Below are 54623 nucleotides of genomic sequence, written 5' to 3'. Positions count from 1 at the left end.
GTCGGCACTCCGGCAGAAATTTACGACAAACCAGCAACAGCATTTGTGATGAGTTTTATTGGGCCGGTCAATGTGCTGCCGAATACTGCGGGTTTGTTCGCGAGCAACGGTACAACGGCTAAAAATAATGGAGCTGCTCATTCTGAAGTAGTGTTTTTGCGCCCCCACGACGTGGAAATTAAAACTAAGCCGGAGTCAGGTTTTGCATTAGCAAAAGTCAGCCGCATCATTCATTTAGGGCGAGAAATTCAAACCGAGTTATTGTTAGAATCGGGTCAGACGGTGACTGCTTACGTCAGTCGCGATCGTTTTGACAATCTACAGCTAAAGCGAGAGCAGGAGGTTTACGTCAAGCCCAAACACGCGATGACTTTCCCTGCTTATTCAATTTAAATCAGCATTTAAACGGAGAAAAATTAAACCATGAAAATTGCTAGAGATGTTACGGAAATAATTGGTAGAACTCCTTTGGTTCAACTCAATAAAATTCCTCAATCTGAGGGAGTGGTTGCTACAATTTTAGTGAAATTGGAAGGGATGAATCCGGCGGCTTCGGTGAAAGATCGGATTGCGGCGAGCATGATTCAGGAGGCAGAAGATGCGGGGTTAATTCAACCGGGAAAAACTATTTTAGTTGAACCGACTTCGGGAAATACTGGAATTGCTTTGGCAATGATTGCGGCGGCGAAGGGCTACAGTTTGATTTTAACTATGCCGGATACGATGAGTTTAGAACGCCGATTGATGCTGAAAGCTTACGGTGCTGAGTTGGAGTTGACGCCTGGACATGAAGGGATGTTAAGTGCGATCGCCCGTGCCCAAGAAATTGCCGAAGAAACCCCCGATGCTTTCATGCTGCAACAGTTCGAGAACCCCGCTAATCCCAAAATTCACCGGGAAACCACAGCGGAGGAAATTTGGGCCGATACTGACGGTAAAGTAGATTTTTTAGTGGCTGGAGTTGGCACCGGCGGCACAATTACGGGAATTGCTGAGGCAATTAAACAGCGGAAACCGAGTTTTAGGGCGATCGCAGTTGAACCCGCCAGCAGCCCGGTGCTTTCTGGAGGTAGGTCTGGCGCTCACAAAATTCAAGGGATTGGTGCAGGATTTATCCCGGAAGTGCTGCGAGTGGAGTTAATTGATGAGGTGATTGGAGTTAGCGACGAAGATGCGATCGGCTACAGCCGCCGCCTAGCCAGAGAAGAAGGATTGTTGTCAGGAATTTCTGCCGGTGCAGCATTGTTTGGTGCAATTCAAGTTGGCAAGCGTCCCGAAAATGCTGGGAAATTGATAGTTTTTGTGCAGCCTTCTTTTGGCGAACGCTACCTCAGTACAGTTTTGTTCAAAGACTTGGAATTACCGGCGATCGACCAACTCGAAGCATTAGTTACAAATTATTAATCCGTTGTAGGGGCAGTCCCAATACGGTTCACTTAAGACAGATATCCCTGGCACACCCCGAACCAAGGGGGGGACAAGAAAGCTCTTAAAGTCCCCCTTGCTTTTGGGGGATGCGAGGGGGATATCCGGGGAATAAAAATTGTTAAGTGAACTGTATTGGGATATAATAGCTAAAAACACTATTATTAGAGTTAATTGAACAGCTATGTAAACATCCTTATTTTTTTTATTGCTTGATTTTAGTGAGTCAACTTTACTGCTGGAGTATAAAACCATATTCCACCCCGCTCGCACTTGATTGTCGGACAAATATTGCCTTCACCCATCCTCTATTTGCCGGCCTCCAGCAACTTTTCAAAATCCGCAGCAGGCACAGGAGGACTGAACAAATATCCTTGCATCGCATCACATTCGTAGCGCCAAAGAAAATCTTTTTCTGCTTCAGTTTCAACTCCTTCGGCAATTACCTCAAGACAGAGACTGTGCGCCATTTCAATAATAGCTTTGACAATCGCTGCATTTGTCGAACCGTCGGTAATGTTGCTGATAAAACAGCGATCGATCTTTAAAACATCAAAGGGATATTGCGTCAGATAGCTTAAAGAAGAATAGCCCGTGCCGAAATCGTCAATAGAGATAGAAACTCCCAAATCTTTCAATTGTTGCAAAGTCGCGATCGCACTTTCGGCATCCTCCACCATCAAACTTTCGGTTAGCTCTAATTCCAAACTGCTCGGTGCCAAACCAATATCTGCTAAAATTTCAGCAACTCTGCTGCTGAGTTCCGGTTGGTGAAATTGGCGAGGCGACAGATTCACCGCTACCTGCTGCAAGGAAAAACCCGCATTTTGCCAAACCTGTATTTGTCTGCAAGCTGTCTGCAAAACCCACTCGCCCAATTGTATAATGAAGCCAGTTTCTTCGGCATCTGGAATAAATTCGGCGGGCGAAATCAGCCCTTTTTCTGGATGCAGCCAGCGCACCAAAGCTTCTGCACTCATGATTTTTCCAGTCTGGACATTGACCTGCGGCTGATAGTAAACTTGGAATTCTTCTCGTTCCAGAGCATCGCACAAACTTGTTTTGATCTGATCTAATTTATCGGCGGCTTCTTGCAGCAATTCGTTGCTTTGCGATCGAAAATTATGCTGCTGTTCGACAAAAGCGGCTTGTTTTTTCAAGCGGCTGGATATCGCGCCCACAAGCTCAGCTTTAGTAAAAGGTTTAGTTAGGTAATCATCTGCTCCCAATTCCATGCCTTGCCGCACTTCAGAGCGATCGGCTTTACCGGTCAGAAAAACAAAAGGTACTGTAGCAGTAACAGGATGCGATCGCAAGGCCACCAGCACCCCGTACCCGTCAAGTTCCGGCATCATCACATCGCAAAGAATCACGTCGGGAAGACTTGACACCGCGGCGTTTAAACCCAGCGCCCCATTTTCTGCACCCGTCACGTCGAAACCTTCGGCTTTGAGGAGTTTGAGAATATTCTCCCGAATTACTCGATCGTCTTCAATCACTAGAATCTTTTTCATGTGTCATTCCCTGAAAGCGATATAATTGAACGGCGTTGCTGAGCGCGATCGCCGTGGCTATAACTGAAAATGCACAGCTCGATCGATCGGCACAGCCGAATATTTTCCGACATAAATAGCAGACACCCCTAAAAAACGCTAATTTTTTAAGGACAACTAGATTGATGTTTCTCTGCTTACTTAGCGCCGTCCGTATTATTACGAGGTTAAGTCAGAAATCTCTCAACTAATTCTAGGCGATCGCCAGTTAGCAGCGCCCTGAATAACTGCTAAAATGGTTGTGCCACTAGAGCGATCGGCTGCAAACAATCTCAGCCTATTTATAGCAGTTGCCCAAACAAACGCAACGGCAAGTAACTAGCAAACCCTTGCAGAGTAAGTATTGCCTCATTATTTAGTTTCAAATCTAAAATCTCAAACTTGTACTGAGCAAAGCCTAAGTATCTAAAATCTAAAATCTAAATGACATTACCTAGTGGATTCCCTGAGCCGGCACAGATTGGCGTCATAGAAGTTAAGCAATATCCTCAGTACCGCGCTGTCACCTACACCCACGCAGGCGATTTGCGACAAGCTACAGGAATCGCCTTCAATCCCTTATTTGAACACATCAGCAACAATCAAATTGCGATGACAACGCCAGTAGAAGCGCGCTACACAGAAACTTCCGAGCAAATCGATAAAGTTCCGGTTGCAGAAGTTTCCTTCCTGTATCCCGCACCAAACATCGCCCCCAGCAGCGTTAACTCTGCTGTGGAAGTCACGGATACTTCACCGATGACAGTTGTCAGTATTGGCGCGCGCGGGGCCTACACTTGGGAAAGTTACGAAAATAACCTCCAGAAACTCAAAGATTGGCTTCAAGAACATCCCGAATACGAAATAGTCGGGCCGCCGCGCCGCTTTTTTTACAATTCCCCGATGACGGCTGAAGCCACTAAAATCAGCGAGGTGCAAATTCCGATCAAACGCCGCTGACGTGAACGACTAATTCGCGAATGTGGCCGCGCTGGCGGTGTTCCCAGAGATAAATTCCTTGCCAAGTTCCTAACAATAATCTACCGCGCGCGATCGGGATTTGTTCGGAAGTATGAGTTAGCGCAGTGCGAATGTGCGCCGGCATATCGTCTGGGCCTTCCGCATCGTGAATGTAACTCGCGCCCTCCGGTACAAGTTTAGCCAAAAAGTTAGCCAAATCCTTAAGTACATCCGGGTCAGCATTTTCTTGAATCACCAAGCTAGCAGAAGTATGGCGCAAAAACAAGCTACAAAGTCCTGTTTCAATACCCGAATTCGCCACCGCATCTTCTATCTTAGGAGTGATGTTGCACAGAGACTTCCCTGTAGTTTGAATTCTGAGTATTTGTTGGTGATGAAGCATTCGATTTTAGATTTTAGATTTTAGACAAAATTAGACTTGCATTGCATTCAATCGCTTTCCGCTCAGGAAAATATCTGCGTTAATCTGCGTTAATCTGCGGTGGAATCAATCAAAGATTTATCCATTGGGATTTGAGATCATAAATCAGCATCATCCTAATCCCGATCTTTAAAATAGTCTACAACAGCTTGGGCGATCGCCTCAGTACCATTTTTATCCAACTTATCCGACAAACGCGGCGGATGCAGCGGCTGTCGCAAAAACTCCCAATCCCCCTCAAAAAACTCCGCCGCCGTCACCACTTGATGTTCCGCATAATTTTTCAGCCACTCCAACAACACCTCAGCTTCCGCAAAACCTTCTCTCATAATAGAAACAACAGGTATTTCCAAGCGCAAAGCTTCCGAAAAAGTGCTGTATCCCGGTTTAGAAACCAAGCGCCCGCAGACAGGCATCAGATCCACCGGGCGCGGTAAAATTGGGAAAGATTCTGCAAACTCCTGATTTTTTACTCTAATCAAATTCGGCAAATCGGGAGCTCCCCCATCAAAAGTGATAAATTGCCAATCGCTAAATAACTGTAAATTTTGATAAGGAATTGCTTCTAAACCCAAGCCGCCAAAAGTCAGCAATACAGTTTTTTCCAGCGGTGATTTAATGCCGAATACTTCCCGAATTTCATCGTTACTGTAGCGAGGATTGCCGCCTGTCAAGCCGACATCTTGAATATTCGGGAAAGCTGGCATCGGTTCGTGCAAAGGCAGGCGAAAAAGCCGATCGCACTTTCCGAAACATTCGCCAATCCAATCTGCCATTTCTACAAACTCTCCGCCCCAATCTCGATAGATAAAATCCCAGCCAAAATTGCTCATCATCCAGCAAGGAACCCCAGCAGATGCCGCCATTCGCGCAGCCAAAGGAGGAATATCTGCCAACACCAAACCCACCCGATTTTGCTTGATAAAATTAACTTCGCCCGCAATTATCGAATTTTGGTTGTTCCGAATTTCCCGCAACTTTTCCAGTGTCGCTTCTTTGTCCATATGCAAACTATCAGCTTGCACGACTCCCACATCAAAAGCGCGGGGACGAAGGATAAAGTCGCCAGTAATGTAAGATTCTAGCAGCCAGCGAGGTGCTGTTGTGGTGATAATTAGTAAAATATCTGGATTTAATTCTTGAATTTTTGCAGCTACAGAGGAAGTTCGGACAGCGTGGCCGAATCCGTGATTGGTGATGGCAATATATAATGTTGGTCGAGACATTGTTAATAGGGAATTGGGAATGGGGAATGGGGCATTGGGCATTGGGCATTGGGCATTGGGCATTGGGCATTGGGCGAAGCGAAGCGGAGGGATTGGGCATTGGGCATTCATTGCTGGTTGTTTGTTATCAGTTATTGGTAGACTAATAACTAATAACTAATAACTAATAACTAATGACTAATGACTAATAACTCGATCGATAATTTCGGCTGCTATGTCTTGTAAGGATACCACTCGATCGGCAAAACCAGAATTAACCACACTTCCCGGCATCCCCCAGACAACGCTGCTAGCCTCATCTTGAACAATAATCTTACCCCCAGCCTCCCGAATATTTTGACAACCGTGCAGCCCGTCTGCCGCATTCCAGTCAACACCACACCCAAAACCCCAGCACCATAAATCTTAGCAGTCGATCGAAACAACACATCAACCCCCTGGCGACAAGAGTTTTCCCGCGCCTCTTGATGCGTGCAAATTCGCACTTCAAAACCCTGTTTTTCCAGTACCATAGGGTAATCTCCCGGCGCAATCCCAACCACTCCCGCTTCCAGAATACCTCCCGTCACAGCTTCCTCCACTCTAATCTTGCACTTTTCGGTCAGGCGATCGGTCAAACGCTTCGTAAAAACTGGCGGCATATGCTGCACAATTACGATTGGTAAAGAGAAATTAGCCAGCAAATCCTGCAAAATACAGCGTATTCCAGGTTTATGAGGTACAGTAGCAGCACTTTTTCAAAAAGTTTTTGAAGTGTTTTATATTGACAAAATCAATGGAACCTGCGCCAGCCATGCCAATCAAAAAAAAATGATTTGAACCCATACAAATCAGAGTGATCGAGTACACAATTGAAAACTTAAACGACCAAATAGCAGAAATTAGATATCGTTTGATTACAAGTTTATTGGATAGTGAACAATTGCCAGCCAACTTACTAGCTGCCGAATATCATCAACGGTAAGTAAACCGTATTGGGCTATAAACTAGAAATACAAAAGATTTCAAACTTAAGTTTACACCAATGGACACTGCCGTTTCCCTAAGCTGTTGAGCATTTAAATTGCATATTCGGGACGGGCAAGATGCCCATCCCACAAGCATTTTATTGATTTTTGACACACAATTTAAATGTAGAACAGCTTACGAAGCTCGCGTTTATCAACCTAATTTGACATCAATTAGAAACATACCGACTTTGCACGTAGTGTCTCAACACGGGATTCAAACTAAACAAAGTTATCTTTTCCTCTTCCACTGCATCCAATAAAAACCGACTTCTGAGCGATCGCACTGCATTGACTAACTCAGCCGGCGACAACGCTATTTTATTGAAAAAATACGACACAGCAACGGGTTCAGCTAGATTAGCAAAGTGAGTCACCACAGCCAACTCCGGCTGAGTCAAGCGCTGAAATTGTTGAGATAACTGAGATTGCAGCCCTTCATCTAAAATCGGCATCTCGCACTGCAAAAACTCAGAAACTCTCCCCCCAAACAATTCTTGAATCAGCGTTGCAGTCAACTCCAACCACAGGGGATTTCCTTGATAAATATCAATCAATGTTTCCCATGTTTCCCGATCGGATAACTTTTGTGAGTTCAAAATTTCTTTAGCTGCTATTCCTAAACTTCCCAATTCAAAGGAGCGAACGGGATGATATTCTTTTTCTAATCGGACAATTTCTCTAGGTTTTTCGGAACTATTTAACATCAAACAACTCTGATGACAAACTTCGGCAATTAGTTTAAATAATAACTGATAATCTTCACAGTCAGATTTGTATTCTCCTGGGGGTTGTCCGCTGCAAAAAAGCATTTGCACGTCATCGAGGACTATCAGACACCTATAGTTGCGTAGGTGGTTGAGGAGTTGGGAAATTTTGGTGTCTGTGTTTTGGGGAGTTTCTGTTGGTTGGGGAAAGATTTGCAGCAGGTTGGTGAGGGTTGCGTCTAGGGTTGGGGAAAAGCGGAGGCTGCGATAGATGATGTAATCGAAGCCGGTTTTGATTTGGTTGATGAGGCCGAGGGAGAGGGTTGTTTTGCCGATTCCGCTGATTCCGAGGAGTGCGATGAGGCGTGTGCGTTGCTGTGTTATCCAGTTTTCGAGGGTGGAAAGTTGATGGGTGCGATCGAAAAAGGTGAAGATTTCGGGTGCGTCACCTAAGTCGATGTGGGGTTGAGTTGGGGTTTGTTGGGGGTTTTGGGGAGGTGTGGGACTTCTCGCTTTTTCTTGACAAATATTGACGTTATTAATCGCTACATAATCTCTACCTACTCTACCGATAGCTGATGAAAAGTTATCAAATTTCGCTTTTTCTAAAATCGATCGAAAATTTCTTTTAGTAATCTCTTTTCCGAATCCCTCTGAAAGTATTTGCCATAATTCCGAACCGATATCCCTAGTATGACCTTCACTGGAATGAGTCGCGTCAGCAATTTGTGGGTATGTTCGACCTTGGAATGTCCCTTCGAGGATAGCCTTTTGCAGATAGTCTATATGTTCTCCCGTCTTGGCGAAGATTAGTTCGTCTGCGAGTTTCAAGACTTCGGCGATGTCCATAGGTCAGTCGTGTGCTGGGATTTGTCATATTATATCCGACATTTCCGACATTTCCGACATTTCCGACATAATTCCGACATAATTCCGACATAATTCCGACATTTGCGATCGGGTTGTCGGGGAAAGTCCCGACATTTCTGACTGATCGGGCTTATATTTAGTCATACAATATACTTTAATGACTGTAGTTACTCTACAGGAAAACAATTCTTAACTTTATTATTAAATTCAATAAGTATCATGACTGACGAAATCGGCAGAAATTTTGTTCAAGCTATTGAAAGAATGCTGGCTAATAATACAAAAAAACGGCTGGTATTCTTTGTAGTAGGTCGCACAGGATGGGGGAAATCTAGCACTGTCAACTCATTGGTAGGTAAAGAAGTATCTAAAGTTAATGATTATGAGTCAGAAACAGCAGATGTTGTTGGATTTAATTTTGAAATAAATGAAATTAAAGCTACTGTTTTTGACACTCCTGGTCTATGTGATGGAAGTGGAAACGAGCAAGCTTATATAAACCTCATCCGTTCTAAAGTTCCATATCCTGACTCTATGTTATATGTTAGCAGGCTTGATGAAACGAGACCGGAAAACGATAGGCGATCGATTAAGATTATTTCAGAGGCTTTGGGACCTATAGTTTGGCAATATGCTGTGATTGTTTTTACTTTTGCCAATAACGTTAAAGCCTCGGAATATCAAACAAAATTGACCAAAAAAACACAAATTATCCGAAAATTAATAGCAGAGGAGATAAATAATGGTAAGATGTCATACCGGATTCCAGTAGTTGCAATAGATAATACAAGTAAAACCACACCTGACGGGAAGCAATGGCTGGGAAATCTTTTTACAGCCATCGTAGATCGAGTATCTAGAGAAGCTACTATTGCGCTCCTAGGTATGTTAACTAAAAGTATAAAAAATCGAGCTATTCTTAATAAAAAACAAAAAGCAATTATTAGGAGAAAATTTGTAGATGCAGTTCTTCAGTCAGGAGGATCGGCTATGGGAATTGGAGTTGCTGTAGCCGGCTTTCTAAATGTTCCATTAACCATAGGTTTTTCTGCCGGTGGAATAGCAGGAATTCTCATCGCAATGTGGTTGTCTAAGTATGATGATGAGTAAATAAATCGCCCTTATATCCCAAAGTGCGATCGCCCTTATCTTTCCAAAGTGCGCCCTTTTCTTCCCAAAGCGCGATCGCCCTTTTCTACTCCAACAATCATCCCTCAACTTCTCAAATTCTCCAACACTAACACTTGTAACCCCGGCAAAAATGGCAATCGCGCGTCATTTGTCAAGAAAAACGAAGCACCCTCATGGATCGCTGTAGCCATTTGAATAGCGTCTGGCGATCGCAAATTGTAAGTAGCTCGAAGTTGTGCCGCTATTTCAGCAATATCTGGAGTCACTTCAACAACAGTCAAACTTTCTTGATTAAGCAGGACTTCACGATATTCTTGAGCCAGGATTGTGTTTCTCTGTCGCAGCGGATAGACTAGAACTTCTACGAGTGTTACTGTTGATGTCACTATTCTAAACTCACCGCGATCGAAGGCTCTAAAGAAAAACCTCATCATTTCCAAATAGGTAGGATTTTGCTCAATGAAGTAAATCAGCGGCGCAGTATCCAATCCAACAACTTGTCCTTGTAGCTGAGCTATCCATTCCATGAATCTCGTTCCTGATTCACATATTCTTGAGCATCAATCCCATTCCAAATTTCCTTACCCAAACCTTCCAATTCTAAAATACTGCGCTTGGGTGATAGAATCATTCGTTGACGAATATGTGCAAACAATTCAGAGATGAGTCGCAGTTGCTCATCTGGTGCAAGTTTTAGAACCTGAGTCAGTACCGTGCTGTAAGTAGACATAGACTCTGCATTAAGATTTTTTGGCTGATTGTTATTATAGCAATTTAGGAGCTAGGGAAGCGCGATCGCCCGTTTCTTCCCAAAGTACGCCCTTTTCTTCCCAAAGTGCGATCGGCCCAAACCGCTCGCTCTATTTTGATTAGATAGAAAATCGCCCTCAAGACTTACTTGATATGCTACCATCCTTAATAAAGGTCGTTTAGCCCGCTATAAAATACCGCTATGAGTACCCTCACCCTCAACCTCAACCCTATCGTTAAGCTGACAGACGAACAGTTTTTTCAACTTTGTCAGGAAAATGAGAATATTAGACTGGAACGAACAGCGAAAGGAGAATTAATTATCATGTCACCAGCAGGAGGAGAGACTAGCAACAGCAATGCAGGATTAACTGCACAGGTTTGGATTTGGAACGAGCAAAATAAACTGGGTAAAGTGTTTGATTCATCGGGTGGTTTTAAACTTCCTAATGGTGCAAATAGAGCGCCTGACGCTGCATGGGTAACATTAGAACGCTGGAATGCTCTGACTTCCGAACAAAAAAAGAAATTTCCCCCCATTTGTCCTGATTTTGTAGTCGAGTTAATGTCTCCGAGCGATAGCTTGAAAGAAACTCAGGATAAGATGAAAGAGTACCGAGACAATGGTGCGCGTTTGGGTTGGTTAATTAACCGCAAGTCTCGACAAGTTGAAATTTATCGTCAGGGCGCAGAAGTTGAAGTGCTGTCGTCGCCTGCTACTTTATCAGGTGAAGATGTTCTTCCCGGATTTGTGCTGAGTCTTGAGTCGATTTGGTAAAGTGCGAGATCCCTGATCTTCCCAAAGTGCCCCCTAATACACTTCACGACGATGAGCGATAATAGTCACAACCACCCGTTTTTGCTCCTCATCAATGTCATAAACAACCCGATAATCTCCAACGCGATAGCGATAATATCCAGCTAATTCGCCTTTGAGTTGCTTAATATTTGGATGACTGCGAGGGTCAGTTTTCAACATTTCAAAACATCGATCTAGCTTGCGTTGTAAAGAAGCTGATGCTTCTTCAAAAAACTCCTGAGCATCAAAGCTAAGAACCACTGAATAAAAATTCAGATTTTCATCAATATTTTCGTTTGAGTTGCTCAACGGTCGTCACCTTACCTGCTGCTACATCTCTTCTGGCTTTATTAAAAGCTTCCACAAAACCTGGAATTTTCAATAATTCCACCGTAGCTTCATTGCTTTCACGTTCTGCTAAATAAGCTAAAAAATCAGCCACAACGAGCAGCCGTTCAGGAGATAAGCGATCTATCGATTGCTTAAGCTTCTGGCGAAGTTCTTGAGTTTTCATAGTTCATAGCTATTGAAAATTATTAGAGCTACCTGCCTGATTATACCAGATAGTCAGAAATTTCGCTCGTGCGATCGCCCGTTTCTTCCCAAAGTGCGATCGCCCTTAACTTAATCATAAATTTCTCTCCGGTGTCCAATCTGGTGAACACTAATAACCCTTAACTCCTCATTAAAAGTATAAATTACGCGATAATCACCCACTCTTAACTTAAAGAAACCTGCCAGATTAGCGGACAAAGGCATAGGAGTAATTTGTTCAAAATTTTCAGCCAACCAATTGATTTTATTACCTATACGTTCCCGCACCGCCGGAGTCAATCTTTCTTGGTTAACCTGAGCTTCTGCTGTCAAATCAACCGAATAGCTCATTACGATTTCATGCCAAGTTTTTGATAAACTTCCCCAGGTTCGATGCTACTTTCTCCGGCTTGTTTTACCTTGATTGAATCCAACAATTTCAGCTTGACTTCTTCCTTAACTTTTAAACCAGAATCAGGATCGCCAAAATATTCTTCTAAACACTGTTCAACGGTATGCCGAATTAAGTCCCGCAGTTGCTCAACTGTCATGTCTTTGACTTGCATCTTAATCTCCTAGTATCTGGGAGTTTTAATAAATTATACCGGGCTTGAGTGAATCTTGCTCAGGCGATCGCCCTTTTCTTCCCAAAGCGCGATCTGGTTATGCTATATTATAAGTAGATACGTTTTGTATATACACTATGCAGTTTGAATGGGATGAAAATAAAAACGCCCAAAATCTCAAAAAACATGGCATTAGCTTTGAAGAAGCTCAAGAAATCTTTGACGGAATCGTTTTTAATGCCATTGATGAGCGTTTCGACTACGGAGAAATCCGAGAAATCAGTATTGGTGCCATACAAGGTGTCGTTATCGTCACTGTAGCGCATACTGAAAGAAATGGAGTGTATCCGCATCATCTCTGCAAGAAAAGCCACTCATCAAGAAAAAAATACCTACTATGACTATCTCGCCCAAACGACTTGAAGAATTAGAAAATATTCCAGAATCTGCGATCGATACCTCTGATATTCCTGAGTTAGATGCGAGTTTTTGGGAACAAGCTAAACTGGTAAAACCCCTCACAAAACAAGCTATTTCTTTAAGAGTTGATAGCGATGTATTAGATTGGTTTAAAAGTCAAGGAAAAGGTTATCAATCTCTAATGAATGCCGTGCTGCGCTCTTATGTGGAACATCACGTAAAAAGCAGTCAATAAATATGCGATCGCCCTTATCTTCCCAAAGTGCGATCGGCCTTATTTATAGACATCACCACGAGAACCAATCTGAGTCACAACTTAAGTTCTTTTGAAGATATTCCCCGATCGCGCCCCGCGAAATAATCTGCCAATGCTGCTTGACTTTCCGCTATTTCTTGGACTGAAACCACCTCATCATCGCCTTCAACTTCAACCTCCTGATGAATGATCTTTCTCAATTCCTCTAATAATCGGAGTTGGTCAGACAGGGCGAGGCGTTGAACTTGAGTTAGTACCTCATTATAAGTCGGCATAGACTTTTTATTGGTATTTTTTAGCTCTAACTCTAATATATACTGATTTTGGCTGGAAGTGCGATGGTTTTTTCTTCCCAAAGTGCGATCGACCTTAACTGCCTAATTCAGCCTCAAACGGGTTAATCAGCGTCAGTTCAGCAATCCATTGAAAATCCTCTATATTTCGCGTCACTAAAGTCAAACCGTACAGCAAAGCGGTTGCTGCAATAATAGCATCGCCAAGTGTCATCCTCCTCATTTGTCGCAGTGTGACAGCGCGATCGAGTACAGCTTGGGAAATAGGTAAAACCTCAACCACCCCAAAAAATTCCTCAAAGTGTAGGCGAGACTCTTCAGTTAGTCTGTGGTAGCCAAGCACTTCAACATAACTAACTGCGGATACTGTTATTTCGATCTCGCTAATAAACTGCCGAATCTGGGCGTGTTCCGGTTGAGAAGCGTAGATAATAATGTTACTATCAAGTAGCATCATTCATCCCTACCAGGAAGCGGACGATCTTGACGCATCTCTCGCTGCCATGCAACCGGATTTGTGACTTCTTCAAAAGCCTGACTCGCCGCCAGCTTTTCCAAGATTTCAACTATTTTTTGACGGCGACATTCTGCACTTATACTAGATTTTTCCTCTAACAAAGTCACATAAACTTTCAGCGGGCGATCGCTCTGTTGCGGAGCATCGTTCGTCCACTCTAACAGCTTTCCTTTCAGTAGAGCCTCAAATGTGCGTAGCATAATCAATACCAGCTTCTCTCTGACTTTTATATCATAGCTCTCAGACGGAATTTTTCGCAAAACTCAGTCTATCGAGTGCGATCGCACTTCTGTTATCCTGCACGATTTACTAAATGCTGCTTTCCTTACCCCAAAGGCGATCGCAAATTCCACTCGCGGCAGCAATTTTTCAATAATTCGCAAATGTTCCTCAGCATTATTTTGGCGACGAAAACGCGCAACAGTCAAGCATTGCAAGTTCGGTAAAAAGCGGTAAATTACCCACGGGTAAAATTGTTGTTTGTAGTTCTCCCTAAGTTATACTGAGGATTGCAGTCATTTACTGTAGAGCTTGAATAAATGCAGGGCAAATTTTTTCGCAAGCCAGAATCAGACAATAGCGATCGCGTCCCCCCCGGTCAATACCTCGCCAACGGCTTTCCCGTTCTGACTTATGGCGATACACCCTCCGTCAGCATTGAGACTTGGGAATTTAAAGTCTGGGGATTGGCAAAACCAAAAACCTTCACTTGGTCAGACTTCCAGGCCATGCCCCAAACTAACTTTACTGCGGATTTTCACTGCGTCACCCACTGGTCAAAACTCGACGTGCAGTGGACGGGAGTCAAAGTCACGGATTTTATGAACTATGTAGAAGTCGATCCCAAAGCCCTGCACATCGTTGAACACTGCTACGGCGACTACACTACTAATATTGCGATCGCCGACTTCCTCCGATCAGAAAACTTTTTCGCCCACACCGTCTTCGGCGAACCGCTATCCCCCGACCACGGCGGCCCGATGCGACTGGTAGTTCCGCACCTGTACGCCTGGAAAAGCGCCAAATGGATTAACGGCCTGGAGTTTACAGAAACCGAACAACTCGGTTTTTGGGAACGCAACGGCTACCACCGGAGGGGCGAACCTTGGGCTGAGGAACGCTACAGCGGTCTTTTTTGATGCGATAGACGATCGATCGCGATTAGGGCTTGCCAAGAGTTTCTGTAATATGGTGATTTCTGATGACAATCTGCTGTTTGGCAATTTTGAAAGCAGAAAGCCACTATCGATCGCATCTTTGGGATCTGTCACGGCGCGGGTTCTCTGTAGTTCAACCGCAAGACCTAAACCCAAAGATCGCAGTTTGTACGTAATTTAACGGAGCGATCGACTAATTTAACTCCCACAGGCAAGTCCCCAAAAACAAATCTTCCCAGTTTTTGGTTAATAGAAAATTTTTATAACTGTCAGATTTCGCGGAACTGACAGTGTTTATACGTAAGTGTTGGTTGTGAAAAATTTAGACTTGGAATAAAATCAAAAATTAGGATCAACCAGACCCAAATCAGTTGGGCAGGTTCCTGCTCCAATGACCGCAAAATCAAGCTTTATAGCCACAATCTTGATAATTATTTTCTGTTTGTTTTTAGGGAGCAATCGCCCGCTTGCCGATGCGATCGACAGCATTTATAAAGGATTTGTAAAGGCTTAATAAAGAGTCTGTCAAAATCCACATCAAATGAAAAAACACAAATAAAGTATCAGATAATTAAATTATTAAAAGACCTTCGCACAAAAGAAAAAAATTATGAACGCCAAACTCTTATCCGCCCTAACCGCTACCGCAGCCGCCACCGCTTTATTAGGTGTCTCCGCTCCAGCCCAAGCCTTCTCCTTTGGTACCAACGGTATCACCTTCACCCAAAATACAGATGTCAGGTTTAACTTCAAAGAGTCTCACGGTGCCTACACTTCCTCTTTGGGAATTTACAGCGTGAAGGACTCGGCGACATCTCTAGTTAGCACACTGTTTTCGGAAACTAAATCCTCAGACAACCAGTGGGAAAACGAATGGAAAGGATCTCTGGGCAATACAGTCTTGGGCTCAGGCTCGGCAGTCTTCACATTCCTGGCAAATCAAGTTTATACTTTGGGACTCAACAGCGGCGGCAACGGCACTGTCTACTCGACCTCGGCCCTCAACACTGGCTTCGGCGGCAGCCAGCAAGCCGTGTTTGGTGGGGCTTCGTCACTGTGGAGCGCACTAGGCAAAGAAACAACGAACGTCTTCCAAGCGGCCGGAAGTTACACAGACGGAACAGCTTCTCTGTCTAACGAAGGCACGCTAATCTCTTTTGACGATCGCGGTAACCGTAACGACGCAGACTTCCAAGACTTCACCGTGAGCGCAGAAGCAGTTCCCGAACCGATTACAATGACTGGTTTGGCTCTCGGTTTGGGCGGATTGGTTGCAGCACGCCGCCGCCGCGCTAGCAAGACGGCTTCCTAATTTTTTCAATCAGAACGATCGGCTAAATTACGTTTGACAAAAAAGAATAGGATTTGCAGGCGCGCTGATGGGAAATCGGCTCGCCTTTTGCTTGATTTAAGAAGGAAGAAGGAAGAAGGAAGAAGGAAGAGGGAAGAAGGAAGAGGGAAGAAAGAGGATTTTTCGCATCTCCCACTCTCCTCATCTCCCACTCTCCCACTCTCCCACTCTCCCACTCTTTCTATCTCCCACTCTTTCTATCTCCCACTCTTTCTATCTCCCACTCTCCCCATCTCCCCCTCTCGCAGCTTAACTATGCGTCGCTAGCTGAATTAGATGCAGACTTGTTCGATGAGTGGAAGTCGTATAAATTCACCGGTACGGGTTGAGGAATTTTAATCTCCGCCCGATCGCACTCCGCTTGAATCCCCACCGCCGCCCTAGTTTTTGTCCGGCGCACCGGTGCTTCGAGGGGCTGCAATAGCGGATAACTATATCGAAAGAATCCATTATCTACCGTTTATATAATGTCCGATCGATTGACCGATCGCGCGTCAGGTTCGCCCGTCTTGGAGTCCGCTCTCACGCGGAGGACTTGCATGGGGCGCGCGCGATCGGTTTTTGTTAGGATAATCGAGCGGACATGATATTAGTTAATTTCCCGGAAAAGTAAAAAAATGAATTTTGATTTGCAGCAACTGATTAAAACCTTCGGTTATTTGGGAATTTGGGCTATTGTGTTCGCGGAATCGGGATTGCTGTTCGGTTTTTTTCTGCCGGGAGACAGCTTGCTGTTTGCTGCTGGAATTGTAGCATCTGGGCCCAACTCTCTGAATATTGGGACGCTAATTTTTGGGTGTTTTGTCTGCGCGGTGGCTGGCGATAATGTTGGCTATGCAACCGGACACCGTTGGGGCCGTCGCTTATTTAACAAGGAAGATTCGTGGCTGTTTAAAAAAGAATATTTAGAAAAAACCGAAAACTTCTACGAAAAACACGGTCAAAAAGCAGTTGTATTGGCGAGATTTATGCCAATTGTCCGCACTTTTGCGCCGATAGTGGCGGGAGTGGCGGCAATGAAATACAAAACTTTTATCTTTTACAACCTGATCGGCGGCTTTCTGTGGACGGTGGGGCTAACGCTGCTGGGTTATTATCTGGGAAAGATGATTCCTCCCGATCAAGTTGATAAATATTTACTGCCGATTGTTGGCGTAATAATTGTACTTTCTTTTGTGCCTTCGATTATTCATATAATTCAAGAACGCCGCGCCAATAAGTAGAAGGAAGAAGGAAGAAGGAAGAAGGAAGAAGACATACACAGCAAGCTTGATCGCGATCCGTATTTGACGTTTAGTTAGGTGGATTTACTTAATAAAAAAGATTCAGTCCGCCCGAAAGTAAGGTTTGAGACCAAAGTTGAAGATTCCAGATTCATCTGTGGAGTTAATCTCAAATCTAAAATCTCAAATCGACTGACTCTGGCTGTGTGGGTTACTCCCCGGTGCTGATATCGCAAATTGGTCGATCGCACACAATCAAAATTTAAGATTAGCACCGCCTTTTCGCGATCGACTAAAATCGCAGCACTTGCCCGCAGATAGGTAAATCTGCTAAAACTAACAAGGCTTGATAATTTCTGGGAAATAACATACATGGTAGCTACATCCGTCAAGATTAAACACGAAGTAAAAGACTTGTCCCTCGCCCCGTTGGGAAAGCAACGCATCGAGTGGGCCGGCCGCGAAATGCCAGTATTGCGCCAAATTCAAGAACGCTTCGCTAAAGAAAAGCCCTTCGCAGGCATCCGTATTTCAGCTTGCTGCCACGTAACCACAGAAACAGCCCATTTGGCGATCGCCCTGAAAATGGGCGGTGCAGACGCTGTACTCATCGCTAGCAACCCCTTGAGCACCCAAGATGACGTAGCAGCTTGCTTAGTTGAAGACTACGGCATTTCCGTCTTCGCCCTCAGAGGAGAAGACGCAGCTACCTACGAACGGCACGTTAACACAGCCCTCGACCACCGCCCCAACATTATCATCGACGACGGCAGCGACGTAGTAGCAGCCCTGATTCAGCACCGCCCGAACCAAATTGCCGACTTGATCGGAACCACCGAAGAAACCACCACCGGCATCGTGCGCTTGCGGGCGATGTTGAAAGACGGCGTGCTGACTTTCCCCGCCATGAACGTCAACGACGCAGACACCAAGCACTTCTTCGACAACCGCTACGGCACCGGTCAATCTACCCTAGACGGAATTATCCGCGCTACCAACATTTTGTTAGCCGGCAAAAATATTGTGGTTGCAGGTTACGGTTGGTGCGGCAAAGGCACGGCACTGCGCGCCCGCGGAATGGGCGCTAACGTAATTGTCACCGAAATCGATCCGATTCGGGCGATCGAAGCAGTGATGGACGGTTTCCGCGTCATGCCGATGGACGAAGCAGCCACAGTCGGTGATATCTTCATCACTGTTACCGGCAACAAACACGTCATTCGTGCCGAACATTTCGACACCATGAAAGACGGCGCAATGGTTTGCAATTCCGGTCACTTTGACATTGAAATCGACCTCAAATCCCTCGGCGCAAAAAGCACCGGTGTGAAAACAGTTCGCTCTTTCACCCAAGAATACCGCCTCAATAATGGCAAGTCGGTTATTGTCTTGGGCGAAGGCCGTTTGATCAACTTGGCAGCAGCCGAAGGACACCCCAGCGCCGTCATGGATATGAGCTTCGCCAACCAAGCTTTAGCCACTGAATATCTAGTCAAAAACAAAGGCAAGTTAGAAGCAGGAATTCATTCAATTCCTGTTGATGTTGACAAGGAAATTGCGCGTCTCAAATTGGAAGCAATGGGTATTTTCATTGATACCTTGACAGCCGAGCAAATTGAGTACACCAACTCCTGGACTTCGGGAACTTAATCATATCTTATCGTTCCTAGGCTCTGCCTAGGAATGAATAGACCGAGGCTCTGCCTCCCTGGTTCGCCCTGCGAGGCAGAGCCTCTATATATGCGTTCCCAAGCAAAGCCTTGGAACGAGCATTCCTTCCTTCTTCCTTCTTCTTCCTTCTTCTTCCTTCTTCCTTCTTCCTTCTTTTCACCCTGAGCGAAGCCGAAGGGCCTTCTTCCTTCTTCCTTCTTCCTTCTTCCTTCTTCCTTCTTCTGTACCTATTACCAATTATTAAATCAAAATGGTTGAATGGATAACTAACACAATGCAGTCAATGGGCTATCTGGGCATTGGACTGTTGATGTTCTTAGAAAACCTGTTCCCGCCCATCCCCTCAGAATTGATTATGCCCCTGGCAGGATTCACCGCATCCAAGGGCGATATGCAGTTGGCACCGGCGATCGCTGCTGGAGTAATTGGCACAGTTTTAGGAGCACTTCCCTGGTACTATGCGGGTAAATTATTGAGCGAAGAACGCTTGAGAGATTTAGCCGACAAATACGGCAAATGGATCGCAGTATCCGGCGCCGATATTGACAAAGCAAATAGATGGTTTACCAGACACGGCAACAAAGCCGTATTTTTGTGTCGCCTCGTACCGGGAGTCCGCACCCTGATTTCCCTGCCCGCAGGCATCAACAATATGCCTTTAATTCCCTTTCTGGCATACTCAACAGGCGGGACTATTCTATGGGTAAGTTTTCTAACCTTGGCCGGATATAAACTAGCGGAAAATTATGAACGTGTAGATGAATATCTTGCTCCTGTTTCCAAAATAGTTGTGGTGATTGTTGTCATCGGATTTATTTTGTGGGTTGTCAAGAAAAATATGCAGAAGGAAAAATATCGCAAATAAAGATATCCTCAAAATTATCTGCGTTTATCTGTGTTCATCTGCTGTCATCTGCGGTTAAAAAACAATCATCATTGTGACTTGCTTCAACGATGTCCCGAACAGTAGCGCTGAAAGATAGATGGGCATACTTGAGAGAAACTTCTGCTATCTTTGCTACTTTTTTTAAATTTAGTTTTAAATTTAGTTTTAAATTTGCGATCGCCAGATTAGCACAGTAATAGGCAGCCGATAGCTTATGCTTTTTTCTTCCCTCTTCCTTCTTCCCTCTTCCCTCTTCCCTCTTCCCTCTTCCTTCTTCCCTCTTCCTTCTTCCTTCTGGTATAATCGTGGCAAAATAGGGAACATTGGTATCCGCACTATTAAGATATGTACGAAAAGATTGTAGCCCCGACCACTGGTTCTAAAATTACCTTCAAAGACGGTTTGCCGATCGTCCCCAACGACCCAATTATCCCCTTCATACGCGGCGACGGTACGGGCGTAGACTTGTGGCCAGCATCGCAGAAAGTCATGGATGCCGCAGTAGAACAGGCTTACGGCGGCCAGCGAAAAATTAACTGGTTCAAGATTTATGTAGGTGACGAAGCCTGCGATGTCTACGGTACTTACCAATATTTGCCCCAAGATTCCCTAGACGCCATCAAAGAGTACGGAGTCGCCATCAAAGGGCCTCTGACAACCCCAATCGGTGGCGGAATTCGATCGCTCAACGTAGCATTGCGGCAAATCTTTGACCTCTACGCCTGCGTGCGGCCCTGCAAATATTACGATGGAACCCCATCATTGCACAAAACTCCCGAACTGCTAGACGTAATTATTTACCGGGAAAATACAGAAGATATTTACCTGGGAATTGAATGGAAGGAAGGCAGCGAAATCGGCCTCAAACTAATTGAATATCTCAATAATGAGTTAATTCCGGCCACACCAGAACACGGCAAAAAACAAATTCGCCTCGATTCAGGAATCGGAATTAAACCAATTAGCAAAAGCGGTTCTCAACGCTTAGTGCGGCGGGCAATGACCCACGCTTTGCGGTTGCCGAAAGAAAAGCAGCAAGTAACATTGGTGCACAAAGGCAACATCATGAAATACACCGAAGGAGCCTTCCGAGATTGGGGTTACGAGTTAGCAACCACCGAATATCGCACTGAGTGTGTGACAGAAAGAGAGTCTTGGATTCTCAGCAACAAAGAACGCAATCCCGACATTAGCTTAGAAGACAATGCCCGCCAAATAGATCCGGGCTACGATGCTTTGACTCCCGAAAAACAAGCCGTAATTTGTAAAGAAGTTGCCGATGTTCTGTCGGCAATTTGGGAAAGTCACGGCAGCGGGCAATGGAAGGAAAAAATCATGGTCAATGACCGCATTGCTGACAGTATTTTCCAACAAATTCAAACTCGACCGGGCGAATATTCGATTTTGGCGACGATGAATTTGAACGGCGATTATTTGTCCGATGCTGCTGCTGCCATTGTCGGCGGATTGGGCATGGGCCCCGGCGCGAATATTGGTGATGAATGTGCTGTTTTTGAGGCAACTCACGGCACTGCACCGAAACACGCTGGTTTGGATAAAGTCAATCCCGGTTCCCTGATTTTGTCGGGAGTGATGATGTTAGAATATATGGGATGGCAGGAAGCCGCAGATTTGATTAAGAAGGGTTTGGGCGCGGCAATTTCTAATGGTGAAGTTACCTACGATTTGGCGAGGTTGATGGAGCCGCCGGTGCCTGAGTTGAAGTGTTCTGAGTTTGCGGAGGCGATTATTCAGCACTTTGCTGATTAGGTTTTAAAGATTTTTTGAACGGGCTAGAAGCCCGTTCCACAAAGAGTGAATTTTATGGTTGGGTGGGTTCGCGTGCCCGCCCAAAAGCATAAAATTACTTGTGGGGTGGGCTCGCGTGCCCGCCACAAAAAAGTCCTATTTTTGTATAGATGGAACAGCCATGCCGCGCTCAACGGCGGGACGCTTCTGCAAGGTTTCTACCCAACGTTTGAGGTGCGGGTGGTTGTCGAGAGTTAATCCTTGAAATTCGTAAATAGCTACCCAGGGATAAGTCGCCATATCGGCGATTGAATATTCGCCGCAGATGTATTCGTGTTTTGCTAGTTGAGTGTCTAATACTCCGTAGATCCGCAAGGTTTCTTTTTCGTAGCGTTGAATTGCATAGGGAATTTGTTCGGGTGCATAGCGTTTGAAGTGGTTGAGTTGACCGAACATGGGCCCGACGCTGGCCATTTGAAACATCAGCCACTCCATAACTTGAAAGTATTTTTCTTTGTCGGTGGGTAGAAATTTGCCGCTTTTTTCTGCTAGATAGATCAGGATTGCACCGGACTCGAAGACGGTGATGCCGTTATCCCGATCGACTATTGCGGGTATTTTACTGTTGGGGTTGATGGCGATGAATTCTGGGCTAAATTGGTCGTTTTTGCTGATGTCTATGACGTGCACGTTGTAGGGTAAACCTATTTCTTCGAGCATGATCGAGACTTTGCGGCCGTTAGGTGTGGTAAAAGTGTAGAGGTCGATCATAGTTGTGCTGTTGAGAGTTGAGAGTTGACAGTTGAGGACAAGGTTTTTAAGACGGGAATTTATACCCTGTTCTAAAAACTTGGGGAATCCTGGGAGGCCCGGATGGGAAACCCTATTTTTTGGTATGATTATATTATAGTAATTTAAGGCCTATAATTAATAATAATGAATATTCTGGAAATTCTCAAAGATGACTACCGCAGATTTCCTGAAAATCAGAGTTACAACATTTACGCAAAAGATGTTTATTTTGAAGACCCAGTGAATCGATTTACTGGAGTCGAGCGCTACCGAAAAATGATCGGGTTTATGGGGACTTTTTTTCAACAGATTAAACTCGATTTGCACGATATTTCTCAGTCTGGAGATACTATCGAAACTCGCTGGACTCTGAGTTGGATTGCGCCGCTACCTTGGAAACCCAAAATGGCGATCGCCGGTAGGAGCGAACTGAAGGTTAACAGCGACGGTTTAATCGTTTCGCACATCGATTACTGGAACTGTTCGCGGTTGGATGTGCTCAAACAAGTGGTATTTGCGATCGACACATAACCGCCTTTAAGTAGTTTGTAGTGCGCTGTCGGTTGAGCTTGTAGAGTGCGCCGCGCCAGCACCTTAGCGATTACGGCTGATATTTCATGACTGAAGTCCGAACGATCGAACTTTCCGACTCTCAGCAACCGGGTTTCTTAACCCAGATTCAAGGTTTGAACTAAGTTTTTTGGTGAAAAATGCCGTTTCTGGCGATCGGGCTATTGACGTTAGCCGATACTTGTGTTACAAATATACTACATACACGGATAGAGCCAAATAAATTTAAACAAAAATGCCCTACGAAAAATTAGAAATATCCACCCCAAAACCAGTATTATCCTGGGCAAATCACGCCCTGGGCGAAAAAGAAACCAAGATGGCCGCCAACGTAGCATCTTTGCCCTTTGTATTCAAACACGTCGCCCTAATGCCCGACGTACACTTAGGAAAAGGAGCTTTAGTCGGTTCAGTAATTGCCACAAAAGAAGCAATTATTCCGGCCGCTGTGGGCGTTGATATTGGTTGCGGGATCATGGCTGTAAAAATGCCATTTAATGCCAACAAATTAGAAGGTAAACTCAAACAAATTCGCCTCGACATCGAAGCCGCAATCCCCGTCGGATTTGCTGAAAACAAAGAAGTCGAAAAATCTGTCACTAACTGGCAAAAATGGAGCGATTTCAAGGAACTGCATCAAGGAGTGCAGCACCAAGATAATAAAGCTTTAAAACAGTTAGGTTCCCTCGGCGGCGGCAATCATTTTATTGAGGTTTGCGTTGACACGGAAAACTCCGTTTGGCTGATGCTGCACTCTGGTTCTCGTGGTATCGGTAATCTGCTGGCCCAACAACACATCGAGACTGCAAAAGATTTAGCTAAACTGGCAGAAATTAGTTTGGCTGACAAAGATTTAGCTTATTTTGTGGCAGGTACGCCGGAGTTTGCGGCTTATTGGCACGATTTGCAGTGGGCGCAGGATTATGCGAGTTTTAACCGCGATATTATGATGAATCGGTTTAAGAAAATTGTGGAAAAGCATCTCGCCGGTGGCAAAGTTACTAAGCCGCTATTACAGGTGAATTGTCACCACAATTATGCGGAAAAAGAGGTGCATTTTGGTGAGGATGTGTATGTTACTCGCAAGGGTGCTGTGCGCGCGCAAGTTGAGGATTACGGCATTATTCCAGGTTCGATGGGGGCGAAGTCTTTTATTGTTAAAGGCAAGGGAAATGTTGAAAGTTACTGTAGTTGCAGTCACGGCGCGGGGCGGTTGATGTCTCGCACTAAAGCGAAGAATGTATTCACTCTCGATGATTTTGTGCGGCAGACTGAGGGGGTTGAGTGTCGGAAAGATGAGGGATTTTTAGATGAAATTCCGGGGGCTTATAAGTCGATTGAGGAGGTAATGAGTCAGCAGTCGGATTTGGTGGAAGTGGTGGCGACTTTGAAGCAGGTGGTTTGCGTTAAGGGTTGATGGGGGGAGTTTGGCCGCCCGTTAGCGAAGCCCGCCCTACGGGGGCTACGCCAACGCAGAGGATTTAATTTCGGATGATACACTCAGAGGCAGGAGTCGAGATAAATTCAGGTTTGAGGAAAATAGGCATGATAAATATTGAATATCTTACCAACCAAGACGGCGAGGCGATCGGAGTAGTGATTCCGATTGATTTATGGCGACAACTGTTACCTACTGGAGAAGTTTCTGAGGAAATTTTGGCTGAAGCGGTAGAAGATTATTGCCTGAACAAAGCGATGGATGAAGCTGTGAATACAACATTGCTAAATAGAGCGGAAGCATTAGCTTATCTTGAGGAGTAATTATCTTGGAAGTTCAATACCGTGAGGCTTTTCTAAAAGACCTGAAGCAATTGAAGAGTTCGACATCATACCAACGAATCTACGAACTTGCCTTTACAACTCTAGAAGCCATGAACACTTTGGAGGAGATTCCTAATATTAAAGCCATGCGAGGTTACAATGGTCGCTATCGCATTCGTATCGGCGATTACCGTATGGGAATAGAGGTTAACGGAGATGTTATAGAAGTGATGCGCGTTCTACATCGCCGGGAATTTTATCGTTACTTTCCGTAAATACTTTGCAATTCAACATTCATTCTTTTCGTCCTAGAATCTTGAAAATTGCTTCGCGGCTGACTGGCTCGGTATTTTCACATTCTTGGATTGCTTTTTCTAAGCCAATATCTTCAATTATTTCTGCTAATAAGTCGTAAACAATTTCTTTTCTTTCTTGGATCAGTTCAACAATGGCACTTTTTAGCAGTTGTTTAAGTTTGATATCGTCTATGGTAATGTCAGACATAAAGCCTTCAGATATGCGAGTTTAGTTTAATCCTAACATACTCTTTATTATTCCATCATCTAGTTAATGCTTTATTCACAGAGGTTATTAACGATCGCTATAGTGATATCGAGCCTGTAAAAACTCAATTCTATCTTGACTAACAAGGTAAACAATACGATCAGTTTGAGTTAGTCGGCGCGACCATACGTTTGCATCTTGATACTTCAATCGTTCTGGTTTTCCAGTTCCTTCAAAAGGATTGCGCCTAATTTCTTCGATAATAGATAATAAGCGTAGAGCAGTTTTTCTATTTGTGTCTACCCAGAATGTAAGGTCTTCCAGAAATCTAAGATCGAAAACCAGATCCCGTTTTGAATTTTCCTCTTGAGTCGATTCTGATTGAGGAATATTTTCTGATTCTGTATTCTCAGACATAAATTTTTTATACTTCCTCAATTAGTCCAAAATTTTTACGTAACTCATCTAGAGTTTGAGGTTTATTCGTCCGTTTTTTGGCACGTTGTAGAGCATCTAGGAGACGTATGGCATTCTCATGGGACTGGAACAAATAAATGGTTTCAATCATTCTATTTAGCTCATCTGTAGGAATAACGGATACGCTTTCGGAGCCTTCCCGACTAACAACTACAGGTTCGCGGGTGGAGATAACTTCATCGTAAATTTGCTCAAAGTTTTTACAGGCTTGATTGTAGGTTATTTGACTTAGCATTTTTAGTTCCTCAGTCTATTAGTTTAATCATATCGCATTTTACAACTAAGAGGCAATCGACCCTACATATTTTCCATCATTTTCTGTCTCATCCACGCGACAATCTCTGCAATTAAGTTCGGTTGACTGGGTGAAAAAGTTTGTAGCGGAATATGCTCTGTTTCGCATACTATGCAAATCGCGCGATCGAATTTGCTTAAAGCTTTCAGAAATAAAGCGCTAAATCCTGTGGGTGTGGGTGAGAGTGCTGTGGAATCGTAGCAGATGAAAAATAGGGGAATTTCGCTTTGGCGGCCCAGGAAATTCCAATACAGTTTGAGTTTTTGCATGGTATCTGGATACCCATTCTGCCACTCTGGACAATTTTGATTTTGCATCTCATCGTAAATTTCTGGGGCGGGGTTTTCGGGTTCGATGAATTGGTGAGTGTCGATGCAAATTAGTTTTACTTTGCTGCATAAATCGGGTTGATTATTAATGGCTTCGGTAAGGATTTGGGGTAAGTTTGCTAAGTTGAGGCTTGCTGTTGCGGAGTTGGGAATGGTGTCTGGGTGCCAAGCTTGATAGAAGTCGGGGTAGGGCAGATTTTGGGCGCAGTACCAGAGAAATTCACAGCAAATTTGGTGAAGCTTAAAACCTTTATCATCGTTAACTTGAATATGTAGGTTTTGTTTTAAAGCTGATACTGCGGGCTTTGATGGGTGCAATTTAATTATATGCCTTAAACTTTGAACAACCTCAAAATTGATTGATTCATCAGAACTGGTGCGAATATTACTAATTAATAATTTGATTGTATCTTCGTGGTTCGTTTCAATTTCTTTGGATTCCGAAGACTCTTCAAAAGAATTAGGTTCAATAGTAACCGTGAAAAGAATTGCATCGGGATGGTTGGGATCGCTTTTCCCCAAACTCTGAGCGGCAATACTATGGACAAGCGGATCGCAACTGGTATGTATGAGCTTAACCATATGCGTAATTCTCTCCTGATTATCCTTGCCAATATTTGCCAAAACCATAACCGCTTTCATACGGACACCTGGAATATAACTGGTTTGGATTAAGTTAATTAAACATTCAACTGCTGCTGGGTGTCCAGGAATAAATTGCCCCAAAATATCAGCTACTTCGATACGAATATACTCATTGGGACTATTAAGCAAGTCGGTTAAGTGCGAAATTACAGAGGAACGATTAGTTTCGCGCAGTATTTTTTTTGCGGCATCTACAATATGAGCAGGAACATCTGTGAGCCATTCATTCAGTTCTCCACTCAAATAACCAAAACTCCAATGAACAATTTTTTTGACAATCTCTAATCTTGAGGCATATTGTTCAACCTCTGCTATTCCTTTGGCTGCTGTAAAAAATGCTCGATACCCATAAAAAACTCCACACCCATCATTAAACTCTACCAATGCCGTGATAAACTCTTCTTTCTGCTTATTTATTATTTCCTCATCACGCCCCAACCACAGCAAAATCACCTCTTCCCACTTGGGTTCAAAAATGCGGTATTTATCTGCAAGGGGTTTATCTTGATGTTGGCGGGGTAAAAAAAAGCTCCAATCATCAATCGCAGTCGCGGCGAAATATTCCTCAAACGTGGGATGGTAGAAAGCGTAGACAGGTTTAAGGGGATTTTTTGCATCTACTCCCACTGGATTCAGCCAGCAGACTTTGAGCGCCAATTGGAACAAAGAATCATTGTTAAATACACTTTCAATGAACTTATGTTGCAAACAAAATCGGTTCCCTTCATATTTAATTGCTTGTAATGCCAATTCTTTCAACTTGATGTTTAGTTGCTTTTTCTCTTCAGGTGTTATACGAAATTCCTCTTCTTTCCACCTGTAAACTTCCTCCACATACTGCTGGTAAAGTTCTGCCTTGGTATCGGGTAACTTGCCATCTAGCAAATACCAAATCGAACACAACAGCATTAACCGCAGGGGATTTCTCACCAAATCTTTGATTCGTTCTTTTCCGGGTTGGTTTAATGCCTCTTGCAACTGAATCCCTAGTGCGGGATCACTTTTTTTAAAACCATCATCAATAAACTGCTTGACTTTCTCTTCGCTAAACCACAACGTGCGATAGGTTTGAAAGCCATTGAGAGCATAAGGATTTGCTTCCCAAACATTCAGCCTACAAATCAGTATCACAGGCAAATGCTGACTCCAATCTGGTATCCATTCATCAACAAATGTGAGAGGATTACCCGACGCAGCCATCTCATCCACGCCATCCAGCAGCAGCCATACCTTCCCAGCCGTTAACTGTTTTTCAAAATTAGCTTTGATTTCTGGCGTGACACTAAATATCGCATCTTCCAGCCAACGATTTAGGAGATATTCTTTTAGCTGTGGCGCTGGGGTTGGCAAATTTCCCAAAGGTATCCAAATCGGCAAATAATCTGTCTTTTCCAATATCCAGAAAGCAATCTTTTGCAGGAGTGTGGTTTTACCTGCACCCGCTTCTCCAATTACTGCAATTTTATTGGTTTGATTGGATTTCAGGACTTTGGCAAGAAATTCTTGGTATTCCAGTTTCTCGGTTTCTTCGTAGTCTGGCTGATAAAACCGGGATTTTTCAGGACGATCGTCCTCACTCCGTTTGTCTGGCTTTTTGCGTTCGACTAATGCCAAATCTACATCAATATCGTCGAGATTAAATACCATCGCCTTAGCAAGCATCAGCCGATTGGTTGTCAGTTGCTTTTGCTTTTCTAAGCGATCGTGGCAGATATCGCGCCAGTCAAACTTATCCGATTTTTGAGAATTAGCTGCTAAAGCTTTAGATTTCTCTGGCCTGCTATCTTCCCACGCCTTATCAAACTGCTTGAGGTTCTTTTCCCGATCTTTTGACCATAGCGTCAACGTGAAATGCCAGGTATCAACTCCCTTGGTTTGAGTGCGGTTGTCCTCCAGAATCTTCAAAAATTTTTTCAGTAAATTTAGCGCTTCTCGAATCTGAGTTTTAGTTAACTTGCCAGGATGTTTGTCTTTCGCTGTCAGTTGTTCCAAAGCTACCAGCGTTGTTTTGAAAATTAGCTTGGGGTTGGTACTGTCTTCTGCTTCCCACTTGAATTCAATTTTAAAACTGCCCTCAACTTCCCAATTGACAAAAGCAAGCAACGCCTCCAACAGGCGCTGCACTCGCATTTTCACCTCTGAACCATAAGTATATTTAGCCATAGCAGTCCAAAAAATTACCACAAAGTTTGGGGCTACCCCAAATTGTCGCTACCACCCCAAACCCCTACTATCCATATTTTACAAGACTTTTCGTTGCGATCGCTACGACTTGATTAAGCTTACAACCCCAAAGAGATCCTGTTGATGTAGTTAATCAAACAAGGTTCCGAACATGAAAAACAACAGCCAAAGCAATCAAGACAAGTTCATCCGCAAAGCGATCGCAAGTGCATTTATCCTGCAAGCAGTCATCATTGATGTGCAGGGCAATCTCGATGTAGTATCTGGGAAACCCGCCCTCAATGTGATTCAGGGAATGATAGTTCAGGGCATTGAGTTAATCGTCAAAGCTAATCGTAGCCGAAAGAGTGTTGAGGAGATCGATCGCCCTTCTCAACTTCGCATCACCCCAAATCCCGACAATTAATCTCGCTTCCAGGGTTGAAAAAGATCGCCCAAACAACACCAAAAAGGGGAAATTGAGCTTAACTCAACTTTCCCCTCTTAACAAACGCTGTATTTTCTGAAGCTATTTCCTAACAAGCCATTTGCTTCCACTCTTTTTCTAGCAAGCGCAGCAATCTTTCATCGCCCTTGGCTTTCGCTACTTGCTGCCTACGATCGAGAATATTACAAATATGCACCCGGTGAACTTGCGCCAAGTCCGCAAATGTCGGCGAAGATTCAACCGCCGAGTAAGGTGCGCTAGCTGCTACGACATCCTTCTGGGCTTGAAAATCTTGCTTTGTGCTAGAGTTGACGCCCCCGTATTTTTTGGGGACTGCAAGGTGTCTCGGATACCGATAGTTCCAGTCTTGACCCCGATATTTGCCCGCGACTTCGCCTTCTAGTATATCGACTGTCGGAATATCGTACTCGTAGTTTGCGCCGCGATAAGTCAGTTGCATATTTTTCGATCCTTATATTCAGATAAAAACGGTCGTTAGGTCAGGTTTGCTTTTGCTAGCTACAACTATTTTAGTTTCTGTATTCAATTATACTGTTTTTGGACTAAAATGCGTTTTTTTACAAGAATTAATATTTTGAGGGGGAGAAGGCAGGAAAAAACCCGCCGTAGCGGGTTTAATCGAGCTTTGACTAATTCGATCGTACTCAGAGCGAAACAGATTGAGATCCGAAGAACTACCCGACTGTCACTTGATCGGTTTGTACGTTTGTTGCGCCCTCTTCAGCAGAGGCGATCGCCACTAACTTGTCGAGAATTTCCTGACTGGGAACTTGACCTTTGAGAACAACCGTGCTGCTGAGCTGAGCCACATAAACAGTCTCGATATCAGCAACTGCTGAATCGCCGTCAAAAGCCAAAGCCACCCGCTTCGCCAGGCCACTTTCGTCAAAATTTCCGTCTGGGCCGACTTTAGCAGGAGCGATGGATTGCGCTTGTGCTGCTTGCTGTACTACTTGTGCCATCGGTTCAGCCGGGGCTTCAGGCTTTTCGAGTCCGAACAGTCTTTTAAACCAACCCATAGTAGTCTCCTGAAAATACACTTTTTACACGATAGCTCTAGAATGCCAAAAGACTCCTAATTGTTGCAAAACTAAGCGAAATTTCTCAAAATGTTTTCCCGGCAGACTTTCAGAATCTCAAATCTCCAATGGTATCCCTATGTTGATGTTGCTATTTTATGTAGGGGACGATCGCTATGCCGCAGATAGCAGGCGCGTAGTCGAAGTAGTTCCCACTGTCACGTTGCAAAAACTCCACAACGCGCCCGAATACATTCCCGGTTTGTTTAACTACCGGGGACATCTCGTCCCAGTCATCGATTTGTGCTAAATGATACAGGGTAGGGCAGCCCGCGCTTACTTGAACACGCGCATCGTCTTAGTCTAGACTTTCAGATAATATTGTTCTGCTTCCGACCAATTTAGTTTAAGTAACGAATCATCTCCAATCAGAAACTTGAAACTCGGCTTGGTTACTTTCACGCCCAAAGCGCTAATAATCTGCGCTGCTACAGCTTTCGCCAATAGTGGCGGTACAGAATTTCCGACTTGGCGAAAACCGTGCCATTTTGTGACGTGAAATCTAAACCAGTCAGGATAGGAATGCAATCGCGCTGCTTCTCTGACTGTAATGCACCGAGGCGCGATCGGGTGAATTGGCCTTGGCGAAGTATAAGCGCCCCTCGCCCTGTCGGTTCCCGCCCTGAGAGTGTTGCAAACTCCGTCAGGGTGCAGCTTGTAAAAACGGCTGATCGGCTCTTTTTCGCCGTAGGCTGCGGCTGCAAACCTTTCCATACATTCGGGAGAATGTTTGGTGCGCCGACTGCATGAGAGGATTTGTCGATCGTACTGGCGATCGTAAGCATAATCATTTTCAAAATCATCGAATCCACGCAACAAACTCGCGTAATCGCTGCTGCACTTTCCGTACTCCGCTATTACCCAATCTCGGTGCAGTAACTCGCTGTACTTTTCTACTTCCGGCAAATCTCCAATCGCATCCCAAACTGTCGGTACAGCAGGTAAATTAACTTTTTTATAGCGTTTAGGAAGTTTCTTTTTAGGCAAAAAAGTAGTTGGCTGAGGATATTTTGGCAGATCGTAGTCTTTTTTGCAACCAATCAGAAACAATCGTTTGCGAGCTTGTGGTACTCCGTAATGAGCGGCGTTGAGAACTTGATATTTTTCTTCTACTTGATAGCCTGCTTCCAGAAAAGAGCTAATTAAAATATTCAGGAGTTCTTTGTGTTCGCCCGCCACAATTCCCGGCACATTTTCCATAACAAAAAACTTGGGTTTTAGCTCCAAAACTAAGCGTTGAAAGTGGAAAATCAGAGAATTTCGCGGATCGTCTACATCGCGCTTGCCCATCAGCGAGAATCCTTGACAGGGCGAACCGCTGATTACTACGTCGATTTCGCGCCTGCCGATCGCAGATTGTTTCCTAATTTCCGATCCTGTCAGCTTTGAGACATCTTTGCACAATACAGAACACATCGGGAAATTGAATTCGTGGGTGGCGCAGTGGATGGGGTCAATATCGACTGATGCAAGTACATCAAAACCTGCTTGTTCAAAGCCCAGCGTCATGCCGCCTGCGCCGGCAAATAAATCAACAGCGATCGGTCGCTTTTTCCGATAGCTAGGCATAACATTTCAATAGTAAAATTGTTTTAAGAAGCTGTATTTATTTTAACATTTTTGATTATTTCGGCAGCCGCGCGATCGCACACACCGACATCTCCGAGACTTTCCCGCATTTCCCGATAATCCGCCAAGGTTTGCTGGCGTTGATCGGCATTTTGCAGCAATTCCAGGGCATGGAAAACTATATTTTCCACAGTAGCCTCGTCTTGCAGCAACTCTGGGACGATCGGCTTCATTTGCACCAAATTGGGCGGAGAGATAAAAGGAATCGACAATTTCAGAACGTGGCGAGCAATAATCGCCGTAATCCGACTGACGCGGTAGGCTACAACTTGCGGAACGTCGAGCAAAGCTAATTCCAAATTAACAGTACCAGATTTGGCGATCGCAAAGTCGGCAGCAGCCAAGATTTCCAGATTTTGATTTTCCAACAAAGTAGCCCGCAAACCATAATTCCCAATAGCTTGTTCGATTTTGCTGCGAAAAGCTGCTTGAGAAACCGGAATCCAGAAATGAACCTCCGGCAATTTATCTTGAATAATTCGAGCAGCCTCAAATATCACCGGCATCAGGTACTTGAGTTCTTGCTTTCTAGAAGCGGGAATTAGAGCGACTGACACCTGTTCCGGCTCAATTCCCAAAGTTTTGCGGGCAATTTCCCGGCTGGGCGCAGATTGCATTCTATCCACCAAAGGATGGCCAACCCAACTGACTTGAGAGCCTTTTGCGCGATAGTAACGAGCTTCTTCGGGGAAAATCGCCAAAATGCGATCGGCAATATTGACAATCAATTCAGTATTGCGAGGAGAAATCGAGCAAACCCATTCTTGAGGTGCGATGTACCAAACCACAGGCAAATCCGGCAAATAGCGGCGAATGTAGCTACCAATACCGAGATTTGGAGTCAAATAATCAATCAATACAACAACATCGGGGGGTGATTTTTTTAGATATTGTTTAGCTATTTGCTGAACTGCGATCGTTGGCCAAATATAGGGTATAGATTCTATAATACCCATAGAACCAATGCCCACAGTATCGCCTAAAATAGTAGCCCCAGCTTCCGCCATTTGCGGCCCGCCCAATGCAGTTATTTCCAACTCCAAACCAGCGGCGACAGCATGACGTTTTAAGGCAGCAACTAACAAAGCTCCTTGCAAATCGCCCGAAACCTCACCAGTGCTGATAAAAATTTTCATATTTGTTAATTTAACTCTGGCTTTAAACAGGTGAGATTTGTTCTAGCAATTCAGTCACAGCATCATATTGATCTGGCATATTAGCACAGCGCAGCAGTAATTCTAAATCGAGTTCAGGGGAAAATTTACTGCGGGTAATTTTCTCGTAATTTTCACATCTCAAGTAGTAGATAGATAACTGGTGGTTTTGCCTAAACCAAACTTCCCGAACTCCCAATCGTTTGTAAAATTCTAGAGTGTCTATTCCACTGCTAGTAATTACCATTTCAATAGCAATATCTGGGACTATTTTTGGGGTTCCTATGTCATAGGAATCGTCCGGCTCTTTTCTACCTCCCAAATCTCTGTTACCCAGAGTCGGCCCGCCCTTGCCATAAAATCGAATCCCGCTTGCTCTCATGTATGCCTCTAACAGCATACAGAGAGTTTTTTTGATGATTTCGTGTTCCGGCGAGACAGTCATAAGTTGCAGGATGCGATCGAGATAGAAAAATTTTACATTGCCAATATCTTTAAACGCTGATTCTATCGCTTCAAATTGCTCCCAGCTAACATCTGAAAATCTGATGCAGGCATCTTGTTCTGTTTCAGGAGATGTATATTTGACTGAAGTATATACATTCATAACTTAACAATCGTTTAGTTAATAGCTTCATTCTACCTCATAACCAATTTGGCTTTAATACCTCTTAATTCTTGAGTCCCCCTCTGCTGCGGACTTTGTTTGTATAGTCGCGGTTTCAACCGCCGAGTCTTAATTCTTGAGTCCCCCTCTGCTGCGGACTTTGTTTGTATAGTCGCGGTTTCAACCGCCGAGTCTTATTTAACCCAGATTTAGGATGATTCACTTCTTGCTAGGAATCAAACCGCGCCGCCCTTTGCTGATAGACTGCTGTATAAATCTCCGCAGGTGCAGCAAGTGGGGGTTTTCCGGTAACAAATCAAACTGTTCTAAAGCTTGATTGAGAGTGTAGCCAGAATGGTATAAAATCCGAAAAGTTTTCTTTAAAACTAGCAAATCTTCTGGGGTTAAACCGGCGCGTTCGAGGCCTATTTTGTTGATAGCTCGCACTCTCGAAGGATTCCCCTCGACTAGCATATAAGGGGGCACGTCTCGATCGATCCTGCTCAAGCCACCGATCATGGATAAGCGGCCGATGTGGACAAACTGGTGCACGCCCAAAACCCCGCTGAGTCGGGCTTGGGACTCAATTTTAACGTGTCCGGCGAGGGCTACGGCGTTGGCGATGATTACTCGATCGGCAATATCGCAATTATGACCAACATGAACATAGGCCATCAATAGATTATGATTGCCAATTGTGGTGCTTTCCCCCGCTCCAGTAGCGCGGTTAATTGTCACATATTCCCGAATCACATTGTTGTCGCCAATTGTCACCCTAGTCAGAGAACCCTCATATTTCAAATCTTGAGGTTCCAAACCAATCGCCGCACCAGGGAAAATTTGATTATGAGCACCTATTTCTGTTAGTCCGTCGATAATTGCATGGGCACCAATCTTAGTCTCCGGCCCGATTTTCACTCTTTCCCCAATTACAGCATAAGCGCCCACTTCTACAGTCGGGTGCAGGTCGGCGCGGGGATGAATCACAGCAGTTGGGTGAATCAAAGTAAGCATTTGTCAGTTTTTAAGTAGAAGGAAGAAGGAAGAAGGAAGAAGGAAGAAGGAAGAAGAAGGAAGAAGGAAGAAGGAAGAAGGAAGAAGGAAGAAGGAAGAAGGAAGAAGATATACACAGCAAGCTTTTTAGCGACCAGTATTTTACGTTATTTAATTAGGTGGATTTACTTAGATGGTAATTAGTAATTAGTAATTGATAATTGATAATTTGCATTTTTGCTTAGCCAAACCGTTATTAGTTGTTAGCTATTACCCATTACCCATTCCCCATTACCCATTACCAATTTCCATTACCAATTTCCATTGCCAATTCCTCATTAGCAAATTTAATCTACCATCGAAAACGTCAATTCTCCTTCACAGACTTTTTGTCCATCTACTTCAGCAATCGCCTGCATTTTTCCGAAGCGACGGCGTTTTACCCACAGCAATTCTAGAGTCATCAGCAACTGATCGCCCGGTACTACTTGACGGCGGAACTTGACTTTATCAATCCCGGTAAACATCCACAATCCTTGCTCGATGTCCGGTAACTGAGCGAGAACAATACCGCCAACTTGAGCCATCGCTTCGACAATCAAGACCCCAGGCATAATCGGTCTTCCGGGGAAATGCCCTTGAAAATGTGGTTCGTTGAAAGTCACATTTTTAATTCCTACAGCCCGCACTCCCGGCACATAATCAACAATCTTGTCTACCAGTGCAAAGGGATAGCGGTGAGGTAATATTTTCTGAATTTCTTCGAGAGTAAAAGTAGATTTAACCGCTGGAGAATCTTCGCCGTTTTCGGTGGGAACGGATTCAGAATTGGCAGTATTGAGGGTGTTAACTTCAGTCAGCGTGGACATTGCTTGAAGACTTTTGAGTGTGGTATGGAAGAAAGAAGAAGGAAGAAGGAAGAAGGAAGAAGGAAGAAGGAAGAAGGAAGGAAGAAGGAAGAAGGAAGAAGGAAGAAGGAAGAAGGAAGGCTTTAGTTGTCGTCGCCAGAGAAGAAATTCACTGCAATGGTTTCAGCAATTAAGAACGTCCTAAGCGCCTTCGCCGTTGCTATATAAAGGCAAGGGATCGCGTCTTGGGTTGTGAATTGTAACTGCAAACTATAACTGTAAAGAAAGCTCGAACCTGTTCTAACTTGGTTGTAGCACGGCTGAAGCTTGGGAGTTCAGGGCTTTGGCGAGTTGGACGTGGAGGTTGTGACTGGCTTTGTAAGCCAAGTAATGAGCTTTTGGCAAAGTTCCCAACAGACTGAGGTCGCCTACTAAGTCTAAGATTTTATGGCGCACCGGTTCGTTGGGAAATCTCAAGGGCGGGTTGAGCCAGCCGGATCGATCGCAAACAAGGGCGTTATCTAGGGTACCACCTTTGATCAAACCTGCTTGTCGCAATTGTTCAACTTGCCGAGCAAGTCCAAAAGTGCGGGCTGGGGCGATCGCCGTCGCAAAACTTTCTACCTCTGGCGACCAACTGTACCATTGATTGCCGATCGCCTGTTCCTCAAAATCAATTCCGTAGCTAAACCGAGTTTGATCCGACGGTAGGGCTGCAACAAAAGCATCCCCGTGACGCACCCAAATCGGCTCAGTCAGGACGAATGAGGAAATTTGATCTTCCTGGGATGCTTGAGCAATTAGGCCGGTATGGGCGATCGCCTCTACCCAAACCTGAGCCGAACCGTCCAGCAGAGGCACTTCCGGCCCATCCACCTCAATTCGAGCATTATCCGCTCCCATCCCCGCCAAAGCGCCTAATAGATGCTCTACAGTGCGAATTTGAGCACCTGCGGCACCTACCAGTTCAGTAGAAAGCGCAGTCTGACCAACCGCCTCAATTTTTGCCAGAATTATCGGAGCACCGGGCAAGTCAATTCTGACAAAATAGCGGCCTTCTCCAGCCGCAGCGGGCAAGACTCGGACGCGAGTTTGTGCGCCGCTGTGCAAACCAATTCCTGACAATTCAAATTCAGATTTTAAGGTACTTTGAGTCATGGAAGAAGGAAGAAGCAAGAAGGAAGAAGGAAGAGGGAAGAGGGAAGAGGGAAGAGGGAAGAAGGAAGAGGGAAGAGGGGAAGAATTAGTAATTACCAATCACCCATTACCAATTACTTATTACTTATTACTCGTAACTAATAACAACTGACCACTGCCAACTGCCAACTGACCACTGCCAACTGCCAACTGCCAACTGCCAACTGCCAACTGCCAACTGCCAACTGCCAACTGCCAACTGACCACTGTCAACTGTCAACTGTCAACTGTCAACTGTCAACTGTCAACTGTAATTAGAATCTTTCACCAATCCCAAAGTGAATTTGATTGTCGCCGCTGTCGTTGATACCGTAATCGATCCGGATCGGCCCTAACGGAGATTGAATCCGCACGCCGACGCCGTAACCGTAACCGCTACCGGGCTTTCTGCGGACACCTGCCGGGTCGCCGGGGACATCTTTGCCCGTGCCCAAGTCGGTGCCAGCATCCAAAAATAGCGCTCCGCCGATAAACGAAATAATCGGGAAACGATACTCCACGCTGCCTTCTAGGAAGCTGCGGCCTGCTCCCATGTCGCCTTCGTTGTATCCGCGTACCGAGTTGGCGCCACCCAAGGCAAAGGCTTCGTAGGGAGGCAAATCTCCGAATACGGTGCCGGCTTTTAAACTAAATGCCAGGGTTTGGGGGCCTGCGGTAAAGTTAGTGTACTTGACTGGTAGGTAAAAGCTGTAACTGGCGCGCAGACGGTTGAGCAGGATGCTGCCGGAACCTATAGGAATCGATTGTTCCATGCCAAATCTGAGCAGGGAACCGCTGGTGGGGCGGAGGGGATCGTTACGCCGATCGCGCACAGCACCTGCTTGGATTGTTGTCAAGTCGTCGGAACCGGAATTGCTAAAACTTAGCTGGTTGCCGAGTTCGTCTTTGGATTCTCGTCTGCCTTTACTATCGGTAATTGAGACTCGCTGGTACTGCAAACCGAGTGAAGCTATCCACTCAGAATCTGCAAAAGGATCGCGCGAGAGGGGACGGGTAAAATTGATGCCGCCGCCGGTGCGGACGATGCGGGGTCGATCGTCATTTGCCAATCTGACTTCTCTCTCGCCACCGTCAAAAATCACGCTGATCGATCGTCTTCTAAAAACATTAGCCGTGAACGAAGTCCGGTAAGGATCGCCCGCAATCCAGGGGTCAGTAAAACTCAAGTCAAACAGGGTTTGGCGTTCCCCGATTTGTACTTCAGCCCCCAATTTTTGGTTCCTACCGTTCAAGTTTTGCTGCTGGTAACTCACCGTACCGAACAAACCCGTCGCGGAACTCAAACCCGCACCCGCAGCCAGAGAACCAGTATTTTTTTCAATGACGTTGACAATTACCCTTGCCTTGCGGGGGTCAGTAGTTCCCGGTTCCAAGGCCAGCCGCACGTCTTCAAAAATCCCCAAACCAAACACTCGCCTCAAATCTCTTTCCGCCTTGGTGCGGTTAAAGATGTCTCCGGGCTTGAGTTGTACTTCGCGGGTAATGACATAACGGCGGGTGTTACCTCCGATCGGCTGACCGGTCGCATCCGTTGCCTCTCCCTCCTTGCTCAGGAAGCGGACATCAACGGATTCGATCTGGCCTTCTGCCACTACCAGGGTGACAGTACCGTCATCTGCGACTTGCGGCGCATCAGTGATTTGGCCCAAAACATAGCCGTTTTCTTGATACCAAGCATTAATTTTTTTCACTCCCTCCTCAAAGCGGCGGAGGTTGAGAATTTTGCCGTACTGATCGCGGAAGCTGTCGTCAATTATGGTTTGGGGCAGCACTTGCTGACCGGTGATTTTGACTCCCCGCAGCACCGGATTTGGCTGCACGATAAAAGTCACCCGCACGCCCAATGGGGTGTCTTGGGGTTCTGCCCGCACGTTTCTGAAAAAGCCTGTGGCAAAAATGGCGTTGATGTCTTGTTGCAGTTGGCTGCGGTTGGTCGTGCGTCCCGGTTGGGTGCTGATGACTCGGTAAATCTCGCTTTGCAGGTCTCCCGTTGCCCCGGTAATGGTAACTTCGGCAACTAGCACTTGCGGTTCTGCTGCCCCGGCTGGTGCGGGGGCTGGTCTGGGCTGCGGTGCTGCTGGGCCCGATGGCAATGTCGGAACGGTGTTAGCTGGTGGCCTGGTCGGGGCTGGTATGGGGGGAATTTGGGCGTTTTGAGCGATCGCCCCTGATACTTCTGGGGCCTGTCTGGGAGAAACTTGGATGTCTTGAGCGATCGCCCTTGATTCATCCTGTTTCCGAGGCTCTACCGCAACCCAGGCGGGCAAAACTGCGGTCTCCGAGGGGGGGAGCGGGCTAGCCATTTGTGCCTCTGGCAGAGCGTTTTGGCTGCTAGAGGCGAGGGGATTGGATGCTATCTCAGGTTTGAGTTGCAGGTCAACGGGCGAAACCGGGGTTGCCGGGTCTGTGACTCGGTTTGGGGGTTCGCGATCGTTCTCTCCTCTACCAGGGGCCGCCACTATTTTTAGGGCTTCCGCTTTGCTGCTTTTAGCTGCTTTGCGGTTTTGAGGAAGATTTTGGGTTAATTCTGGAACGGGGCGATCGGATAATTCGATCGACGGGGCGGGGGTAACGGCAGTCAAAGCTTCCTCTGTTGATTCAGAGTAGGATGTTTGACCGCTTGCCGAATTTGATAGTCCGAATGTTGCTGAGACAGTAAGAACTGCCACCAATACAGCAGATAAGCGCATTTTTGTTCACTCTTTTGGGCAATCGACACACACCACATTATTCGTCATTAGTCATTAGTCATTAGCCATTAGTCATTAGTGATTAAGTCGGTTGAATTTCGCGCTGACCGCTAATTGATGACTGTTGACCGCTGATTGCTGACATCGAAGGTATAACGGTTACAAACTGCGCAATTGTAGCGCATTTCAAGCCTCTAGACTTTCTGAGCTAGAACCCGCTGGAGAACTTGCTGGTAAGCGGTTTCTACCGATCCCAAGTCGCGGCGGAATCGGTCTTTGTCCATCACACGGGCGTCGGGGTCGGTTTCTGCGTTGTCCCACAGGCGGCAGGTGTCGGGACTGATTTCGTCGGCGAGAATCAAATTTTGATGTTGGTCGATACCAAATTCCAGTTTGAAGTCTACCAGGGTAATGCCGCACTGGGTGAAAAATTCTTTGAGTATTTCGTTAATTTCGCGGGCGGCGATTTCTAGTTGGTCTACTTGTTCCGGGGTGGCTAGCTGCATTAACTGCAATCGGCCGCGGGTCAACAGCGGGTCTCCCAAATCGTCGTTTTTGTAATAAAACTCGACCAGCGACGGATTGACAATTGTACCGAGGGCGATTCCGGTTTGTTTGCACAGACTACCGGCGGCAATGTTTCTGACGACGACTTCTAAGGGCAAGATGCGGACGCGGCAGACTCGCATTTGATTGGGGGCGGGCGTGTCGATGAAGTGGGTGGGTATGCCTTTGGCTTCTAGCATCCGAAACAGGTGGGCGGATATGGCATTGTTGATTTCGCCTTTGCCGGTGATGCTGCCCCGTTTCTGGGCGTTAAAGGCGGTGGCGTCGTCTTTGAAGTGGGTCAGCAAAATTTCGCTGTCTTCGGTGGAGTAGAGGATTTTGGCTTTGCCTTCGTAGAGTTTGCGTCCGGCTGACATGGCGATTAATAATGTAGTTGAGTTTTAGATTTTACCGTAGCTCGATCGGGCATAATTGGCGAGTTTTTGCCGATCGACCAAAACTCATGCCCCCAGCAGTGGCGACTACGCCTGCGGATAGATACTGCGATCGGTTGAGGCATAATGATTCTTGACAAAGCACAATAGAGATTAGACCTGCTGGGTTCGCGATCGTGCTGACTGAACCCCGCCAAGGATACTGTCGCTTAAAAAACATCTATAAAATGGCTAATTTATGGAAGGAAAAAAAATTCATATCCTCTTAGTGGAAGATGATGAGGTAGATGTGATGAACGTCCGGCGAGCGTTCAAAAAAAATAACATCGTCAACCCCCTGTACATGGCGGAAAACGGATTAGAAGCTCTGGCTATATTGCGCCAAGAAAGCAAAATAGAGCCGGCAATGCCTCAAGCGCGCCGACTGATTTTGCTCGACTTGAATATGCCGAGAATGAACGGCATTGAATTTTTGCGAGAATTGCGGCTGGATGAAACTTTGAGGTCGATTCCCGTGATCGTCCTCACCACTTCTAATGAAGATAGAGATAAGGTAGAAGCTTATAATTTGAATGTAGCTGGCTATATTCTTAAGCCTGTCACTTTTTCTAACTTTGTGGAAGTTATGGCTACTCTCAACAAATACTGGATGCTGAGTGAAATTCCCTAAATTTTCTAAAATTTAACCAAAATTTTTCCAGGTGGCTGTTGTGACTTTTTTGGGCGGTACATTTGTATTAATTAGTTGGGATAATCACAGTTTTCTTGTATTAGTGCAAGCGTCCCCGATTGCTAGATATAAGCTCGCACTTCCAATAAACGCTTTTAAATCTCCGCACAGATGCTTCACATTCATCTTTGCTATGCCGGAGCTTTTTCAGCTCAATCCACAATTCGGTTGTTATGGACAAACTTCTTAAAATTCTGATAGTTGATGACGATGAAGTCGATCGGATGACGGTCAAACGCTCGCTCAAGTCTGCTGGGGTTTCGGTAGAAGTTACTGAAGCAGAAGACTGCGCCGATGCTCTGGCAAAACTATCGGTCAGCAAAAGTTCTAGTAGAGCAGCGGCGAAACTCTCGCATCCAGATAAATCTCAACAGTTAAGCGAGGTTGAGGAAACAGAAAATTCGCTATTAAATCAGATATTTGACTGCAAATTTGACTGCGTATTCCTCGACTACCGCTTGCCGGACGGAGACGGACTGAGTTTGGTAAAAAATGTACGGGAATCTGGGCTGAAAGTTCCCTTAATTGTGCTCACCGGGCAAGGTGATGAACAAATTGCTGTGGAATTGATGAAGGCTGGAGCTTCTGATTATATCGCTAAAGGCAAGATGTCTGCTGATAGTTTGTCCCGCAGTTTGCAGAATGCCATTCGCGTTTACCGCGCCGAATCAGAGGCGTTTTATACCAGTCAAAAATTTAAGGAAAGCGAGGAACGATACAGGTTAGTTTTAGAGGGAGTGAACGACGGAATTTGGGATTGGGATTTAAGTAAAAATGAGGTTTATTGGAACGATCGCCTTTTGGAAATTATCGGTTTGGCGCGATCGCAATTTGGCAGCACTATGGATGCTCTCTACCACCGCCTGCACCCAGAGGACAAGGACGGCATCATCCGGGCGATCGGCGCTCACTTAGAACAACAAATAGACTACAATGTAGAATTCCGACTGCTGCACTCCTCTGGTGCTTACCGCTACTGCACTTCTCAGGGAAAAGCTCAGCGAAATTCCCAAGGAAAAGCGCTGCGGATGGCAGGCATGATTAGCGACATTAGCGATCGCAAACAAGCCGAATACGCTCTAGAAAGAGAACGGCAGCAACTGAAACAAATTATTGCCTGCGTGCCCGTAGCAATGGCGATGTTCGACACAGAAATGCGCTATTTAGCTAACTCTCACCAATGGCTGACTCAATTTAATTTCGAGTGGCAGTCCCTGACTAATCTCAATCATTACGAATTGTTTCCAGATACGCCAAATCGGTGGAAAATGATGTATCAACAAGTGTTAAAGGGTGAGGTAGTTTCTGTGAGCGAAGATGCTTGGGAACGAGCAGACGGCTCTGTGATGTACCTGCGCTGGGCAGCTCACCCTTGGTACAATCCCGACGGGAAAGTGGGGGGAATGGTGATGGTAGCCGACAAGATTAATGAGTTGGTGGAAGCGCGGGAAACAGCCCTGAAAGCGAGCCGGGTTAAGTCGCAATTTTTGGCGAATATGAGTCACGAAATTCGCACTCCGATGAATGGGGTTTTGGGCATGGCTCAATTGCTGCTGCGCGCTCCTCTGGAACCGAAACCACGGGAGTGCGCTCAGACTATTTACCACAGTGCTGAACATTTGCTGAGCGTAATTAATGATATCCTCGATTTCTCTAAGATAGAAGCTGGAGAATTCCGGCTAGAAAAGGCTGATTTTGATTTGGATATCTGCCTGGAATCGGTGATAGAAATGGTAGCGCCTTTGGCAGAAAAAAAAGGTATTGAATTAAATATTTTAGTTGACAGTTCGGTGCCGAAAAAGTTAGTTGGCGACTCTGGTAGGTTGAAGCAAATCTTGCTAAATTTGACGGGAAATGCGATAAAATTTACCGATAGCGGTCAAGTTTTTGTTCACATAAATGTCAAGCGGGATCGGCAACTGGCAGACTGCAAACAAGGGGGGAAATTGCTATTTTCGGTGCGGGATACAGGGATGGGAATTTCGCCGGAAGGCCAGACAAAACTGTTCCAATCTTTTTCTCAGGTAGACGCTTCTCCAACTAGGCTGTACGGCGGCACGGGTTTGGGTTTGGCGATTTGCAAGCAGTTAGTAGAGATGATGGAAGGTTCGATTGGGGTGCGCAGTTTTCTCGGCAACGGTTCGACTTTTTGGTTCGCTGTACCTTTGGAAAAACAGTTGCAAGTTGAGCCTCAGACTCCCAAACTTGCGGGCAAGAAGCTATTAGTAGTCTCTGCAAGCGCTTTGAGGCGGGCGGCGGTGCGATCGCTCGCTCAAAGTTGGGGTGCTCGCTGCGACGAGGCAGAAACTGCTGCTGCTGCTTTGACTTGGTTGCAAAATTCTCAGGGCGGGATCGATCGGCATTCGGCGACAGGGGAAAAATGCTGCGATGCGGTGCTGGTGGATTTGCAATTGCCGGATTTGGATGCTGAGGAATTTGGTTTGAAAGTGCGATCGCTCTCAACAGTTGGCTCGTTAATCGCCATGACTGCTTTGCGGGAACAGGCGAAAGCTGAAGCACTTTGTAGTGTGGGGTTCAGCGGCTATTTAATCGAACCAGTGCGGCCTTCTCGCCTGCTTGAAGCTTTGCTGGCGTCGGTTAAGGAAAGGGGAGAGTTTGGGAGCTTAGAGGCTGCTAATACTTGCAATTTCCCAGCAGTTGATTCTCAATATATAACTCCTAATTCGCCGTCATCGCTGAGAATTTTGCTCGCAGAAGACCACCCGATCAATCAACAAGTTATTGTCGAACAATTGGCAGCTTTAGGCTATCAGGCTGACTGCGCCGCTAACGGTCAAGCAGCGCTGGATTTGCTGGCAGAAAAAGCCTATAATTTGGTGTTAATGGATTGTCAAATGCCAATACTTGACGGTTATGCAACGACAAAAAAGTTGAGGGAACGAGAAAAAGGCGATCGGCATACTTTTGTGATTGCTTTAACTGCTCACGCAATGCCGGGGGAACGAGAAAAGTGTCTGGCGGCTGGGATGGACGATTATCTCAGCAAACCTGTAGATTTAGATGCTTTGGCGACGGCGCTGAAAAAATATGAATCCCAAAATGTTGAGTTTAAAAATAAGTATGGAGTTAAAAGTATTAATTTGGCAGAAAATCCTCAATTAGTAATAAAGCATACAGAAATTTTGGAAGAAACGGAAGTTGTGGCTGTGCCGGCACCAAGGGCGATCGCACCTCAAGCTTGGGAACACGCAGACTGCGACGGACTGTTCGACAGGAACCGATTGCAGCAACTCGGACGGGTTAATGTTAAATTGCCCGATCGACTTTTGCAAGCATTTGTCGGCAACGCACAGGCTGATATAGCTGCTGCCAAAATTGCCGTAGAAGCTAGAGATTGGCAAGCTGTGGAATATCAAGCACACCGTCTAAAGGGAACTGCTGCTAATGTGGGAGTTGCTCTAATGTCGGATTTAGCGGCACAATTGGAGCATCAAGCGCGAGGCTTTCAATCTGAACCGCTAGCTTCGGGATTGTTAACTATTGAGGGCGTTGAAAACATATTAGTGAGTTTGTCGAGTCATTTAGCACGGGTTAAAAAATTTGTAGAAACTCGAATGTTTGGTTGATATTTAAGTCTGTTTTTTAGTTATTGTAGGGTGCGTCAGGGCGGATTTTTTGACAAAAAACGAAGAATGTTCTCCCTGACGCACCGGCTCAGTTTCCTCTGTGTTATCTGCGGTTAATGTAAAAAATCGATGAGTTTATCTATGACTTACGATACCGATACAAACCCTATTTTATATACCGATTCATTAGAAAACAATGGAGAAATTCTAACGCCTTTGAGGGCTTTTGCTCAGGAAGTTTTATTGTATGAAAACAATGCTATTTGTGGGGAAACTTCTGTAAATGCTGTGCCGTGTCCGTCCGACAAAATTGATATTTTTTATGTTGAAAATCTGGTAGAAAAAGTAGCTCGCTGCTGTCGAGAAAGCAAAATCGGTAAAAAATTACCAACAGCTTTTTATATTCACATTTCCGCTTTATCCGCACTCAACCCTGTACTTAGAATTTACGAAAATTGCGCCAGACAGCATCTCGAAAATATTGATGAAGCAAATTTAGTTAAATTCTCACTCCAGCAACCTAAAATCTCTTATCTTTTTTACCCCGATTTCGATACAGATGCTCACCCTGCTTTGCAAGCCAGCATCCAAATTAATCTGGAAACTGGGGAAGTTAAATATTTCGATTACAGCAACAGCGAAAATCCCCCGGTTTTGCACCGAAAGGAAACTTTTGTAACTGCGGATTATCCCAATTACGAAAAATTTGCTCGACTGACTCGCAGCGAGCAAAAGTGGGGACTCTTGGACAATACTAGCGTGATCGGCACTCGCGATGGTTGGCTCAAATATTTGGGATATTGCGGTGTAGAAATTCAAGATCATGCTGTTGTCGAATGTTTGAAACAGGAAAATAGCGAGTTATCAAATCCTAAAATTGAGCGGCACAAAGCTGCGATGGTGCGAAACTCTATTTCTAAACCTGTGCGCCTGGTTTTGGAATCTGATTTGTTTTTTGATGGGATGACTTTCTTTGATTACGGTTGTGGTTACGGTGGCGATATTAAATGTATTGCGGAAGAGGGTTATGCTGCTACGGGTTGGGACCCATATTATCAGCCGGATACTCCGCGAATTTCTGCGGATATTGTGAATATTGGTTATATAATTAATGTGATTGAATCTTTGGCGGAACGCCGAGAAGCTTTGCTGAATGCTTGGGAATTAACTAAGAGTTTATTGGTGGTGGCGGCTCAGGTTTTGATTGACGATCCGGCTCGCGGTCAAATTGCTTACGGCGATGGGGTGATTACTTCTCGCAATACTTTTCAGAAGTATTACGAACAGGAAGAGTTGAAGGTTTATATAGACCAAGTGTTGGGTGTTGATGCGATTCCTGTGGCTTTGGGAATCTATTTTGTGTTTCGGGATGCGGCGGAGGCTGAGGGTTTTCGGGCTTCTCGGTTTCGATCGCGCTTATCGACTCCCAGAGTGCGATCGCAAGTCAAGCGCTTTGAGGATTATGAGGAAATGCTGGCTCCTTTGATGGCTTTTGTGAGCGATCGGGGCCGTCTTCCGGTTAAAGGTGAATTAGCGGAAGAATCGCCAATTAAGCAGGAATTTCACAGTTTTAACCGCGCTTGGAGGGTAATTTTGCAAGCAACGGATGCGGATGATTGGGAGACAATCGCCGACAAGCGCCGCCAGGATTTGCTAGTATATCTCGCTCTTAACCGTTTGGGCTATTCCCTACAGGATGGCGACGCCGCGCGTCCTTCGATGCGCCGGCTTCCCGCTCAAATCCGCAATGACATCAAGGGTTTGTTTGACAGTTATCAAAGAGCTTGCACTTTAGCCGATTTAATGCTATACAGCCTGAGTAAACCGGATATTGTGGCGGATTGTTGCGAGGATAGTGCGATCGGCTACAAACAGCACGGTTCCCTTTCAGTCCACGTCTCATTTTTAGAAGAACTCGACCCTTTGCTACGCCTCTATGAAGGCTGCGCCAACCGCACGATTGGCAGGCTTGACGGCGCTACAATTATCAAATTTCACGCTCGCAAACCTCAGATTTCCTATTTATTTTATCCCGATTTTGACACTAACCCGCATCCAGCCCTTCACACTGCTATGCACATAGATTTGCGCGATCTTTCTGTCAGCTATCAAGATTATTCTGATGTATACAATCCACCGCTTTTAGTTAGAAAAGAAGCTTTTGTTAGTCCTACTTATCCCCATTATGAAAAATTTGCTAAACTCACCCGCCAAGAGGAAAAATTGGGTATTCTCGATGATGGCGCAGTTAGGAAGTATCGGGAATGGGTGCAGTGTTTGGAGGACAATTGCGTTAAGATTAAGGGTCATAAGTTGTTTTGGCGATCGGATGTCGATCCGGAACGGGTGAAAAACCTGCAAAAAGCTGCTTCGGAACGCCAGCAGAAAAAGATTGAGTTGAATGCAGGAAAGATTGAAGGAACCGCAGAGGCCGCAGAGGCCGCAGAGGAAGGGAAAGAGGAGGGAGAGGAAGAGGAAAAATAGACCTATTGCATTCCCAAGCTTTCAATTCCTTAAATTATCTGCGTTGCATCTGTGTTTATTTGCCTTACATCTGCGGTTTCTGTTATTTGTGGGACACGGGATTTCCGTTTCCTGTTTTTTATCATCAAGCAAACTTAATCTTCAAATAATCATCCTCCATCTTCGCCCCCGAAGGTTGCAGCGCCGCTAAAGCTTGCGGCAAAACCATATTGCGGCGGTGATTCCCAATCCGAACATTCAACTCATCTCCCGTTTTCGTCAACTGAATCTGATCCTTCGCAATTCCCGGCAAATAGAGTTCTAGAACGTATTGATTATTGTCCTGCACAATTCTAATCGTATTTTCTGTGTAATAAACTTTGCTTGGGTCTTCATCTGCATAAAGCGTTTCTTTCAATCGTTCCAATGCTGGCAAACCGCACATTTCCTCGGAATAAAGTGGCACTTCTTTTACAGGAAGCGGCCGAAAATTTTCGTGAATTTCCTGACGGTACTTCTCCTGGCTCTCTTTCCAGCGCTTGAAAAATGGATCGGTTACTTCTTCGGGAATAATTCGATTAGCTACGATTAAATCTGTGGCAACATTGTACAAACTCAAATAAGCGTGAGCGCGCAAAGACTCTTTAATTACCATTTTTTCGGGATTTGTAACTAACCTGACCGAAGTCACAGTATTGTCAGTTAAAATCTTTTCCAAAGCTTCGATTTGCTCATAAAATTCATAAGGTGCATCCATCACCTCTTTGTCTGGCAAAGAAAAGCCCGCAAGTGGTCGAAAAAACGGTTCAACTAAAGGTCTGAGGGCAACAGATATGCCTTGCAATGGCTTGTAAAACTTCCTCATATACCAGCCGCCAACTTCTGGCAAACTTAGCAGTCGCAATGCTGTGCCTGTGGGTGCAGAATCGATAATTAAAACATCATATATTCCCTCATCGTAATGCCGCTTCATCCGCACCAAACCAAAGATTTCGTCCATTCCTGGCAAAATGGCTAATTCTTCTGCTTGTACACCCTCAAGTCCCTGCGCTTTCAAAACTTGAGTAATGTATCGTTTGACTGCTCCCCAGTTGCCTTCTAATTCCCTGAGAGCGTCCAATTCTGCTCCCCACAAGTTGGGTTTTACGAGTCGAGCGTCGTGTCCGAGTTCCATGTCGAAGCTGTCGGCTAGGGAGTGGGCGGGATCTGTGCTCAGCACTAGGGTTTTGTATCCCAATTCGGCGCATCGCAGCCCTGTAGCAGCGGCTACGGAGGTTTTGCCGACGCCGCCTTTTCCGGTCATTAAGATTAAGCGCATTGATTGTTTAGCTCGCCTGCAAGTTCTGTTTACTTTTTCTATTGTAACGGAATGTAACTTTATGAGACTGAGACAAGAAAATATCAGGCCGTGGGGTGCTGGTGGGGCGTCGGCTGGCGTGGCTGGGGTGTCGCTTAAACGCTTGAAATATGGTAGAGGCGATGATAAATCTTGTGAGTTTCCTCGTCCGACAGGGGTTTAAACCCCCGCCAGACTCCAGGAAACCGCCCGTAAATCAACGAGGCTATGATCAATCAATTCGTAGTCTTTCCCCCCGCCTTGTGCACGGGAATAGCCACTGTCTGCGACTTCTTCGCTGAAAACATCCCAAAGAAATCGTGCAGCAAAATATAAAAACACGGAATGATAAACAGCGTCAGCAGCGTCGCTAGGGACAAACCGGAAAACACCACAACCCCCAAAGGTTGCAAAAACTCTGAGCCCTCTCCAATTCCCAAAGCTAGCGGAAATAAACCCAAAACTGTGGTGATAGTTGTCATCAAAATTGGCCGCAAACGTTGAGGTGCAGCCCTGAGAATTGCCGTCGCGCGATCGACCTTTTCATCTTCCAGAATTTGGTTGGCCAATTCTACCATAATAATCGCATTATTCACCACAATCCCCACCAGCAAAATCGCGCCCACAATCACCGTCGCGCCGATCGCAGTTTTAGTCACATACAGCCCCAAAATCCCGCCAGCCAAAGCCAGAGGAACCGTCAACATAATCACCAGCGGATCGACAAGCGAATTGTACTGCACCGCCATCACCACAAATACCAAAAACGCCGCCAAAGAGCCTAAAATAATCAGCGAACTTTGCAATTCCCGGTTAGTTTCCGCCGCCGAGCTCGGAATCACTCGCACTCCCGGCGGCAATTTGATGTCCGCCAAAACAGCATTTACTTGTTTCAAAGCATCCCCCAAACTCGCACCCTTATTAATATTCCCAGCAATCAAGAAAACTTGGCGCTGGTTGAGTCTTTGAATTTCTCCCGGTGCTTTTCCCACCTCAATACTCGCCACGTCGCCCAAGCGAATGCGAGCGTTATTCCTCGCAGTTAAAGGGATAAATTTTAGTTCAGAAATTGACTGGATAGAAGCGCGATCGAACTGTACCCGCACATCAACCAAACGGTTTCCCCGCTGCAACTGCGTGGGAACAGCACCTTGAATTGCTGTCTGAATAGTTTCTCCAATTTCCCTCGCACTCAACCCGTAGATTTCCGCTTGTTCCCAATTCGGGCGAATTTGCACTTCCGGTTGCGGCGGATCGGTATCCGGGCGAAAGCTGGCTAACTTTACCTTCTTTTCCAAAGTCTCCAAAATGTCGCGGCCAGCTTGCAGCAATACCTGCTCGTTTTCGCCCTGAAGCATAACATCAACCTCCGCACCGCGCACCGGAGAATTAGTCAAAACCAAACCGCGCACATTTTCAGGAATCAGTCGCAACCGAGTTCCTTTAGGTATATTAACTTTCTTCAATTCTTGATTAACTTTTTCCACAAAAGCTAAAGTATCGCTGCCTGCTTTTAGTGTAATATTGCTGCCACCGCGCAGCAAATTCTCGCTCGTAGTAGTGCCGAACAACAGCCCGCCCACCGTAGTCAAAGAGTATTCAGTTTCCGGCTGACTGAGTAGAATTTTATCGACTTCCGCCATCACTCTTTGATTGGTTGCCAAATTAGTACCTGCCGGAAACAAAGCAAATAATCTCGCTTGACCGGTACTAATTTGAGGTAAGATTTCCTGGGGAATTTGACCAGCCATCTGCCAACTGCCGCCGCCCAATATAACAATCGCCAGTACAACTACAATTAACCGCCACCGCACTATTCCTGATAAAAATTTCCCGTAGCCGGCGGTAGCATTGGTAAAAGATCGGTTGAATGCTTGCAGCGGCCAAAAGTTGCTCAAACCGCTGGATACGGGCAATGCTAGCAGTCGAGAAGCCATCATCGGTACAACAGTTAATCCGACAATCAAAGACGCGGCGACTGAAAAAGTGATGGTGAGAATTAGCTCGTTAAACAGCAGGGAAACTAAGCCGCCGATCAGCAAAAATGGCAGTACGGCAACTAAGTTAGTAATAGTGGAGGCAAATAAAGCTGATTCTAATTCTTGGCTGCTATTTTCTGCTTGCTGGATCAACTGTTTGTTACTTAATCCCTGGTTTTTATGATTGCTAGTTCCTTCGACAATATTTTCCAACATAACGATCGAGTTATCGACCACAATGCCCACACCGAGCGCCAAACCTCCTAAACTAAAGATATTCAGAGACAGATGAAAAAGCCCCATCAGGATAATCGCCATTAAAGTTGCGAGGGGAATTGCCAAGACAATAATAAAAGTCTGGCGCAGGGAAGCGAGGAACAACAAAACTGATGCACCAGCTAAAGCAGCCCCAGTCAAACCTGAAAATACGACGTTGCTGATAGAATCTCGGATGAATTTAGACTCATCTGAGGTAGTGACTATTGTGGTGCTTTCGGTGATTAATCCTGATTCTTTTAATTCTTCGAGTTTCTTTTTTATGCCATCTACAACTGTAATCGTGTTTGCGTCCGGCTGTTTTTGAATGCTGATTTTCACAGCGGGTTTTTGATTGAGAAATACTTTAACTCGTTCTTCTTCTGTCCCGTCAATTACTTTGGCGAAATCTCGTAAAAAAACTCGTTTTGGCGGAGTGGAACCAGATACTTGAAAGGAAATTTCTTGGATTTCTTTGGCACTCCGAAATCGTCCGACTGTACGGGTTAAAGGTTCTGCCGATTCTTGTCGCAGCCGCCCGCCGGAAGTATCGATATTGCGGGCTTCGAGGGCGTTTAAAACATCGGAAATACTAACGCCTAAAGATTGCAAGCGATTTAAATCAATATTTACTTGAATTTCTTCTTGTACGCCGCCGGCAACGTCAACTGATGCTACTCCGGGAATTACGTTTAATTCTCGGGATAATTCTTCGTCGGCAAATACGCGCAAATCAACTCCTTGCAGGGAGTTGGAAGTGAGGGCAAATTCGTAAACAGGCTGCTGGGAAGGGTCAGCTTTGAACAGCCGGGGGGCTTCAACATTGTCGGGAAGTCGGTTGCGGATGCGGTTGACGGCGGCGGTGGCATCGTTGAGGGCTTGGTCAATGTTGCCGCCGGGCTTGAAGAATAAATCGACGCTGACTTGTCCTTCGCGGGTGCGGGAAAATATTTGGATGACTCCTTCGGTGGCGGAAAGTCCTTGTTCGAGGGGGCGGGTAACTTCGTCAACTGCGACTTTTGGGGAGATTCCGGGGGCGTCTAGGCGCACGCCGATGCGGGGATAGGTGATGGAGGGTAGCAAGTCAACGGGCAGTTGGGTGATGTAGAAAAGACCTACGATGATAATTGCTAGCGTCAGCATGAGGGTGCCGATGTGGCGGCGGATTGAGATGCCGCTAATGCTGAATCCGGGTTTGTCGGCGGTCATTGGATTTTAGGTTTTAGATTTTAGATTTTAGATTTTAGATTACTGCGTCAGTCAGCCTGCGAAGGAATGAGTCGGGGGGATTCCAACCAAGTTATTTGAATCGAGCTTTATTTTTTATCGGGAGCGATCGAGTATTGAGACTTCGCATTTTGCCATTATAATAAATTTTAATAAATTTTCAATAAAGTTTGTTAAATATTTCTTGAGAGGTAGTCGATCGCCCGCAATCAAAATTTGCTAAAGTTGCGATCGACTGATAACTGACAACTGGTATCATGTCCTGTCAATTAACCGCGATATCTCGGTCGGGGCGGGTTTTTGAGATTGTCAATTTTTGGCAAATATTGTTGGTGAACCCGCCCTTACCAGATTCGGGGTAATCGACCGGACAGAATAGACAAGATTGCAGAAATCTTCGAGTCATAGAGCAACCGCAGATATCGAGCAGATCAACACCGATTGACGCAGATGGTTTCAGGGTATTTTCGGATTTTTGCAATCTTGTTTAATATGTCAACTGTCAACTGTCAACTGTCAACTGTCAACTGTCAACTGTCAACTGTCAACTGACTACTGTACTTGACTGCCGTGGGCGCGCGGGTCGGAGCTACTTGTTTTCACAGGCCCTGTGGCGGGAGTAAAATCAGAAACTTGACCGGAAGCTTGCGAGTGCGGTATTGGTTTTTCTGCAATTAAAGCATCTAAATTATCTTCCATAATACTGCGTGGCATTTCGCCGATCGTTTCTGCAACGCTGCTGCCTTTATTGTTCAAGTAGACAAAGTGTGGAATGCTATCAACTCGATATTTGGTGATTTCTGGCAGCCATTTGTCGTTATCTACATTCAGCATGACAAAATTCAGCGGTTCGACGTATTTCTGTTTGATGGCGCTCAGATCGTTAGCCATTGCTTGACAGCTACCGCACCAATCAGCATAAAATTCCATGAGTGTCGGCTTGCCGTTTACTAAAGCTGTTTCTAGCGGTGCGGAGGCTTTTGCCATTTCGGTGAGACTACTTGATGGCGTTTGAGTTCGTAGTCCCACAAAGATAGATACTGAAAGGGCGATCGCAGCTAATACGATCAATAAGTTTCTGACGCGCGCGGCGACGTTTATTTCGGAATTTTTGGGTGTGGGGGCAGCAGTTGAGTTCGGCGAATTTAGACTCATAAAATAAATGGTGATTTTATTTTTATGTTTTTATTTTTAATAACAGATACAGATTATACCACATTTTGAGATAATCAGACCAATCTTATAAAAAAATTGGCTAATACCAGTAATTAGACCAAGTGCGTTAAAACTTAAGATCAGAAAGATTGTTTGTAAATTACCGAGGTCAAAGTGAAAAAACGGGTAACGCTGACGTTTCCCCAACGATCGATCCAAATGCCTGTCACCTATCGACTGGCAAAGGATTTTAATGTTGCAGCCAACATTATCCGCGCTCAGGTGGCTCCAAATCAAGTGGGCAAACTGGTGCTAGAGTTATCAGGGGACATTGACCAACTAGAAGCGGCGATCGACTGGATGCGATCGCAAAGCATCGGTGTTTCCCTAGCCAGCCGGGAAATACTCATTGATGAAGACATCTGCGTTCACTGCGGCTTGTGCACCGGGGTTTGCCCGACAGAAGCCTTGACCCTTGACCCAGAAAGCTTTAAACTAACGTTTGCTCGATCGCGCTGTATCGTCTGCGAGCAGTGCATCCCTACTTGTCCGGTGCAAGCTATTTCTACTAACCTCTAAAACCACCCATAATTTATCGGGATCATCTTTTTTAACTGGTTTCCCTAATCTTTTCATCAGATGAGAAAAAATTCTTGGCTTTCGCTCACTCTACTTTTTACTACTTATTTCATTTTTGGCTGGAAATTATCAGAGTTTGATATTCCTCCGCACCTGACTTGGTTTTTAGCCGTAGGTGCTATTTTAGTGTTAGCTATCGCCTTGTCGTTCCCGCTGAAGGACACAAAAAGATGGATTATGCGGTGGATTTCCAGTGATGTCGGGGCTTTTATTTCGATCATTTTAGGAGCTTTTTTGGCAGTTATAGTTGTTACCTGGATGCACCTATTTGTGACGGGTTTAGTCTTGACTTCAGCCGGAGCTTTGGCCAGACTCGATATTCAAATATTTGGTCACCAAAGATGGCGGACTTTTGTGATATTAGCTGCTGTTTCTCTGACTGGTGCGGGGTTGGGTGGAGCGATCGAGTTTTGGTCAAAAACGGGCAGATTGGGAATATTCCAAGGGTAATCAGGAATTGGTAATCGGGAATTGGTAATTGGGAATTTCTTTCCTCTTCCCTTTTCTTGCTGACCGGAAAACGAGACGCAAGCCCCTGGCTTTAGACACGGGGAAAAGTCGGCAGCGGTTTCAACCGCCTTCATTTTTGAGTTAGCCGGAATTTTAACATATGTACATTTTTCAATGGTTGTTTTAC

At 45.3% G+C, this 54623-nt stretch carries 67 protein-coding genes and 1 pseudogene (1 of these 68 running past the window's edge); 28 read left to right on the top strand and 40 right to left on the bottom strand.

Annotated features, from left to right (window positions below; all coding sequences use genetic code 11):
- Positions 1-393, top strand: partial view of a sulfate/molybdate ABC transporter ATP-binding protein gene (locus K4039_RS17290; RefSeq protein ID WP_265236880.1) — the end only. The gene continues 639 nt to the left of window position 1, outside the view; the window shows 393 of its 1032 coding nt (coding positions 640-1032); its start codon lies beyond the left edge, outside the window; the stop codon is at positions 391-393.
- Between the two features lie 30 nt (positions 394-423).
- Positions 424-1404, top strand: coding sequence for a cysteine synthase A (gene cysK / locus K4039_RS17285; protein ID WP_265236879.1), 981 nt, complete (start codon positions 424-426; stop codon positions 1402-1404).
- A gap of 329 nt (positions 1405-1733) precedes the next feature.
- On the opposite strand, the gene K4039_RS17280 is transcribed toward cysK, so the two are convergent.
- Positions 1734-2939, bottom strand: a complete 1206-nt coding sequence (locus K4039_RS17280; protein WP_265236877.1) for an EAL domain-containing response regulator — start codon at positions 2937-2939, stop codon at positions 1734-1736.
- Between the two features lie 462 nt (positions 2940-3401).
- Between K4039_RS17280 and K4039_RS17275 the strand changes: the two genes are divergently transcribed.
- Positions 3402-3917 (top strand): heme-binding protein, encoded by a 516-nt coding sequence (locus K4039_RS17275; RefSeq protein WP_265236875.1) that lies wholly within the window; start codon positions 3402-3404, stop codon positions 3915-3917.
- On the opposite strand, the gene K4039_RS17270 is transcribed toward K4039_RS17275, so the two are convergent.
- The 5 genes and pseudogenes from K4039_RS17270 to K4039_RS17250 all read right to left on the bottom strand — a co-directional run bounded on the left by K4039_RS17270 (position 3904) and on the right by K4039_RS17250 (position 8313).
- On the bottom strand, positions 3904-4320 hold the full coding sequence (locus K4039_RS17270) for a secondary thiamine-phosphate synthase enzyme YjbQ (protein WP_265236873.1): 417 nt from the start codon (positions 4318-4320) through the stop codon (positions 3904-3906). The two genes, K4039_RS17275 and K4039_RS17270, sit on opposite strands and share 14 nt — an antisense overlap.
- Positions 4321-4475: 155 nt before the next feature.
- Positions 4476-5585 carry a glycosyl transferase gene (locus K4039_RS17265; protein ID WP_265236884.1) on the bottom strand — a complete coding sequence of 370 codons (1110 nt, stop codon included), beginning with the start codon at positions 5583-5585 and terminating at the stop codon, positions 4476-4478.
- 177 nt (positions 5586-5762) lie between these two features.
- Positions 5763-6226: pseudogene (locus K4039_RS17260) on the bottom strand (CheB methylesterase domain-containing protein).
- 536 nt (positions 6227-6762) lie between these two features.
- Positions 6763-8148, bottom strand: coding sequence for an AAA family ATPase (locus K4039_RS17255; RefSeq protein WP_265236871.1), 1386 nt, complete (start codon positions 8146-8148; stop codon positions 6763-6765).
- Positions 8149-8172: 24 nt separating this feature from the next.
- Positions 8173-8313: a hypothetical protein gene (locus K4039_RS17250; protein ID WP_265236869.1), complete on the bottom strand. Its 141-nt coding sequence runs from the start codon at positions 8311-8313 to the stop codon at positions 8173-8175.
- A 75-nt stretch (positions 8314-8388) separates the two neighbouring features.
- Here K4039_RS17250 and K4039_RS17245 point away from each other — a divergent pair, with 75 nt between their 5' ends.
- Positions 8389-9279 carry a GTPase gene (locus K4039_RS17245; RefSeq protein ID WP_265236867.1) on the top strand — a complete coding sequence of 297 codons (891 nt, stop codon included), beginning with the start codon at positions 8389-8391 and terminating at the stop codon, positions 9277-9279.
- A gap of 104 nt (positions 9280-9383) precedes the next feature.
- Here K4039_RS17245 and K4039_RS17240 read toward each other — a convergent pair whose 3' ends face one another.
- A complete protein-coding gene (locus tag K4039_RS17240) occupies positions 9384-9827 on the bottom strand; it encodes a PIN domain-containing protein (RefSeq protein ID WP_265236865.1) in 444 nt (147 codons plus the stop codon).
- Entirely contained in the window at positions 9815-10030 is a 216-nt protein-coding gene (locus K4039_RS17235; RefSeq protein ID WP_265236863.1) for a hypothetical protein, read from the bottom strand. The genes K4039_RS17240 and K4039_RS17235 overlap by 13 nt, the downstream gene beginning before the upstream one ends.
- Positions 10031-10050: 20 nt before the next feature.
- On the opposite strand from K4039_RS17235, the gene K4039_RS17230 reads away from it, so the two are divergent.
- Together K4039_RS17230 and K4039_RS17225 are read left to right on the top strand one after the other, a co-directional pair.
- On the top strand, positions 10051-10173 hold the full coding sequence (locus K4039_RS17230; protein ID WP_265236861.1) for a hypothetical protein: 123 nt from the start codon (positions 10051-10053) through the stop codon (positions 10171-10173).
- Positions 10174-10252: 79 nt separating this feature from the next.
- A complete protein-coding gene (locus K4039_RS17225; RefSeq protein WP_265236859.1) occupies positions 10253-10828 on the top strand; it encodes a Uma2 family endonuclease in 576 nt (191 codons plus the stop codon).
- Between the two features lie 33 nt (positions 10829-10861).
- Here the strand turns inward: K4039_RS17225 and K4039_RS17220 are convergent, their stop codons facing one another.
- The 4 genes from K4039_RS17220 to K4039_RS17205 all read right to left on the bottom strand — a co-directional run bounded on the left by K4039_RS17220 (position 10862) and on the right by K4039_RS17205 (position 11949).
- A complete protein-coding gene (locus K4039_RS17220; RefSeq protein WP_265236857.1) occupies positions 10862-11158 on the bottom strand; it encodes a type II toxin-antitoxin system RelE/ParE family toxin in 297 nt (98 codons plus the stop codon).
- Positions 11133-11363 carry a hypothetical protein gene (locus K4039_RS17215; RefSeq protein WP_265236855.1) on the bottom strand — a complete coding sequence of 77 codons (231 nt, stop codon included), beginning with the start codon at positions 11361-11363 and terminating at the stop codon, positions 11133-11135. Before K4039_RS17215 ends, K4039_RS17220 begins: the two co-directional genes overlap by 26 nt.
- Before the next feature lie 110 nt (positions 11364-11473).
- On the bottom strand, positions 11474-11734 hold the full coding sequence (locus tag K4039_RS17210) for a type II toxin-antitoxin system RelE/ParE family toxin (protein WP_265236853.1): 261 nt from the start codon (positions 11732-11734) through the stop codon (positions 11474-11476).
- Positions 11734-11949, bottom strand: coding sequence for a hypothetical protein (locus tag K4039_RS17205; RefSeq protein WP_265236850.1), 216 nt, complete (start codon positions 11947-11949; stop codon positions 11734-11736). The genes K4039_RS17210 and K4039_RS17205 overlap by 1 nt, the downstream gene beginning before the upstream one ends.
- Before the next feature lie 137 nt (positions 11950-12086).
- Between K4039_RS17205 and K4039_RS17200 the strand changes: the two genes are divergently transcribed.
- Positions 12087-12350, top strand: coding sequence for a BrnT family toxin (locus K4039_RS17200; RefSeq protein ID WP_265236848.1), 264 nt, complete (start codon positions 12087-12089; stop codon positions 12348-12350).
- On the top strand, positions 12347-12604 hold the full coding sequence (locus tag K4039_RS17195; protein WP_265236846.1) for a BrnA antitoxin family protein: 258 nt from the start codon (positions 12347-12349) through the stop codon (positions 12602-12604). Before K4039_RS17200 ends, K4039_RS17195 begins: the two co-directional genes overlap by 4 nt.
- 74 nt (positions 12605-12678) lie before the next feature.
- On the opposite strand, the gene K4039_RS17190 is transcribed toward K4039_RS17195, so the two are convergent.
- The 4 genes from K4039_RS17190 to K4039_RS17175 all read right to left on the bottom strand — a co-directional run bounded on the left by K4039_RS17190 (position 12679) and on the right by K4039_RS17175 (position 13863).
- Complete coding sequence (locus tag K4039_RS17190) at positions 12679-12900, bottom strand: hypothetical protein (RefSeq protein ID WP_265236844.1); 222 nt, start codon at positions 12898-12900, stop codon at positions 12679-12681.
- Positions 12901-12994: 94 nt separating this feature from the next.
- Positions 12995-13375 carry a type II toxin-antitoxin system VapC family toxin gene (locus K4039_RS17185; RefSeq protein WP_265236842.1) on the bottom strand — a complete coding sequence of 127 codons (381 nt, stop codon included), beginning with the start codon at positions 13373-13375 and terminating at the stop codon, positions 12995-12997.
- Positions 13372-13635, bottom strand: coding sequence for a hypothetical protein (locus K4039_RS17180; RefSeq protein ID WP_265236840.1), 264 nt, complete (start codon positions 13633-13635; stop codon positions 13372-13374). The genes K4039_RS17185 and K4039_RS17180 overlap by 4 nt, the downstream gene beginning before the upstream one ends.
- 63 nt (positions 13636-13698) lie before the next feature.
- Positions 13699-13863 carry a hypothetical protein gene (locus K4039_RS17175; protein ID WP_265236838.1) on the bottom strand — a complete coding sequence of 55 codons (165 nt, stop codon included), beginning with the start codon at positions 13861-13863 and terminating at the stop codon, positions 13699-13701.
- Positions 13864-13974: 111 nt separating this feature from the next.
- On the opposite strand from K4039_RS17175, the gene K4039_RS17170 reads away from it, so the two are divergent.
- The 3 genes from K4039_RS17170 to K4039_RS17160 all read left to right on the top strand — a co-directional run bounded on the left by K4039_RS17170 (position 13975) and on the right by K4039_RS17160 (position 16210).
- A complete protein-coding gene (locus K4039_RS17170; protein ID WP_265236836.1) occupies positions 13975-14574 on the top strand; it encodes a sulfite oxidase-like oxidoreductase in 600 nt (199 codons plus the stop codon).
- A gap of 628 nt (positions 14575-15202) precedes the next feature.
- Positions 15203-15904 (top strand): PEP-CTERM sorting domain-containing protein, encoded by a 702-nt coding sequence (locus K4039_RS17165; RefSeq protein WP_265236834.1) that lies wholly within the window; start codon positions 15203-15205, stop codon positions 15902-15904.
- Between the two features lie 33 nt (positions 15905-15937).
- Positions 15938-16210 (top strand): hypothetical protein, encoded by a 273-nt coding sequence (locus tag K4039_RS17160; protein WP_265236832.1) that lies wholly within the window; start codon positions 15938-15940, stop codon positions 16208-16210.
- Here K4039_RS17160 and K4039_RS17155 read toward each other — a convergent pair.
- The gene (locus K4039_RS17155) at positions 16197-16364 is read right to left on the bottom strand and encodes a hypothetical protein (protein WP_265236830.1); all 168 of its coding nucleotides are present in this window, start codon (positions 16362-16364) and stop codon (positions 16197-16199) included. The two genes, K4039_RS17160 and K4039_RS17155, sit on opposite strands and share 14 nt — an antisense overlap.
- A gap of 196 nt (positions 16365-16560) precedes the next feature.
- Here K4039_RS17155 and K4039_RS17150 point away from each other — a divergent pair, with 196 nt between their 5' ends.
- The gene (locus K4039_RS17150) at positions 16561-17166 is read left to right on the top strand and encodes a DedA family protein (RefSeq protein WP_265236828.1); all 606 of its coding nucleotides are present in this window, start codon (positions 16561-16563) and stop codon (positions 17164-17166) included.
- Between the two features lie 74 nt (positions 17167-17240).
- Here the strand turns inward: K4039_RS17150 and K4039_RS17145 are convergent, their stop codons facing one another.
- Positions 17241-17540: a hypothetical protein gene (locus tag K4039_RS17145; RefSeq protein ID WP_265236826.1), complete on the bottom strand. Its 300-nt coding sequence runs from the start codon at positions 17538-17540 to the stop codon at positions 17241-17243.
- Here K4039_RS17145 and ahcY point away from each other — a divergent pair.
- Complete coding sequence (gene ahcY / locus K4039_RS17140; RefSeq protein WP_265236824.1) at positions 17539-18816, top strand: adenosylhomocysteinase; 1278 nt, start codon at positions 17539-17541, stop codon at positions 18814-18816. The genes K4039_RS17145 and ahcY overlap by 2 nt on opposite strands.
- 16 nt (positions 18817-18832) lie before the next feature.
- On the opposite strand, the gene K4039_RS17135 is transcribed toward ahcY, so the two are convergent.
- Complete coding sequence (locus K4039_RS17135) at positions 18833-18997, bottom strand: hypothetical protein (protein ID WP_265236822.1); 165 nt, start codon at positions 18995-18997, stop codon at positions 18833-18835.
- A 90-nt stretch (positions 18998-19087) separates the two neighbouring features.
- On the opposite strand from K4039_RS17135, the gene K4039_RS17130 reads away from it, so the two are divergent.
- Positions 19088-19702, top strand: a complete 615-nt coding sequence (locus tag K4039_RS17130; protein WP_265236820.1) for a DedA family protein — start codon at positions 19088-19090, stop codon at positions 19700-19702.
- 186 nt (positions 19703-19888) lie between these two features.
- Here the strand turns inward: K4039_RS17130 and K4039_RS17125 are convergent, their stop codons facing one another.
- Positions 19889-20035 carry a hypothetical protein gene (locus K4039_RS17125; protein WP_265236818.1) on the bottom strand — a complete coding sequence of 49 codons (147 nt, stop codon included), beginning with the start codon at positions 20033-20035 and terminating at the stop codon, positions 19889-19891.
- Positions 20036-20068: 33 nt separating this feature from the next.
- On the opposite strand from K4039_RS17125, the gene K4039_RS17120 reads away from it, so the two are divergent.
- The gene (locus tag K4039_RS17120) at positions 20069-21493 is read left to right on the top strand and encodes an NADP-dependent isocitrate dehydrogenase (protein ID WP_265236815.1); all 1425 of its coding nucleotides are present in this window, start codon (positions 20069-20071) and stop codon (positions 21491-21493) included.
- A 135-nt stretch (positions 21494-21628) separates the two neighbouring features.
- Here K4039_RS17120 and K4039_RS17115 read toward each other — a convergent pair whose 3' ends face one another.
- Positions 21629-22243, bottom strand: a complete 615-nt coding sequence (locus tag K4039_RS17115) for a glutathione S-transferase N-terminal domain-containing protein (RefSeq protein ID WP_265236814.1) — start codon at positions 22241-22243, stop codon at positions 21629-21631.
- Between the two features lie 165 nt (positions 22244-22408).
- Between K4039_RS17115 and K4039_RS17110 the strand changes: the two genes are divergently transcribed.
- The 4 genes from K4039_RS17110 (at position 22409) to K4039_RS17095 (ending at position 24870) form a co-directional block, all read left to right on the top strand.
- Positions 22409-22795 carry a DUF2358 domain-containing protein gene (locus K4039_RS17110; protein WP_265236812.1) on the top strand — a complete coding sequence of 129 codons (387 nt, stop codon included), beginning with the start codon at positions 22409-22411 and terminating at the stop codon, positions 22793-22795.
- 274 nt (positions 22796-23069) lie between these two features.
- The gene (locus K4039_RS17105; RefSeq protein ID WP_265236810.1) at positions 23070-24251 is read left to right on the top strand and encodes an RtcB family protein; all 1182 of its coding nucleotides are present in this window, start codon (positions 23070-23072) and stop codon (positions 24249-24251) included.
- Positions 24252-24379: 128 nt separating this feature from the next.
- On the top strand, positions 24380-24595 hold the full coding sequence (locus K4039_RS17100) for a hypothetical protein (RefSeq protein WP_265236808.1): 216 nt from the start codon (positions 24380-24382) through the stop codon (positions 24593-24595).
- Positions 24596-24600: 5 nt separating this feature from the next.
- The gene (locus tag K4039_RS17095; RefSeq protein WP_265236806.1) at positions 24601-24870 is read left to right on the top strand and encodes a type II toxin-antitoxin system RelE/ParE family toxin; all 270 of its coding nucleotides are present in this window, start codon (positions 24601-24603) and stop codon (positions 24868-24870) included.
- Positions 24871-24889: 19 nt separating this feature from the next.
- Here K4039_RS17095 and K4039_RS17090 read toward each other — a convergent pair whose 3' ends face one another.
- The 4 genes from K4039_RS17090 to K4039_RS17075 all read right to left on the bottom strand — a co-directional run bounded on the left by K4039_RS17090 (position 24890) and on the right by K4039_RS17075 (position 29008).
- On the bottom strand, positions 24890-25099 hold the full coding sequence (locus K4039_RS17090) for a hypothetical protein (RefSeq protein WP_265236804.1): 210 nt from the start codon (positions 25097-25099) through the stop codon (positions 24890-24892).
- 87 nt (positions 25100-25186) lie between these two features.
- Positions 25187-25516, bottom strand: coding sequence for a Txe/YoeB family addiction module toxin (locus K4039_RS17085; RefSeq protein ID WP_265236802.1), 330 nt, complete (start codon positions 25514-25516; stop codon positions 25187-25189).
- Positions 25517-25523: 7 nt separating this feature from the next.
- The gene (locus K4039_RS17080) at positions 25524-25811 is read right to left on the bottom strand and encodes a type II toxin-antitoxin system Phd/YefM family antitoxin (RefSeq protein WP_265236799.1); all 288 of its coding nucleotides are present in this window, start codon (positions 25809-25811) and stop codon (positions 25524-25526) included.
- A 62-nt stretch (positions 25812-25873) separates the two neighbouring features.
- Positions 25874-29008: a HEAT repeat domain-containing protein gene (locus tag K4039_RS17075; protein WP_265236797.1), complete on the bottom strand. Its 3135-nt coding sequence runs from the start codon at positions 29006-29008 to the stop codon at positions 25874-25876.
- A gap of 172 nt (positions 29009-29180) precedes the next feature.
- Between K4039_RS17075 and K4039_RS17070 the strand changes: the two genes are divergently transcribed.
- Positions 29181-29435, top strand: coding sequence for a hypothetical protein (locus tag K4039_RS17070; protein WP_265236795.1), 255 nt, complete (start codon positions 29181-29183; stop codon positions 29433-29435).
- A 109-nt stretch (positions 29436-29544) separates the two neighbouring features.
- Here the strand turns inward: K4039_RS17070 and K4039_RS17065 are convergent, their stop codons facing one another.
- Positions 29545-29916: a DUF4278 domain-containing protein gene (locus K4039_RS17065; RefSeq protein ID WP_265236793.1), complete on the bottom strand. Its 372-nt coding sequence runs from the start codon at positions 29914-29916 to the stop codon at positions 29545-29547.
- A gap of 235 nt (positions 29917-30151) precedes the next feature.
- A complete protein-coding gene (locus K4039_RS17060; protein ID WP_265236791.1) occupies positions 30152-30496 on the bottom strand; it encodes a BON domain-containing protein in 345 nt (114 codons plus the stop codon).
- A gap of 139 nt (positions 30497-30635) precedes the next feature.
- Here K4039_RS17060 and K4039_RS17055 point away from each other — a divergent pair, with 139 nt between their 5' ends.
- A complete protein-coding gene (locus tag K4039_RS17055; protein ID WP_265236789.1) occupies positions 30636-30806 on the top strand; it encodes a chemotaxis protein CheW in 171 nt (56 codons plus the stop codon).
- Positions 30807-30859: 53 nt separating this feature from the next.
- On the opposite strand, the gene K4039_RS17050 is transcribed toward K4039_RS17055, so the two are convergent.
- The 5 genes from K4039_RS17050 to fabZ form a co-directional block, all read right to left on the bottom strand.
- Positions 30860-32125 carry a DNA cytosine methyltransferase gene (locus tag K4039_RS17050; RefSeq protein ID WP_265236787.1) on the bottom strand — a complete coding sequence of 422 codons (1266 nt, stop codon included), beginning with the start codon at positions 32123-32125 and terminating at the stop codon, positions 30860-30862.
- Between the two features lie 23 nt (positions 32126-32148).
- Complete coding sequence (gene lpxB / locus K4039_RS17045; protein ID WP_265236786.1) at positions 32149-33321, bottom strand: lipid-A-disaccharide synthase; 1173 nt, start codon at positions 33319-33321, stop codon at positions 32149-32151.
- A gap of 22 nt (positions 33322-33343) precedes the next feature.
- Entirely contained in the window at positions 33344-33946 is a 603-nt protein-coding gene (locus K4039_RS17040; RefSeq protein WP_265236784.1) for a Uma2 family endonuclease, read from the bottom strand.
- Between the two features lie 219 nt (positions 33947-34165).
- Positions 34166-34960 carry an acyl-ACP--UDP-N-acetylglucosamine O-acyltransferase gene (gene lpxA, locus K4039_RS17035; protein WP_265236782.1) on the bottom strand — a complete coding sequence of 265 codons (795 nt, stop codon included), beginning with the start codon at positions 34958-34960 and terminating at the stop codon, positions 34166-34168.
- A 326-nt stretch (positions 34961-35286) separates the two neighbouring features.
- Entirely contained in the window at positions 35287-35808 is a 522-nt protein-coding gene (gene fabZ, locus K4039_RS17030; RefSeq protein WP_265236780.1) for a 3-hydroxyacyl-ACP dehydratase FabZ, read from the bottom strand.
- Positions 35809-35825: 17 nt separating this feature from the next.
- On the opposite strand from fabZ, the gene K4039_RS17025 reads away from it, so the two are divergent.
- A complete protein-coding gene (locus tag K4039_RS17025) occupies positions 35826-35981 on the top strand; it encodes a hypothetical protein (protein ID WP_265236778.1) in 156 nt (51 codons plus the stop codon).
- Positions 35982-36087: 106 nt separating this feature from the next.
- Here K4039_RS17025 and lpxC read toward each other — a convergent pair whose 3' ends face one another.
- On the bottom strand, positions 36088-36945 hold the full coding sequence (lpxC, locus tag K4039_RS17020) for a UDP-3-O-acyl-N-acetylglucosamine deacetylase (RefSeq protein ID WP_265236775.1): 858 nt from the start codon (positions 36943-36945) through the stop codon (positions 36088-36090).
- Between lpxC and K4039_RS17015 the strand changes: the two genes are divergently transcribed.
- Positions 36944-37096, top strand: coding sequence for a hypothetical protein (locus K4039_RS17015; protein ID WP_265236773.1), 153 nt, complete (start codon positions 36944-36946; stop codon positions 37094-37096). The genes lpxC and K4039_RS17015 overlap by 2 nt on opposite strands.
- Here the strand turns inward: K4039_RS17015 and K4039_RS17010 are convergent.
- From K4039_RS17010 to K4039_RS16995, 4 genes are all read right to left on the bottom strand, one after another.
- Positions 37073-37204 carry a hypothetical protein gene (locus K4039_RS17010; protein ID WP_265236772.1) on the bottom strand — a complete coding sequence of 44 codons (132 nt, stop codon included), beginning with the start codon at positions 37202-37204 and terminating at the stop codon, positions 37073-37075. The two genes, K4039_RS17015 and K4039_RS17010, sit on opposite strands and share 24 nt — an antisense overlap.
- Positions 37205-37238: 34 nt before the next feature.
- A complete protein-coding gene (locus K4039_RS17005; RefSeq protein ID WP_265236770.1) occupies positions 37239-39674 on the bottom strand; it encodes a BamA/TamA family outer membrane protein in 2436 nt (811 codons plus the stop codon).
- A 194-nt stretch (positions 39675-39868) separates the two neighbouring features.
- Positions 39869-40597: a phosphoribosylaminoimidazolesuccinocarboxamide synthase gene (purC, locus tag K4039_RS17000; protein WP_265236768.1), complete on the bottom strand. Its 729-nt coding sequence runs from the start codon at positions 40595-40597 to the stop codon at positions 39869-39871.
- Positions 40598-40628: 31 nt separating this feature from the next.
- Entirely contained in the window at positions 40629-40835 is a 207-nt protein-coding gene (locus tag K4039_RS16995; protein ID WP_265236766.1) for a hypothetical protein, read from the bottom strand.
- 18 nt (positions 40836-40853) lie between these two features.
- Here K4039_RS16995 and K4039_RS16990 point away from each other — a divergent pair, with 18 nt between their 5' ends.
- From K4039_RS16990 to K4039_RS16980, 3 genes are all read left to right on the top strand, one after another.
- Positions 40854-41285, top strand: a complete 432-nt coding sequence (locus K4039_RS16990; protein WP_265236764.1) for a response regulator — start codon at positions 40854-40856, stop codon at positions 41283-41285.
- Positions 41286-41518: 233 nt separating this feature from the next.
- Positions 41519-44932 carry a response regulator gene (locus K4039_RS16985; RefSeq protein ID WP_265236762.1) on the top strand — a complete coding sequence of 1138 codons (3414 nt, stop codon included), beginning with the start codon at positions 41519-41521 and terminating at the stop codon, positions 44930-44932.
- 141 nt (positions 44933-45073) lie between these two features.
- Positions 45074-47416, top strand: coding sequence for a DNA phosphorothioation-associated putative methyltransferase (locus K4039_RS16980; protein ID WP_265236882.1), 2343 nt, complete (start codon positions 45074-45076; stop codon positions 47414-47416).
- A gap of 124 nt (positions 47417-47540) precedes the next feature.
- Here the strand turns inward: K4039_RS16980 and K4039_RS16975 are convergent, their stop codons facing one another.
- The 3 genes from K4039_RS16975 to K4039_RS16965 all read right to left on the bottom strand — a co-directional run bounded on the left by K4039_RS16975 (position 47541) and on the right by K4039_RS16965 (position 53347).
- Positions 47541-48713, bottom strand: a complete 1173-nt coding sequence (locus K4039_RS16975) for a TRC40/GET3/ArsA family transport-energizing ATPase (RefSeq protein WP_265236759.1) — start codon at positions 48711-48713, stop codon at positions 47541-47543.
- A gap of 254 nt (positions 48714-48967) precedes the next feature.
- The gene (locus K4039_RS16970; protein WP_265236757.1) at positions 48968-52174 is read right to left on the bottom strand and encodes an efflux RND transporter permease subunit; all 3207 of its coding nucleotides are present in this window, start codon (positions 52172-52174) and stop codon (positions 48968-48970) included.
- A 570-nt stretch (positions 52175-52744) separates the two neighbouring features.
- Positions 52745-53347, bottom strand: a complete 603-nt coding sequence (locus K4039_RS16965) for a thioredoxin family protein (RefSeq protein ID WP_265236755.1) — start codon at positions 53345-53347, stop codon at positions 52745-52747.
- Between the two features lie 174 nt (positions 53348-53521).
- Between K4039_RS16965 and K4039_RS16960 the strand changes: the two genes are divergently transcribed.
- Complete coding sequence (locus K4039_RS16960) at positions 53522-53926, top strand: NIL domain-containing protein (protein WP_265236753.1); 405 nt, start codon at positions 53522-53524, stop codon at positions 53924-53926.
- Between the two features lie 60 nt (positions 53927-53986).
- Positions 53987-54436, top strand: coding sequence for a hypothetical protein (locus K4039_RS16955; RefSeq protein WP_265236751.1), 450 nt, complete (start codon positions 53987-53989; stop codon positions 54434-54436).
- Positions 54437-54623 lie beyond the last annotated feature (187 nt).

It is taken from the genome of Lyngbya sp. CCAP 1446/10 (assembly GCF_026130175.1).
In the GTDB taxonomy this organism is placed as follows: domain Bacteria; phylum Cyanobacteriota; class Cyanobacteriia; order Cyanobacteriales; family Microcoleaceae; genus Microcoleus.
This window is presented reverse-complemented; position numbering and strand designations above follow the sequence as displayed.

Excerpts from the sequence above, each read along its gene's own strand:
- cysK (WP_265236879.1), top strand. The coding sequence starts at position 424 with ATGAAAATTGCTAGAGATGTTACGGAAATAATTGGTAGAACTCCTTTG.
- K4039_RS17280 (WP_265236877.1), bottom strand. The coding sequence starts at position 2,939 with ATGAAAAAGATTCTAGTGATTGAAGACGATCGAGTAATTCGGGAGAAT.
- K4039_RS17275 (WP_265236875.1), top strand. The coding sequence starts at position 3,402 with ATGACATTACCTAGTGGATTCCCTGAGCCGGCACAGATTGGCGTCATA.
- K4039_RS17270 (WP_265236873.1), bottom strand. The coding sequence starts at position 4,320 with ATGCTTCATCACCAACAAATACTCAGAATTCAAACTACAGGGAAGTCT.
- K4039_RS17265 (WP_265236884.1), bottom strand. The coding sequence starts at position 5,585 with ATGTCTCGACCAACATTATATATTGCCATCACCAATCACGGATTCGGC.
- K4039_RS17255 (WP_265236871.1), bottom strand. The coding sequence starts at position 8,148 with ATGGACATCGCCGAAGTCTTGAAACTCGCAGACGAACTAATCTTCGCC.
- K4039_RS17250 (WP_265236869.1), bottom strand. The coding sequence starts at position 8,313 with ATGACTAAATATAAGCCCGATCAGTCAGAAATGTCGGGACTTTCCCCG.
- K4039_RS17245 (WP_265236867.1), top strand. The coding sequence starts at position 8,389 with ATGACTGACGAAATCGGCAGAAATTTTGTTCAAGCTATTGAAAGAATG.
- K4039_RS17240 (WP_265236865.1), bottom strand. The coding sequence starts at position 9,827 with ATGGAATGGATAGCTCAGCTACAAGGACAAGTTGTTGGATTGGATACT.
- K4039_RS17235 (WP_265236863.1), bottom strand. The coding sequence starts at position 10,030 with ATGTCTACTTACAGCACGGTACTGACTCAGGTTCTAAAACTTGCACCA.
- K4039_RS17225 (WP_265236859.1), top strand. The coding sequence starts at position 10,253 with ATGAGTACCCTCACCCTCAACCTCAACCCTATCGTTAAGCTGACAGAC.
- K4039_RS17215 (WP_265236855.1), bottom strand. The coding sequence starts at position 11,363 with ATGAAAACTCAAGAACTTCGCCAGAAGCTTAAGCAATCGATAGATCGC.
- K4039_RS17210 (WP_265236853.1), bottom strand. The coding sequence starts at position 11,734 with ATGAGCTATTCGGTTGATTTGACAGCAGAAGCTCAGGTTAACCAAGAA.
- K4039_RS17205 (WP_265236850.1), bottom strand. The coding sequence starts at position 11,949 with ATGCAAGTCAAAGACATGACAGTTGAGCAACTGCGGGACTTAATTCGG.
- K4039_RS17200 (WP_265236848.1), top strand. The coding sequence starts at position 12,087 with ATGCAGTTTGAATGGGATGAAAATAAAAACGCCCAAAATCTCAAAAAA.
- K4039_RS17195 (WP_265236846.1), top strand. The coding sequence starts at position 12,347 with ATGACTATCTCGCCCAAACGACTTGAAGAATTAGAAAATATTCCAGAA.
- K4039_RS17190 (WP_265236844.1), bottom strand. The coding sequence starts at position 12,900 with ATGCCGACTTATAATGAGGTACTAACTCAAGTTCAACGCCTCGCCCTG.
- K4039_RS17185 (WP_265236842.1), bottom strand. The coding sequence starts at position 13,375 with ATGATGCTACTTGATAGTAACATTATTATCTACGCTTCTCAACCGGAA.
- K4039_RS17180 (WP_265236840.1), bottom strand. The coding sequence starts at position 13,635 with ATGCTACGCACATTTGAGGCTCTACTGAAAGGAAAGCTGTTAGAGTGG.
- K4039_RS17170 (WP_265236836.1), top strand. The coding sequence starts at position 13,975 with ATGCAGGGCAAATTTTTTCGCAAGCCAGAATCAGACAATAGCGATCGC.
- K4039_RS17165 (WP_265236834.1), top strand. The coding sequence starts at position 15,203 with ATGAACGCCAAACTCTTATCCGCCCTAACCGCTACCGCAGCCGCCACC.
- K4039_RS17150 (WP_265236828.1), top strand. The coding sequence starts at position 16,561 with ATGAATTTTGATTTGCAGCAACTGATTAAAACCTTCGGTTATTTGGGA.
- ahcY (WP_265236824.1), top strand. The coding sequence starts at position 17,539 with ATGGTAGCTACATCCGTCAAGATTAAACACGAAGTAAAAGACTTGTCC.
- K4039_RS17145 (WP_265236826.1), bottom strand. The coding sequence starts at position 17,540 with ATGTATGTTATTTCCCAGAAATTATCAAGCCTTGTTAGTTTTAGCAGA.
- K4039_RS17130 (WP_265236820.1), top strand. The coding sequence starts at position 19,088 with ATGGTTGAATGGATAACTAACACAATGCAGTCAATGGGCTATCTGGGC.
- K4039_RS17120 (WP_265236815.1), top strand. The coding sequence starts at position 20,069 with ATGTACGAAAAGATTGTAGCCCCGACCACTGGTTCTAAAATTACCTTC.
- K4039_RS17115 (WP_265236814.1), bottom strand. The coding sequence starts at position 22,243 with ATGATCGACCTCTACACTTTTACCACACCTAACGGCCGCAAAGTCTCG.
- K4039_RS17110 (WP_265236812.1), top strand. The coding sequence starts at position 22,409 with ATGAATATTCTGGAAATTCTCAAAGATGACTACCGCAGATTTCCTGAA.
- K4039_RS17105 (WP_265236810.1), top strand. The coding sequence starts at position 23,070 with ATGCCCTACGAAAAATTAGAAATATCCACCCCAAAACCAGTATTATCC.
- K4039_RS17100 (WP_265236808.1), top strand. The coding sequence starts at position 24,380 with ATGATAAATATTGAATATCTTACCAACCAAGACGGCGAGGCGATCGGA.
- K4039_RS17090 (WP_265236804.1), bottom strand. The coding sequence starts at position 25,099 with ATGTCTGACATTACCATAGACGATATCAAACTTAAACAACTGCTAAAA.
- K4039_RS17085 (WP_265236802.1), bottom strand. The coding sequence starts at position 25,516 with ATGTCTGAGAATACAGAATCAGAAAATATTCCTCAATCAGAATCGACT.
- K4039_RS17080 (WP_265236799.1), bottom strand. The coding sequence starts at position 25,811 with ATGCTAAGTCAAATAACCTACAATCAAGCCTGTAAAAACTTTGAGCAA.
- K4039_RS17075 (WP_265236797.1), bottom strand. The coding sequence starts at position 29,008 with ATGGCTAAATATACTTATGGTTCAGAGGTGAAAATGCGAGTGCAGCGC.
- K4039_RS17070 (WP_265236795.1), top strand. The coding sequence starts at position 29,181 with ATGAAAAACAACAGCCAAAGCAATCAAGACAAGTTCATCCGCAAAGCG.
- K4039_RS17065 (WP_265236793.1), bottom strand. The coding sequence starts at position 29,916 with ATGCAACTGACTTATCGCGGCGCAAACTACGAGTACGATATTCCGACA.
- K4039_RS17060 (WP_265236791.1), bottom strand. The coding sequence starts at position 30,496 with ATGGGTTGGTTTAAAAGACTGTTCGGACTCGAAAAGCCTGAAGCCCCG.
- K4039_RS17055 (WP_265236789.1), top strand. The coding sequence starts at position 30,636 with ATGTTGATGTTGCTATTTTATGTAGGGGACGATCGCTATGCCGCAGAT.
- K4039_RS17050 (WP_265236787.1), bottom strand. The coding sequence starts at position 32,125 with ATGCCTAGCTATCGGAAAAAGCGACCGATCGCTGTTGATTTATTTGCC.
- lpxB (WP_265236786.1), bottom strand. The coding sequence starts at position 33,321 with ATGAAAATTTTTATCAGCACTGGTGAGGTTTCGGGCGATTTGCAAGGA.
- K4039_RS17040 (WP_265236784.1), bottom strand. The coding sequence starts at position 33,946 with ATGAATGTATATACTTCAGTCAAATATACATCTCCTGAAACAGAACAA.
- lpxA (WP_265236782.1), bottom strand. The coding sequence starts at position 34,960 with ATGCTTACTTTGATTCACCCAACTGCTGTGATTCATCCCCGCGCCGAC.
- fabZ (WP_265236780.1), bottom strand. The coding sequence starts at position 35,808 with ATGTCCACGCTGACTGAAGTTAACACCCTCAATACTGCCAATTCTGAA.
- K4039_RS17015 (WP_265236773.1), top strand. The coding sequence starts at position 36,944 with ATGGAAGAAGGAAGAAGCAAGAAGGAAGAAGGAAGAGGGAAGAGGGAA.
- lpxC (WP_265236775.1), bottom strand. The coding sequence starts at position 36,945 with ATGACTCAAAGTACCTTAAAATCTGAATTTGAATTGTCAGGAATTGGT.
- K4039_RS17005 (WP_265236770.1), bottom strand. The coding sequence starts at position 39,674 with ATGCGCTTATCTGCTGTATTGGTGGCAGTTCTTACTGTCTCAGCAACA.
- purC (WP_265236768.1), bottom strand. The coding sequence starts at position 40,597 with ATGTCAGCCGGACGCAAACTCTACGAAGGCAAAGCCAAAATCCTCTAC.
- K4039_RS16995 (WP_265236766.1), bottom strand. The coding sequence starts at position 40,835 with ATGTTTTTTAAGCGACAGTATCCTTGGCGGGGTTCAGTCAGCACGATC.
- K4039_RS16990 (WP_265236764.1), top strand. The coding sequence starts at position 40,854 with ATGGAAGGAAAAAAAATTCATATCCTCTTAGTGGAAGATGATGAGGTA.
- K4039_RS16985 (WP_265236762.1), top strand. The coding sequence starts at position 41,519 with ATGGACAAACTTCTTAAAATTCTGATAGTTGATGACGATGAAGTCGAT.
- K4039_RS16980 (WP_265236882.1), top strand. The coding sequence starts at position 45,074 with ATGACTTACGATACCGATACAAACCCTATTTTATATACCGATTCATTA.
- K4039_RS16975 (WP_265236759.1), bottom strand. The coding sequence starts at position 48,713 with ATGCGCTTAATCTTAATGACCGGAAAAGGCGGCGTCGGCAAAACCTCC.
- K4039_RS16970 (WP_265236757.1), bottom strand. The coding sequence starts at position 52,174 with ATGACCGCCGACAAACCCGGATTCAGCATTAGCGGCATCTCAATCCGC.
- K4039_RS16965 (WP_265236755.1), bottom strand. The coding sequence starts at position 53,347 with ATGAGTCTAAATTCGCCGAACTCAACTGCTGCCCCCACACCCAAAAAT.
- K4039_RS16955 (WP_265236751.1), top strand. The coding sequence starts at position 53,987 with ATGAGAAAAAATTCTTGGCTTTCGCTCACTCTACTTTTTACTACTTAT.